The following is a 57,671-nucleotide window of genomic DNA, read 5'->3' as shown; positions in this document are numbered from 1 at the left end:
AGCAACACACCACGGGGCTTATGATATTGCCTACATGCGTTGTATCCCGAATTTAGTTGTGTCTTCTCCTATGAATGAAGAAGAGCTTCGCAACCTGATGTTTACTGCTCAACAAGAAAATATAGGACCCTTTGTTATCCGTTACCCGCGCGGCAATGGGGTAATGCCTGACTGGAAGAGACCTTTTAAGGCATTGGAAATTGGCAAAGGACGTAAAATCTGCGATGGTGAAGATGTAGCCTTATTAACCATCGGACACGTTGGTAATTTCGCTGTTGAAGCATGTGTTGAATTAAATAGCGAGGGTTTTTATCCGGCGCATTATGATTTACGCTTCATAAAACCTTTAGATGAAGCTTTATTACACGAGGTATTTGCTAAATACAAACACATTATTACGGTTGAAGACGGCTCATTACCGGGAGGTGCCGGTTCGGCTGTAATAGAATTTATGACCGATAATCATTATAATGCCCAGGTGGTCAGACTCGGAATCCCGGATAAATTTATTGACCACGGAGAACAACCTGAACTTTGGGCAGAATGCGGTTATGATAAAAACGCTATCGTTAAAGCGGTTAAAAATGTTGCGGTTAAACGTGTTACAGATAAAATGGCGGGATAATCTTCCTAAATCTATTTTGCGTTATAGGTATATCATGCACGGTTAGGGGCTAACGATTTGACTTATTTAATCATTTCAGCCCCTTTGATGCAGACTAATCAGCCAAATCCTGGTTCCTTCTTGTTATTTCGGTTTGGAGGTCAGAAACTACCTGATCAATCACACGGTTAACCTGCGCAATCAAAGGAATTAAATCTGAAACGGGTGCATTTTCGTCACTCAGGCTTTCTATATCCCTGATCACACGCTGAATGGAAACAATGCCCAGGTGATCAATGGTTGATTTAAGTTTGTGGGCCAGCGTTGATATTTTTGCAAGATCAGCATTTTCTAAAGCCTGGTTCAGGTCGCTAACGGCAGAAGGCATCTGATCACAAAACATCTGAATCATTTTAGTCACAAAATCCTCCCGCCCTTTGCTGATTACGTAAAGACCATCCAGGCTGTAAAGCGGAACCTCAACCTCTGGCTCAACGGTTTCAACAGCTCCTTTTACCATCCATTTATCAATTACCGTAATAAAAAGGTCTTCTTTTATAGGCTTTGCAATATAATCATCCATGCCGGCGGCTATACATTTTTCCCTTTCCCCTATTATTGCTGAAGCAGTTAGCGCTATGATGGGGCCTTTAAAGCCGCCTTTACGCAACAATTTTGTAGTATCATAACCATTCAGAACCGGCATCTGAATATCCATAAGAATCAGGTCAAAATCATCCTTATCAACCATATCAATGGCCATCTGGCCATTCTCAGCTATCATGATCTGACAACCGTAGTTCAATAATACCGTAGAAGCAACGAGCCTGTTCATTTCGTTATCATCAACAATGAGAATCCTTTTGCCCGAAAACAGGTCGTCGCTCAGCACCAGTTTTTCCTCCACCGGAAGATCCTCGCCAACACCTTTCATCAGCCGGATAACAAACGAAATTTCAGAGCCCCTTCCTTTTTCACTTTTAATGTTAAAATATCCTCCCATCTGGGCAACAAGCTTTTTTGATATGCTCATACCCAATCCGGTTCCACCATACCTGCGTGATACAGATTCATATTCCTGGCTAAAGTTGTCAAAAAGACGTTTAACAAATTCAGGCTGCATTCCTATCCCGGTATCCTTCACCATAATCTCAATTTCCTGGGCATCATCAAAATTTTCCAAAAGACTCAGCTTAAGGGATACAGATCCTTTGTCGGTAAATTTTACAGCGTTGCTCAGCAGGTTCAACACGATCTGGCTAATCCGGTAGGGGTCGCCTATTAATACCGGAGCAATCTCATCATGATGAGGCTGGAAATAATCAATAATCAGTCCTTTCTTTTCTGCCTTATGTTTAATCACCTGGATCACTTCCCTGAGCACTTTTGAAATATCGAGTCCAATAGATTCGAGATTCACTTTGCCTGCCTCAATTTTAGAAAGGTCCAGGATATCATTGATGATGACCAACAGGTTTTTCGATGCGGTCTGTATGGTTTGAATACAATAATCCTGCTCAACCGTTGGATTGGTTTTAGCCAGCTGGTTGGCCATCGTGATAATGGCGTTCATGGGCGTTCTGATCTCATGACTCATATTTGCCAAAAACATATCCTTACTGCTGACAGCTTTTTCAGCTTCAGATTTAGCGGCCATCAGCTCCAGTTTCTGTTCTTTATGATAGGTAATCTCAAAATTGATCAGCAGAGAACCGATTTGTTCATGCTCATGGTTAAAACTTAAGCTGCTACACGCCAACCACCATTTCCTTTCACCTTTTGTATCTAAAAACTGTATTTCGCTTACCTTTGATGTGATGTTATCGTAACCTATGGCATCACCATCCTCCGAAAATATCCTGCCGGCCCACAGTTCTGACAGCAATTTGCCTTTAATACCAATAAGATCATAGCCGCAGATTTCACAGAAACTGCTATTTGCATAAACAATATGCCCCGCCAGGTCAAGCTCTACCAAACCGATCCTCATATTTTCGATCACCTGGTGATAACTGTATTCATTAACCGAAAATAGCTGCCTTTGCGCTGAATTGTTATTACTGTTACCGGGATTTACACCTGGCTCAGGTTTAGCTGGTTGAATTTCATCAAGAAATGATTGCCCGTATCCGGCAAAAAAAAGCAGGTTTTGTGCAGCAATCTTTTCCCATTTACCGGTTAAGCGTACAGGCTGCTGTTTCAGGCTGATCCAGCTGTTCTTTAAACCACCATCCTGAACGTCTTCATCAAAATGCAGTTCAGTAAAATAATCGAAAATGGATTCACCAACCTTGTTACCACAAATTTCCTTCAGTTTATCCCCCAGTTCCACAATATTCATATCTGCGTCAGCAATAACGAAGAATGGGAATAGCCTGTTGAGCTGTGCACTGTCAAGGGACAAAAGGTTTCTGCTTATCATTTTGATACTATAATAATTTTATTAGGGTACTGCCGCTCATTAATATCCGATATTAAAGTTACGCCTTATTTTCAGAAACAATAAACATGAAATCAAAGTTCTGCCTGAAGCGAAAAATTAATCACGTATCCTACCAGCTTATTGAGAGATTTTTTTTACACTCCTCATAAGAATAATGAAAAAGTTGCCTTTTTTTTTGTTATTATTGTACTAAAATGTAACCGTGACTAAATTAAATTATTATTGTTAAATTTTAAATAATTTCGGATTTATTAACGGCTAAACAGACCTAATAAATATTAAAAATCAATTGTACATTCAAATACTTGGCAGCTACTTTCATATAAAGATTGCACAAAAAATCACTTTGAAGTTCCCCAATCAACGCTTCTTCGCCAATGAATCAACAGAATAATCCTAAAATACATATCCTGCTTGTTGAAGATGACGAATTTATGCAGGCAATACTGAAGGAAATATTGCAGCCGAGATACCGCATCGATATCAGGCCTGATGGCATAGACGCGCTCACGTTTCTACAGAACGGAAATATTCCGGATCTGATTATTTCAGATTTGAATACGCCTAATATGAGTGGCCTTGAGTTAATCGAACAGCTAAAAAACAGCGACTTTTTCAGCTCCCTGCCCATTATGATTCTATCCGGAGAAGAAAGTTCTAATAAACGCATAAAATGCCTGGAAGCCGGCGCTGATGATTTTATGGTTAAACCTTTCAATCCTGCCGAACTGGAAGCCAGAATAAAAATGGTATTAAGACGTGCCGGAAAAAGCAATTTTTAATGGTAGAGAAACAGATCAACGGCTCCGTTGAACCAGGTATTATTGCCATGGTCGGTTTCGAGAATTATACAGAACGTACCTTTTTCGAAAGCTGTAATTTCGAAGGGTTGCGGCCTGTGTATTTTGACAATGGATTAAAGCTTTCACAGGCATGGACAGAACAGCACCTTAAAATTGTAGCCATCATATCAAACAGCGAAATCCTGTCTAACGGCGGGCTTACGCTTATTGAAACGCTCAAAAATATACAGATGCCAAGCGTACCTTTTTTTCTGGTCGTTAAATACTTTAATCCAAATTTAAGGATACTCGCCCTAACCGCGGGCATATCAGATGTATTCAGGCTGCCCATGCAGATAGAACGTGTAGAGAAACGGGTTACCTTTTTCGTTAAAAACTGGGAGGCACTAACCAAAAGCCTTTCCATCAGGCCAAATGTAATACGCCCTATCGGCCTGGCAAAAAGAGCCTTTGATATTTTCTTTGCCAGCTCGGCCTTAATTATACTTTTCCCGCTGCTATTGATTGTTGCCCTGGCAATATGGATGGAATCCAAAGGCCCTGTTTTTTACTATTCGCTGCGTGCAGGAACAGGATTTAAAGTTTTTAAATTTTATAAATTCCGTTCGATGTATGTAGATGCAGATAAAAAAGTTAAGGATCTGATACACCTCAACCAGTATGATATAGATAAGAAGGAACAAAAAACGGCAACACCCGATCCGGTACTTTGCCAGGATTGCTTACCGGCCGGAAAGTGCCAGTACCCGCTTTACGGAGATGGTGTACAGTGGTGCGAAAAAGACGGGGGTTATTTTGCCACGAACAGCGGCTCTGCGTTTTTCAAGATCGCGAATGATCCGAGAATAACCAGGGTTGGCAACTTTATCAGAAATACCAGCATCGATGAACTTCCTCAGCTATGGAATGTGATTAAAGGCGATATGAGCATCGTGGGCAACCGCCCGTTGCCCATTTATGAAGCTGAAAAACTAACAACAGACCGTTATGTGCTGCGCTTTGCTGCACCTGCGGGGATCACCGGGCTATGGCAGGTGGAAAAAAGAGGAAAAGGGGAAATGAGTGAGGAAGAGCGCCTGCTGCTTGATAACGAATATGCGAAGAACCAAAGTTTCACAAACGATATCAGGCTTATTTTAAAAACAATACCTGCCCTGTTTCAAAAGGAAAGCGTTTAGTTCCTCCCCATTTTATTACAAAAAACCTATTCTTTTTTAATAGCTATTAAGACAGGTAGAAGACTCCTATTTTGAAACCCCTGATATAGTCTGGCGCAATGGATAAAACCCCGTAAAAATCACATTTTTAAAATTTTGTTTTTGATATTCGTCAACAAATCGTATTATTAAAAGTACAGCAAAAAATGGGTAGCAGTTAACTTAAAGGTAAAAAAGAATCAGGCTTAAAATATTTGCTTTTATCATCAGTTATAAATTGAAGTGTATTCACAACGCACTACCCCACAAAAAGATTGAAATGCAACAAAATGAAAATGCTCGTCTCGAAGCACTTTATAATTACGACATCATAAACTCTGGAAGGGAAAGAGGGTTTGACAGACTTACTGAAATCGCTTCACTGATCTGTGAATGTGAAATATCATTAATCTCTTTCGCAGAAAAAGACAGGTTATGGTATAAATCGGCAGCCGGCCTCGATATAGAAGAAGTACCAAGGGGAATTGCAATATGCGAGTATCCGCTGCTTGGCAATGAGGTATTTATCGTAGAGGATACACTTAAAGATGACCGTTTCAGGCACCATGCACTTTCTGAGGAAGGTGTGAGAGTAAGGTTTTACGCAGGCTATCCTTTAATAGATCCGAACGGATTTACACTGGGTTCTATATGTGTCGCAGATTTACAGCCAAAAAAACTAACGGCTAACCAGCAACGCATTCTTTCTTTACTTGCCGAAGAAGCCATATCACTCATTATAGAGCGCCGCAAAAAAGAAGAATATAAAAATTTCGGAACACTGTTTAACGATTCAGAAGATCTGATCTGTATCCTGGCACCGGATGGAAAATTTAAGGAGGTAAACCCAGGCTTTAATAAACAGCTGGGCTACAATGAAGAAGAGTTAAAGCAAAAAACGATTTTCGACCTCATTCCTTCGCAAAACTTAAATTCGGTTCGGCAGAGTTGGGAGAACCTGAAAAATGGGTTGCCGTCTGGTGAGCTTACACAGCCTATGATCACCAAAAATGGGCAGTGCAAAACGATTCAGTGGACCGCAACAGCTGAAAAAGCAAACGGAAATCTTTTCGGCATCGGGCGTGATGTAACCGCCGAGTTTGAAAAGAACAGGGCATTGAAGGTTAGCGAACAAAAGTTTAAGGCTTTCTTTGAAAGTTCTCAGGGATTAATGTGCACCCATGATCTGGAAGGGAATTTTATTTCCATAAACTCCGCCGGTGCGAAAATACTCGGTTACAAAAAGGCTGAATTAAAAAATAAAAGTCTTTTTGATATTGTCCCTGTTGAAAGGCATGAGAATTTGCGTAAATATCTATCTGATATCGCGAAAAACGGATACTCAAAAGGGACCATGCTGGTGAATAAGAAGTCTGGAGCGCAGGGCATCTGGCTGTACTCCAACGTGATGCAAACTGATCTTGAAAATAAGCCTTACATTGTAGGCAATGCTGTTGATATCACCGATCAGAAAAAGCTCGAAAATGAACTAATCCATACCCGAAACCTTTTAGAGGAGACCAGTAAACTGGCCAAAATAGGCGGATGGGAACTTAACCTGAACGAGAGAAAGGTTGTTTGGACGTCTACAACAAGAGAAATACATGCTGTACCAAAAGATTTTGTCCCAACATTAGAAAACGGAATCAATTTTTATAAAGAAGGGGAGAGCAGAGAAAAAATACAACACGCCATTCAGGAATGTGTGCAGACCGGAAAAGGATGGGATCTTGAACTGGAGATCAGGGATTTTAACGGAAAAGAGCTCTGGGTTAGGGCAAAAGGCGATGCCGAATCTCCGGAAAATGCCAAGCAGCGCATTTATGGAACATTTCAGGATATAGACGAACAGAAACGGGCTCAACTGGCCCTGATTGAATCCAAAAAATTACTGGATGATGTCCTCTCAGCGTCCACAGCGGTGAGTATTATCGCTACTGATACCAACGGGATCATTACCGTCTTCAACCGGGCTTCAGAACTATTACTGGAATATACTGCCGAAGAAATGATTGGCAAGCAAACACCAGAAATCCTTCATGATCAAACAGAAGTTGAGGAACTCTGTACAAGCATCTCCTCAACACTTGGCTACGCGGTTAAAGGTTTTGATGTTTTTAAACAATGTGCAGACAGCCCGCAAAAAGAACGGCTTTTTACCTTCATCACTAAATCCGGAAAACGCTTAAGGGTATCGCTATCCATTACCTCCATCAGAGATTCGGAAGATAAAATTATCGGATACCTCGGCATATCTACCGATGTCACGCAAAAGGAAGCAACCGAAAAAGCACTTGCCCGTGAGAAAGCCATCTTGCTCGCCTTTATCGAAAATGCACCTGCTTCCATAGCGATGCTTGATAAAGACATGCGCTTTCTCGCGGCCAGCAGAAAATGGATAGAGAACTATACACAGATTACAAACGATATAGAAGGACTGTGGTACTATGATGTATTCCCCCACCTGTCACCAGACCGTATAAATAACCATAAAAAAGTACTCAGCGGCGAGGTGCTGAAAAAAGATGAAGACGTTTATGTGGATGTCCGCACGAATATGCCACAACACATTTCCTGGGAAATGCGTCCATGGTATCATCTGGACACCTCTATTGGCGGAATGATGATTTGCACACAGGATATATCCGCATCGGTAAAACACCGTCAGGAAATCACCGTGGCCCGGTTACGCGCCGACCATGCCAACTCGGCCAAATCCGAATTCCTTGCCAACATGAGTCATGAAATCAGAACACCATTGAACGGGGTAATCGGTTTCACCGACCTGGTACTGAAAACGCAATTGAACGATACACAGAAACAATACCTTACCATCGTAAATCAATCGGCAAATGCTTTATTAAATATCATCAACGATATTTTGGATTTCTCAAAAATCGAGGCCGGTAAATTTGAACTCGATATCGAAAAATGCGACCTGTATGATATTGCCTGGCAGGCCAGCGATATCACCACTTACCAGATCCAGTCCAGAAACCTTGAGATGCTGTTAAACCTTCCACCAGACCTGCCAAGATTTGTATGGACGGATGCGCTGCGTTTAAAGCAGGTATTAATTAACTTATTGGGTAATGCCGCCAAATTTACCACCAAAGGCGAAATAGAACTTAAGATAGAGAAACTCGGTCAGGAAGGAGAACAGTATACATTCCGCTTTAGCGTAAGGGATACCGGTATAGGAATTGAAAAAAGTAAACAAGAGAAAATTTTCGGCGCCTTTTCTCAGGAGGATTCCTCCACCACTAAAAAATATGGCGGAACCGGTTTAGGATTAACGATTTCAAATAAGTTGCTGAAGATGATGGGCAGCCACCTCGAACTCAAAAGCGTTATCGGGGAAGGAAGTACGTTTTTCTTTGATATAAATCTTAAAGCCGAACAGGGCGAACCCATAGAATGGAGAGGAATAGAAAGCATCACCAATGTACTGGTTGTTGATGATAATGATAATAACAGGTCGATACTGGTGGATATGCTTTCCCTGAAAAACATTCATGCGGACCAGGCCAGGAGTGGCTTTGAAGCATTACAGTTTCTGGCAGAAGGAAGAATATATGATGCCATCCTGATGGATTACCACATGCCATACATGGATGGACTGGAAACGTCGGCAAAAATCAGGGAAAGCTTTACACTTGAACAGGACAGACTTCCGCTGATCCTCCTTCACAGTTCTTCAGATGATGAAAAAATCATCAAAGCCTGCAGAGACCTGAAGATCGAACACCGGTTGGTAAAACCGATCAAAATGCATGAGCTTTACCAGGTATTATCAAGGCTTAAAGCGCCTGAAATTGCATTTGATGATACGGATCAAACGGCTTTATCTGAAACCATTGAAAATGAATTTAAATTTATGGTGGTTGAGGATAATGAAGTAAACAGATTCCTGGCCCGCGCGCTGATTGAAAAACTCCACCCCGGAAGCGTGATACTCGAAGCTGAAGACGGTGTTAAAGCGCTGGAAGTATTTAAAAGGGAATCACCGGACCTCATTTTCATGGACATTCAGATGCCGGAAATGAATGGTTATCAATGTACCCGAGAAATCAGGCTGATGGAGCAGGGAAAAAGAACGCCTATCGTTGCCCTCACTGCGGCAAATGTGATGGGTGAGCGGGAAAAAAGCCTGGAGGCAGGCATGGATGATTTTATTACCAAGCCGGTTTTAGAAGAAAATATCGAAACCATATTAAAAAAATGGTTGCTTCAGGGTAAAAAGGATCATGCAGCTGCCATTGAAATCATAAAACCTGTTCATTTTGACAGTAGGAAACTGGAGTCCTATCTGGACAATGATCTCGATAGAATAAAAAAAATAATTGGCATCACCATCAATCAGCTGAACCAGATATTGGTTCAGGTAGACGAAATGATTGTACAATTAGACCCTGAAATCATGATCTCACTTTCACACAAGGTATATGGGATGGCCTCTTCAGCCGGACTGAACAACCTTGCAGCAATCAGCTCCGGAATGCAGGAACCGGATATTTCCGATCATGTCGCGATGAAAGCCAAAGTAGAACTCCTGAAACAGGAAATTGAAATCCTTATTCCATTATTAAAGGAAAGGTACCCGGTTGATTAATGCTTCAGGAGGCTGTATTATCAGTAGAAAATTGTCAATCCTGATGGATAATTTATTTTATACAATCAAGATAAATAATACTAACCAGAGTTCGATTAATCATGTGCTTTAATTGGGGTTATTTTGCGCATTCCATGAACGGTTGATACCCTGAACTTGTTTCAGGGTCCAGGCTTGGGGCTGTCTCAGAAATGATTTTGAAGATTGTTGGCAGAATAATATTTTGAAAGGGCGTCATTCCCTTAAAAACGGGAACCACGAAGTGCTCGGCGAAGCTAATCTTAATACGATAGAACGGCAACCAAATAAGTCCCTAACAATGCATTAAGATGCCCATCCGATAGCTAGCTATCGGATCAAGCTGAGCATGACGACATCGCGAAATTTAATTCTTTTGCTATTTCTGAATCTGTTATTTTGAGACAGGCTCATTAGTAACTCAACGATAGCATCGTAACGCCACAACATTGAATTTAGTCGCAATTTCCTAAACAGATTTCTCCGCCAGGGTCGAAATGACTGTATGCGAGAGGCGTCATTTCGACTGGAGCTTACCGATCTTTCATCGGTTGCGTAATGGAGAAATCTTTGAACTCTACTCTGGATATAGATATGGATTCCGCCTCAAAAACTGGCAAATCTCAGGAAATTCTCAATCTTCCCACTCATTTATGATAGCGGTTAAGTTATTCCGGCTTTTATTAATTTGTGAATTAAAGTATTTTTTTTGGTCTACTCCAATTTTTCCGTTGCTTTTCTTGATCTATAGCTTCTTCTATTGTAGAATAAACTTCATCATAAACGCAAATATTTAAGTTTTACTTTGCTGTAAATGACCTCGGATAGATTTTATGCTGATGCCTATAAACGCGCTTCTTAAATCAGACGTTACACCTATGTATAATGTTGTTCTTTGATAATTGGTCATGATATAGATACACCCTCCACGTTCCATATCAATGAATTTCTATTAAAAATTCATCCTTTTGGCTGGAACTGCTATTTTTCATTGTTAACAGCATAGATAAATCTTTAAAGCTGGCTTTGTAAAATTTTAATGATTTAGCTTCCCTGAGTCTTCGGGTTCCCGATTGTACTGCGTTTTGCTCGAAATCTTTTAACCTAAGTTTAGTATCACCTTAAAAGATTTCTCGACTGCGTTGCACTTCGCTCGAAAAGAAGGCGATTCTTTAAAATACAAAGATGATACAATCTCCTTAAGTATCTTTTCCTCTCTCCGGTAAAACAACCTGCGTTATGGATATTTAAATTTGACTATCAGGTTATTACAAAGATAATTCGTTATTATAAGGTGCGATATGAGCGAGCCGAAACAGTCTATCAGGTAATTTATGATCAAAAAAATTGCTTCACTCCCGGGCGGAGTCCTTTCTTCAGTTCGCAATGACGAAGTTAAGAGGCAAAACTCAGGTTAAAACAGGAACTTTGTCTGTTAAAAATCGTGGTATATATTCCTGAAACTGCTTCTGATGCCAAAAGTGACTAAACTACTATTCTCAAGAGCAGTAACATTACTTTCTCTACGTAACGTTCCCGCCAGTTCCAGGCGCAGGTTATATTTTGGATTAAGAAGGTAGGCAACCTGGGCACGGGCATAATACAGGTTGGTTTTGATCCCCTGGCCAATTTTACTGCCATAGTCCAAAGCGCGTGTATTGTAACTTTTAAAAATATCCCCGCCATAATTTAGCCCGACAGGATCTTTACCATACCTCGAGTAAAGTGCTTCTCCCTGTACATCAAAACGCTTGTAACTGTAGTTCAAAATCCCTAAAAATTCCCTGAAATTAGCGCCATAAGGGTGAGCAAGGGGTTGGTTGTAGTTGGCATAATTTGATAACCTGTCAAAATGGGCGTATGTATAAGGGCGGGCGGTATTAAATTCTGCCAGATAATTAAGCCGTTTAACCTTGAAAAGATCTGAACCGCGTAATCCCAACTGAATGGCATATTTGTTGGCCCAGTACCCGTTTCCTGCAAAAAATTCCTTTGCGGTAAATTCGTCAAACATAAACTGTCCGTAAAGAGCGGTATTTTTTAAAACTTCATATTTCACATTAAAACCTAACCTCATTTTATCGGGTGAGGTGGTATTGGTGTTTTCTACCGGTCTTAAAAATATAAAAGGATGTACGTAATTAAAATCAAAACCGCGTTTGCCTTCTACTTCAGCATCTGCCCAGGTAACGGCCTGGAAAAACCCCACAGAGAATTTTTTGGTCACATTCCAGTCTACATAATGTGCGGCCATCCATTTTCCCCTGTCACCCAATCTTCGGTCTGTAGTCAGTTTTGGCGCCCCGGGATCAAGCATGTAGGCGAAAATGGTCTGGTACTGCACAGCACCAAGTGTGGCCCTTACCCTAAAAAACGAATAATTGGAAGATACATCCGAAAGAAGCATGGAACGGTAACCATCACCAATAAAATTTTTGTCGTAGCCGAGTGATAAGTTTAGATGTGAGTTGGGCGTATAAGACAACAGTGCGGTTACGTATGACCAGTCTTGTTTATCCGTTCCCAATTTGCCGGAACCCTGGCCAGGCACAACCTGATTAGCAACAATGTATCTATTTACGTAATCGACAAATTTACCCTGGTTCTCAAATCCGTTAAGATAAAACGAAAACTGTTTACCTACTGTCCCGCCAACCTGGAAACCCCTGGTGTTTAACCAGGTACTTCGCTTACCACTAAAATCCCTACCCACTTGAAAATCGGGCAAAAAATCAGCGTAAACTTTATAATCCTCACCATTAAATTCTAATAAATGTTCACTGAACAGCTTTCTATGTACCCATGAACGTCTGTTTAGCGTATCTACACCAACTTTCATTAACGAATCGTAGTGTGCGGCAATTTCAGTTCCATCTGAATAAATCCCCTTGATCGAAGAATGGAACTTATTATCCTGACTATAAATCTGCTGATTTAATTTTTGGTAAAACTGGTAATCATAAGGGATATTAACGTTTGGAGTAGATTGACCCCATGCATGCATCACAGAAAAGGCCATTACAGCCAGAGCAAAAAATTTCTTCATTTTAGTCATTAATCAAATGGTCCAGTTCTTCGAATATCGAATTCATACTCTTAAACTCCGGTACCATTTTCTTCATATTGGTTACCACCTGCATATCATCATCCTGCTTAGCAGATTTAATCAGTTCGGCGATGTTACTGGCAACCTCATCAAATACATATTCCCTCACTTTTCCAATCATAATCTTCTCATGATGGGTAGGCATTGTATTTTCATTATCGTTTAGCAGCTCTTCATAAAGTTTCTCTCCCGGACGAAGACCTGAAAACTCTATTTTAATATCAACATTAGGCTCAAGACCGGCCAGCTTGATCATTTTTTTGGCAAGGTCAAAGATTCGTACCGATTTGCCCATATCAAAAACAAATATTTCACCTCCATTACCCATGCAGCCAGCTTCAAGCACCAATCTGCAGGCTTCCGGAATGGTCATAAAATACCTGGTAATATCAGGATGGGTAACCGTTACCGGACCACCTTTTTCGATCTGTTGTTTAAAACGCGGAATCACCGATCCATTAGATCCGAGTACATTGCCGAACCTCGTGGTGATGAATTTGGTAGTAGGCCGCTTGTCAAGCCGGTTAATATAACTCAGGCCGTTGCTGAAAAGAAAATCACGCTGCCCAAGTGAGTTATTAAGAGATTGAACATAAATCTCTGCAATTCTTTTAGATGCGCCCATGATGTTGGTCGGGTTTACCGCCTTATCCGTTGAGATCATCACGAACTTTTGCACGCCATATTTAACCGCCTTATCGGCAACCGTTTTTGTACCCAGCACATTCGCCTTTATGGCTTCTGCAGGATTATCTTCCATCAAAGGCACATGTTTATACGCAGCCGCATGGTAAACGTAATCGGGCCTGTACATGTTAAACAACTTATCCATGCGCTGCTCATCCCTTACATCACCTACAAAAGACTGATAATTTTTAGTCCGGTCGCTTTCGTCCAGTTCGAGATAAAGTTCATGAAGGGCAGTTTCAGACTGATCGCATAAGATGATCAGGCCGACATCAAATTTCGATAACTGCCTGACAATTTCACTGCCGATGGAACCCGCAGCTCCGGTAATCAGAATGCGTTTCTTGCGCAGCATTTTTCCGATCCCTTCAATATCTATCCTGATCGTTTTTCTGTTCAATAAATCCTCAATATTCAAATTTTGAATCTGGGCCGGCTGCAATTTACCATTGGTCCATGCATCGGCAGGAGGAATGTTCAATACCTTGATATCATGCTCCAAACACAGGTCTACAATCGCATCTCTTTTTTCAGCAGGAATGGTATAAGATGCAAAAATAATTTCATCTATGGCATGCTTGGCGATTAAATGCCCAAGATTCCGGGCATCCATTATACTTACGCCATCAATGGCCTTACCCACCTTACGCTGATCATCATCCACAAAAGCAACAATATTTTTATTAACCTTATCATCATGATCAAAGGTTCTTTTGGTAGCCATACCCGCTTCGCCTGCACCGTAAATGATGACCTTTTTTTTGTCCAGTTTCAGATTCTTGATGTACATAAAAAAGTACTTGATAAAAACCCGGTAGGTGATCAGGAAAAGAAAACTGAACAGCCCTCCGATAATCAATACCGTATTGGGGATCAGCGGCTTTTTTAAAAAACTAATGGCGGCTAAATTGAATATGAAAAACGCGCCGGTAGAGATCAGAACTGATGATAATATCCGAATGGAGTCTTGTGCGCTTGTATATCTGATGATACCTGAATAGCTTTTGGTACACAGGAACCCTATCGAATTAATTAACAGCAAAAGCAGTAAATTACTTGACAATTGGTGGATATCCACAGATGTTAAGTTTAAATTAAACTTTAACATATAAGCGAAAACCATCGCCAGTGAACAATAGGTTAGATCAAGACTGAAAATGATCCAACGCGGAACGATATTAATTTGTGTAAACAATTTTTTATAGGCTAAATGTGCATTTCAAAGACCAACACTCAACAGCAATAATCCTGCCATTTATCAATAAGTGTTTGTACCGGCTCAAGGCACCTAAAAAAGTTTAAGGCCTTGAGTAAGGTTAATTTGCAACTTATGCCCAAAGGTTTTTTGGATACTCCCCGCCTGAGGTTAATTGTTCCAGTTCAGCCCGTACAATTTCAGCATCTTCTTTAAAAGTTACGCCGAACCACCTGGCTTCGGTTTTTACCAGGTTCACTATGCCTTCACCATCACTGATCAGTTTATCCACCACTTCAGGGATCAGAAATTCCGACTTCAAATCGCCGTCATGCTGATCCAGGAATTTACCGTATTCACCTTCGCTCCATTTCACAAACGAGGGCGTAAAACAGAAAAAATTCATACTTACCGGTGTCAGTACATCCATCTCCAACTCATCCCCCTCACTTACCCTAAAGGCCTTACCATCACGTTTAAAAATCTCTTTCCGCTCGGTAATCCCTGTAATATAACCCGCTTCGTCTACTTTTATTTCACCACGTGTAACTGCGCCGTGTTCGCTGAGTGTATTTTTTAACTGGTAACCCAGGCAAGCGTATTTACCATCCCGAACGGCTTCAGTTAAAAATTCATATGCCTTTTTAAAGGCATCAAAGCCGTAAAAATCATCAGCATTAATGACGGCGAAGGGCGCATCGAGCACATCTTTGCAACACAATAAGGCATGCTGTGTTCCATAAGGCTTAACCCGGCCTATCGGTAAAGCCCGGCCGTTCCTGAACTGATCCAGGCTCTGGTAAACATATTCAGTTTTCACTTTCCCCTGAAGCTTGGGCTCCATTACCGCTTTAAAGGATTCGGCAAACTCTTCCCTGATGATAAAAATAACCTTGTCAAACCCGGCTTTAATGGCATCGAAAATAGAATATTCCATAATGGTTTCGCCTGACGGACCAAAAGATTCTGTTTGTTTAGCGCCACCGTAACGACTTGCCATGCCGGCTGCGAGTATGACCAAAGAAGGGTTGAGATTATTCATTTAGTTTTTTTTTTAAAAATATAATGCAAAAATAACAAATTAAACAAATTTAAGGACTTAGATCTTTAAAAAAGATGCTATTCTTCTGTATTAACGATTAAAAAAAACACATTATTAACAATAATTTAATATAAAAAGCAGTTCCCCGATAAAATTTAAAAAAACTCTTGACTAAAGTCATCAAGAATCTTAAAAATCGTAAAAAACACAATTATTTAACCTTCAATTTCCCTAAAAAAAACCTTTAATTTTGGTATCTTCGCAGTATATTTATGTCGTTACCAATTGTTTGTCAAACAAAACTATTCTTATCATCATGGCAATAGCAGAAGTGGTTAAAAAAGAGCACCAATGTCCTAAATGCAAGAGCGAGCTGAACCGAATTCCGCGAAATTTCATTTTTAAAAAAATACTCCCATTCATTCCCGTTAAACACTACATCTGTTACCGGTGCAAACGAAAATTTTATAGAATCAGTTCTTAAAATCGAAACTCCAATTTTTAGGATCCCTCTATCCATATCTTTTTAACCTGATTAAACACCTCATTCAGGTTAAATTTTATCAAAAATGCCCATCAGGCAATTGATTTCAATTTACTAAAACGTTTCAGCAAAACCTAAACAAGACTGTAGCCTAAGGAATCAATTTTAAACCGGTTCCGCAATCGACATCGTTCATCCGTCAAATCACTCCACTCAGTCACTGCCCAAAAAAACTGATACAATTAATCCTAAGCGTTATACATTCACACCGGTAAGAATAAAATACCAATTTTTAGTATCATTCAACGTGAATTAAACGGTTTGTCTTCGTGCGACACTCCCTGAAATAAATCCGATGGATATCGGATCAGGGAAACGATAAATGGACCGTAAATACTAAATCTACCTGATCATTCCTTTTAGCAGTCTGTGATGCGTAGCGCATATAGCCATCAAGAGTTACTTAAAGACCTTAAGCTGATGATCGGAAGTAAAATAAAATCGAAAGAAAAGCTTACCGGGCAGATTTGCTGAACACCGGTAAGCGAAAAAATATTGAAATTTGAGGGCAGGGTCAGCCCTTAGCAAGGGAAATCGTTTTTAACCTTTCTCTGTTAACTCTGGCGCTTTCTGCATATGCCTAAGCGTTATGTTTGCCACGGAAGCGCGAAAAACACGGAAAAATTTTAATCTCCTCCGTGATTTCTGTGTTTCTGTGGCTAATTAATTTTTGCACGTCTTTAAAAGCAATATCCTGAGCCCTTAGCTTTTAAGTGAAAATTTAATAAGCATTTTCTTCACCCCTGAACACATTGATAATGGTCATAAAAATGATTCTTACATCAAGCATGGCTGTCCAGTTTTCGAGGTAAAAAATATCAAATTTCACCCTGTTTTCCATGGCATCATTCTCCTTGGTTTCGCCCCTGAACCCGTTCACCTGCGCCCAGCCGGTTATTCCTGGTTTTAAAAAGTGGCGAACCATAAACTGACCAATGATCTTCTTATACTCTTCAGTATGTTTCAGCATGTGCGGCCTGGGGCCAACCACGCTCATGGAACCGAAAAAAACATTAAAAAACTGGGGCATTTCATCCAGGCTGGTTTTACGCAGGAAGTGCCCGATTTTTGTGATCCGGTCGTCATCTTTGGTGGCCTGTTTTTTGTCACTGTCTTTGTTCACTTTCATGCTCCTGAACTTCCAGCACCAAAAGGGCTCATCATTTCTGCCGCTGCGCAGCTGTTTGAACAGCACTGGCCCCGGGCTTTGAATTTTAATCAATATTGCTATGATCGGATATAACCAGCTCATGACAAATACAATCACAAAAGTACTGAATATCACATCAAAAGCACGTTTTTTGAAACGGTTCCCCATGATCTCCAGGGGCTCATTCCTCAGCGTGATCATCGGAAATTCCCCTCCCATATACGATATGGTATAAGGTGCCGCCAGAGCGCCACCAATATCAGGTACGAACTTTAACCGCACACATTGCTGATCTGCCACCGCCACCAATCTGCTTACATCATTCATCCGGTGCGGTGCGATAGCCACATAAATCTCTTTTACGCCAGACTCTACTGCTGTTTGTATCTTTGCCGATATCCTGTCGTTGCCATCCATCGAATCGTATATATCCTCATCATCGCCCACAAAGCCAAAGAAATTTAAACTTCTTTGCTTATGGATATAGTCTGATAACCTGATGGCCGTTGCATTCGACCCCATGACGGCCACTTTTTTGGCAGCATTAAACTTATTGATCACCACGTACTGAATAAACGTGCCTATAAACCGGTTAAGAATAAATGCGCTGACCAATCCGATATAAAAAACGATTAAAAAGGTCCTTGAAAAATCGTATTCTGCAGAAAACAACAGATAGGAGAGGTATAAAACGAAATGCAGGGCTAGTGTACGGTAGGTACCCCTGTAAATGCGCTCCAGCTTTCGTGCCCCGTAAGAAGAATAAAGCCCGAAAATGGCAGAGCCGAAAAGCCAGATCAGATTATAAACCACCACATGGTGTTTATCCATTTCATTGTGTACATTTTTACCTAATAAGGGCGTAACATGATAAGCAGCAAAGTACACCACGTTAAGCATAATTAAGTCAGTAACTGGCAAAATATACTTGAGCAGGTATAAGTATCGCGTTGGGGTCATACTTAAGGAATGGGATTAGACAAATTCAAATTTAAACAAATCTTCAGGACTAAGCGCGATTAGAAGTAAAAAGTAATTGATATTTGTAATATAAAATCGCACGCTCCGCTATTCGAAAATCATGATCGGAAACCAACAACCGGATCTCAATTTCAGGTAAACGGAATGGCTATACGCCGATTCCGTTTACCTGAAAACCAATTTCCCTAAGCGCTTTATGATCCAGCACATTTCTACCGTCAAAAATCTTTGCCGGTTTCAGCATTTTAGCGTAGATTTTTTGCCAATCGTAGTTTTTAAATTCGTCCCATTCGGTTAAAACGGCTATGGCATGTGCGCCATCACAAGCCTCATAAGGATCCTGATATACACTTACGCCATTCCGGTTTGACTCAACCGACCGGGTTTCCAGATATTCGAGATCATGGTAGATCTGCTCTGTTTGCACCTTAGGATCATACACCTGGATAAATGCCTGTTCGTTCAACAGCTCATCGGCTACATATATTGCAGCAGATTCCCTTGTATCGTTGGTATCTTTTTTAAAGGCCCAGCCCAAAAAAGCAATTTTTTTACCGGAAACGGTATTATAAAGGCTCTTTACAATGTTTAAAGCAAAACGTTTTCGCTGGTGATTGTTCATAATGATCACCTGCTCCCAATAGTCTGCTACTTCCTGTAAACCAAATGACCGAGAAATATAGACTAAATTGAGGATATCCTTTTGAAAACACGAACCGCCAAAACCTACAGATGCCTTTAAGAATTTTGGCCCGATGCGGCTATCTGTACCAATCGCCCTTGAAACTTCATTGATATTGGCCTCTGTTTTTTCACAAAGTTCGGATATGGCATTGATGGAGGATATTCTCTGGGCCAAAAACGCATTGGCCACCAGCTTGGAAAGCTCTGAAGACCACACATTGGTGGTGAGGATCCGTTCTCTCGGGATCCAGTTGGCGTAAACATCTACAAGCGCAGCAATGGCTTCCTGCCCTTCTTCCGAATCGTCGCCACCGATCAATACGCGATCAGGACTCAACAGGTCTTCTACTGCCGTACCTTCCGCTAAAAACTCCGGATTGGATAAAACCTGGAATTTAACACCGCTGCCCGTATTATGAAGAATATCACGTACGGCTTCTGCCGTACGAACAGGTAAAGTTGATTTTTCTACAATAATTTTATCCGTAGTAGATACCCTTGCAATTTGTCTGGCACAAAGTTCTATCCATTTTAAATCAGCACCCATTCCCTTACCAGAACCATAGGTTTTGGTTGGGGTATTTACCGAGATAAACACCATCTCCGCTTCAGCAATGGCCTGATCTACATCCGTTGAAAAAAAGAGGTTCCTTCCCCTGGCTTCGGCAACAACCTCACTTAAGCCGGGTTCGTAAACCGGGATATTATTTACATCAGGATCGTTCCAGGCCGCAATACGTGCTTCGTTGAGGTCTACAATCGTTACTTTAATATCCGGACACTGTTTTGCTACCACAGCCATAGTAGGGCCGCCAACATAGCCTGCACCTATGCAACAAATGTTTGTAATTTTTCTCATTTAATGGTTTATTAGATTGAAGTAGATTCTTATTAATAGACATGTAAAGGTAAACTCTTTTTTTAACGTTTAAATGTTTTTTTTTCAAAAGGAAACATACAAAAATCAAATTTTAACCTAAGTCTTGGCTATTAAATTAATTAATCAGCATAATGTTGAGGAGATATTTATACAAATGTATCCCATGTATTAAACTTATCGACATTCTAGGCATAATTGATAAAACAAACGCATATTCTACAAAACCGCATTACGATTTTTACCAATCTGTGGCCTATAATATAACCTATTTGGAATTCAATGATAAAATAGGTAATGAAATTAGAAATTTACAGTTATCCTATTGTAAATTTACTATGAGAATCATCTATTAAATTTACCAACAACGTCTAGCAAATGTGCTTCATATTGATCAACAATGATATTCCAATCGTAAATATTTTCGATTTTTCGATTATTATTTTCAAGCATATGCGAGTAATTTTCGATGGAATTGCTAACGGTTTGCAGATGTCTTTTTACATCTTCTGAGTTATTGAAATAGAGTGCATCATCTTCAAGAATGTATCTGTTAAAAGGATTATCATTCGCACAAATCAAACTGTTGGAAGCCATTGCCTCTAATAGAGAAGGATTAGTGCCACCTACAGTATGACCATGAAAATAGAGGTTAGAATAAAATCGCAGATTATTTAATACTTCTATATCATAAATCCCACCAATAAATTGAATGTTTTTTCTATCGCCGAATTTTTTCTTCAGGTATTCTCCATATTTTGAATTGTGTTTCCCAACAACCAAAAACGGCCGATCCAAGTTAGCTTCAACTACACCGTTCAAAATAACTTCGATGCTATTCTCTGGTTCCAAACGTGCAATTAGCATGTCATAACCATAAGGCTTAAGTCCATAATTATTTAGCAAACTAGCATTTGGGGTATCAAACAGCGTAGCACCATAAGCAATAAATGTTGATTCTTTCTTGTATTTTTCTTTTAAATAATCTTGAATGCCTATGGAATCTGAAATCAAATGATCACTGTATTTAACACCCAACTTTTCTGCCCATCTTAAAAATCGCTTTACCTTTTCCGAATACTTAGTTCTTTTCCATTCTAAGCCATCCATATTTGTGGTCACTACACTATGCTTAGGCATCAACCAGCCCCAAACGGAGCTGCTGGTATAACCTAATTGCAAAATCACATCGCAATTACGCTTACGCAAGTCTAAAATACAATTTAAGTCATAAATAAATTGACCTGCTGTTCCTAACTTATCTTCAGGATCATAGCAATGAACTATTTTTACGCCATTCCATTCATGTTCCTGATAAGGATGATTATGAGAATTATAAACGATAACCTCAAATCCTTTTGCTACCAAACCCAAAGCCAAGTATTCTGCACACTGTTCAAATCCACCATAATGATTGGGAATGCCCCTTGTACCTAATATTGCTAATTTCATTATCTTTTAGTTAATGTTAATATAATTTTTTATTCAATGCCCGTTTCACTTCAGATAGGTATTTGCCCTTATCAACTATTGAAGGGGTTAACCAGGCACCCTCGCCATATTCATTCCATGCATAAATTACGGCTACTTTTTCTTTGGTGGCAACCGGATTTATGGAAAGCCAGTTTCGAATGGCAATAACTTGACTGTAAACCGATCCAGGGCTGTAGCCAACGTATATGGGTGATGATAAATTGTTTTTATTTATATCTCCCCATGGCCTTGGATCCCAATTTAAAGTGATCACCGGGATATATGGCAGTACACTTGTCTTATAACTCTCCCACACAGCCGAGTCTGCCCTGGTGAGATTATCAATAGGTATTTTTTTTACGGCACCTTTAAACCCGGCCGAGTGATTATTGTAAGCGGTAAGTACATCAAATCCACATTTTTGAGCTAATATTCTATCAGCAACCCCACCGCTTATACAAGCGGCACAGGTTACCCCCTTCAATCCACTCTTCTCTGCTTTAGCCCTTAATTGGCTTAGCGCACTCTTCACCGCGTCCGTAGAACCAAATTCTTGAATCAACGTTCTAAAGTCAAAAATTGTGATCAATGGTTTAGCATCTACCTTCAGGTATTTAGGATCCTTAAAGTATTTAATCCAGGCAGAAGTGACGAAATCCCAGTCATTAGGCCCAATAATACTGCCTAAGTGATTTGCCACTAAAAGATTAAACTGCAGCCTAGTGGAGTTTGGCGAAGAAAGGTATAATCCCAGGGCCCTGTTCAATGGGTTGCTTTTTAGTTTGGTAGAGTCAGAATCACTATAATACCAACAGAAACTAAAAAATGAAATACCGGCATTTGCCGCTTCATCTATTTGCGCTTTCATGATTTTAGGTGTACTGGTTACCCAACCCCATTTAGGCTTTCGCTCCGGAAAATTATCTTTTAAACTTTTTGTAATATGGTTGGTTTGACCTGTCCAGCCATCAAAATAATATGCGCCTAATTTTATGGGCGCTATTTGGGCGAAAGCTAAATCATTACCTGAAAAAAAAACAAATAATAGAAGGCCCGATAAAAGTTTCGAAAACCTATGAATAAATGGATTCATTGCTAGATCATCTATGTTGGATTAGCTATAATTATCTTATTTCTCTATATCTATTTTAAACTCTCAATCCACTTCCACGTTTCTGCTATACCATCTCTAAGGTCAGTAAATTTATACTCACCAATTGTAGCTTTTAGCTTTGAGATATCTAATATAAAATGGCTTACGTCATAAGATTTTTGAGGAGTATAACTTACTTTACTAATCCGTCCAGTAGCAGAATTTACTTCTTCAATTATCTCATTAATTGATGTTCCTGTTCCACTCCCTAAATTAAATACGCCTTCTGCTTCAACCTCTATAAGTTTAGTTAAAATGGCAACAAAATCTTTGATATAGATATAATCTTTGGTCGCAGTACCGTCCCCGAAAACAGATAGCTCTTCATCTTGGCTCACTTTTCTCAAAAAAGTCGAAATTACCCCTTGAGCAATAAAATGGCCTTGCCTAGGCCCATATGGGTTTGATGGGCGTACAATCAGCGAATCCAGGTTGTACAACCGTTTATATAAGTGGATATAATGTTCAATTGAAGCTTTTACGATACCATAAGAAGATATGGGGTTAAGCGGAACATCCTCATTTATTAAGCCAGGTTGTGTATTGCCATAAACTGCCCCGCCAGATGAAAAATATACCAATTTCCTGATCCCAAGTCTATTCATTAAATTCAAAATGTTCAATGTCGGGATCAGGTTATTATTTACATCAGCTATCTGATCTACGTTTGATGTGCTGGGCACAGAAGCACTTGCCAAATGGAATACAATATCAATCCCAAGCATTGCTTCATATAAATCTGGGATATTGTCGAGTTTGGATAACCTATAGTCAACGTTTGGTAATGGATTTCTAAACCTTTCATACGATACATCAAAAACCCGCACTTTATAGTTCTTCTCAATTAAATGGTCAATTAAATGCGATCCAATAAAACCATTTCCCCCTATAATTAAAACATTTTTGTTCATGTTATTTAGTTTTTAAGATATTCTTCTGATATTACTTTTCCATAATTATCCATTGAGAAATATTGTTCTGCCCTCTTATATCCATTTTCTCCAAACTCGCGAATTTTATTAGTGTGATTTATGAAATCAATGATTTTATCAGCTAAAGCTTTCTCATCATCAGGAGGAATAAGAAAACCTGTTTGATTATCGATAACTGTTTCAGTGGTACCGCCAATTGCAGTTGCGATTAAAGGTTTTTTCATTGCCATTGCGGCTATAGTTACTGTTGCATTTGGTTCAGGCAATGTTGAAGGAAGCACAAAAATATCCATTGCAGCCAGCCAATCCTGAAAATTGCTCTGAAAACCCATAAACATCAATGACGAAGATACAGGCAATGATGAGATTAATTTTTCCAGTTCCACCTGGAAATGTTCCTGTCCTTTGAATGTATCCCCAAGCATCAAAAACTTCACTTTTACCGCTGGATCTATTCTATTGATCACATGCGGAATTGACTTCACAAAAACATCATGTCCTTTCCATCCATTTATTCTTCCAGCCATCCCGATAACAACAGTATCATCTGTAATGCCTAGTTTTTCCCTGATGTCTTTTGCATGATTATGCTCTGGATCATAAACCTTTAAATCTACGCCATGGTATAATACCTCAAATTTATCTTCTTTCCCTTTGTTCACTTTTAGAAAGAAAGTTCTAACCGCTTTGGAGATCGTAAAGACTTTGCTTGAAAAGATCCCTACCAACTTTCTGATTACATAACTTACCGGTCTGGGCTTCTCTACCAGCTCCATCACCTGCCATATATGTTTTATACCGTGTAATTTAGCCGCAAACCCGCCCATCCAAACTGCCGAAGTATTGGTATGTATTATACTGATATGCTGATCTTTTATGAGTTTCGAAATAAAAACGTAGAACCTAAAATTCTGTATAATAAACTTGAAAATACCTGTTGGTGAAAACATACTACGCCTAACCACAGGTAGATCACATACCAGATATTCGATGTTGTTCTTTTGAAACTCCTGACATAAACTGCCCTCATAGGGCAATAATACAAGCGTATCAAATATGTTCTTGTCCAAGCCTTTTATTAAATTAAGGAGTACGTAGTCGCTTCCGTAGAGATCTGCACTGGCATGTAGGTAAAGAACTTTCTTTCTCATGTATTTAAATTTTATTTTTTAAGCGTTTTGATGATGATAAATTGTATTGCAACCAGTATATTTATTTGATCCCCCGCCTGATTTTATCAAGACGAAAAATCAGCCTGTTAATCCTATCCCGCTTCATTAAAGAAGTGAAATAATGAAAGATGAATATGCCGGGAAACTTTCTGAAAACAGGTAAAGAGCGCTGTTTTTCTACTTTTAGCGCATATAAAAAATGATATCTTTCCTTAGCTCTCGAAACCAAGGCTTTGTGTGTTGTATATTTTTTAGCCAGATAATCCAGAACCGCAATCGAAGAGAAAACCATTTCTCCGGTATTATTACTATAATTAGTTTGATGCAGCCGGTATACGAATATTTTTTCTTTAATAAATTTGAAGTTTACACGATCAAGCCTGAAAATAATGTCTAGGTAAGCAGCCCAATCGTCAGCACCTTTAAACTCCGCAGAGGCATCTATAAATGCGTTATCTTTATTGATGAAATTGCTATTAAATATAACTGTTCCGGGGGTGTAAATTGTAGTGGTTTGCATTAATATGCTCTCCACCCTAAAATCTGGCTGGATATAATATATTGGAATCTCCTTTTGTTGCTCGTGATAAAGAAATACACCATTAATAATGTGCAATGCAACCGACGGATCAAGTTGTTCTTCAAGTGTAGAAAAGTAGTTATCCTTTACATAATCATCCTGATCAATAATAGTATAGTAACTATATTGTGTCCTTTTAAGCCCCACGTTTCTGGAGTTGGCTACACCTAAATTTTCCGGATTGATGATCAGTAATATATCTTCGGCCAGATACCTCTTTGTTATCTCATCGGCTATTCTCTCGGCATCTTCCATCGAATCAATAACAACTACCACCTCTTTTTTTAAAAGCTGCCTACTTTGTTTGTAAGACCGGAAGATTGAGTCTAAGCAATGAAAGATATACTTTTCACCCTTATAATAAGTTAAAACGATAGAGAGTCCGCTATTGATGTTCATTGTTATTTATATTTCTTTAAGACTTCTGCAGTTGCTTCAAGATACTTACTTCCCCATTTTTCACATGGTTCTAAATGATTTCCTTCCGCCCACTCATTCCAGGCATTGATGAAAACCAGATTTTCTTCCCCTGTTGGCTCGAACCTCTCACAAACATCCTCCAGCCAGTCTTGATAGAGTTCTGGAGTAGAATGTGTTAGAATTGTTCCGCCTTTTTCACGGCGCCTCACATAGTTATCCCACATTGGGGTTACACATGGGAACAATCTGAAGTTTTTCGGAAAAACAAACTTTTTATAGAAATCTACTACTTCTTTATACTTTATAACCAAAAACCTGCTTCGCAGCGGTGCAAAAACGCCTAGCTTACGCATTAATTCAGAAAATATCGCTCGTTTCCGTACAAAACTCATTTTATTGGGTGTAAATTGAGCAGCTGCATCAAACCCCCACTTTTTTGGTTCAACACCGGCATCAAACCCCCAGAAAAAAACGGTATATATGCCCGGATAACCGTATTTTTTTGCCTCAGCCTGCCAGGTTTCTATGGTCTTGTTAATGTTAGGGAACAGAGAGGGCCGGTAAATTACGAACACTGGTTTTCCGTCAATCTTGATATACCGATCATCAGAAAAGACATCTTCACACAAATACTTAATATGATCAAGATCATCCTGTTCTGAATAGTCTTGTTTAATTAAACTTTCATTAAACTTACCATCCCAGTTCCTTGACCAGTTTTCATTTGCCCAGCATAAACAAAATGGAATATCAGTTTTTTTTGCAAGCAGAAAATTATTGACAGGCATTTCTAATAGTCTTTTGCCATTAAACCAATAATGATAAAAACAAAAACCATGTATGCCATGATCTTGAGCCAACTTCGCCTGCTCTTCCATGATCTCCGGCAAACGTAGATCATAAAAACCTAAATCAGCCGGTAAGTGTGGCTGATACTGACCCTCAACTATTACCTTACCTTTAACTACATTACGCCACTCTGTAAAACCTTTTCCCCACCATTCATCGTTTTCCGGTATTGGATGATATTGTGGTAGATATATTGCCAGAGCCCTTAAAATTTTCTCCATAAATGTTTATAATTTTCTATTACAAATGTCTAATTGTCATCCCTATTTTTTAGCAGTTCGAGATATAAGCGATGGACCGATTCAGCATTACTCTCTTCAGAAAATTTAATCTTGGCCTTATTCATAGCCGAAACAAGCTCATCTGAATAATTTTCTATTCCGACTTTGGTTAAATTTAGCATTAGATCTGCCAGTTCTTCTACAGAATCGTAAAGCAAACCCGTTCCTATTAAATCGATTATTTCCTTTGTTCCACCGGTGTTTTTGCCAATTACCAAACAACCGTTAAACATTGCTTCAGCAGTAATTCTACCAAATGCCTCATTTAGCGACGGTACAATGAGTGCTGTTGCCGATTGCATCAACTGGTCTACATCATTGCGATGTCCAAGAAATGATACTCGGTCTCCAATTCCCTTTTCATTAAGAAAGTCGATAAGCGATAGTTTATAAGATGGTAGCGTACTATCACCTGCGATTAATAAATTATGAGACTTATTATTCTGGCAAAAAATACTGAAGGCCTGCAATAAAACTTGAATTCCTTTATTTTCACTCAAATGGCCCACATATAGAAAATAATCAGATTTTGAAGAATTATATCTTGCTGCAGAACTTTTCATAATCCCGTTATAGATTACAGTAGACGGCGGTTTTAGGTGAAAGTGTTCATAAATTGCCCGACTAATCGCTATTTGTTGATTATTTTCGTGATTGAGCATGCTCAGAAAACCTTTTTTAGTATACCAGGTTTTCATATTAAAGTCCAGATCCTGGAATTCGCGCAAATGCCAAACATGAGGGATATTAAGTTTATTTGCTACTTCGTACCCTAACAATAACGGACCAACATTAGTATGGATGATATCTATGCTTTCTGCCTGAACAATTTTAGATATCTTCCTCCTTGCCAATAAATTTCTAAATTTCGATCTCAGAATTTTAGGTAAATACAGTAATTTATCTCTAAAACTATCATTATTTGGAAGCAAAGGCATATAGTATTCAATTATATAACTTTGTACCCCTATTTTGTCAAGCTCCACTTTCAGCGTCATGTCCGCATAAGGAGACAACAATACAATTGGTTTGACCCCTTTCGATTTGAGCCCAACTAACATGTGATAGAGGGATCTATTAGCCCCAGTGAAAAAAGAAGATATATGAGTTATATAGAGTACGTTCATTTAAATCTTATTAAGAGCAGCAATGTGAAATAAATAAATTCATAAACCTTAACCCCATGGTCAATCGGATCTAACAATAAAGTAACTTTATAAATAATTCTTATTTTTTTTACCTAAATAACTCATCCCGCTAACAAATGGTATGATCCAACTCTCCCACCATGGATATGATCTTTGTAAAAATGCAATTGCGATCAACATCAAAAAAAACAAATTATACTTCCTGGAATCATAAAGATTAGTTAAAGTAGCTTGATAGTAAAATAGAGCAAAGACAATTAATGAGAAAAGGCCGTATCTAATTAAAAAAATTTTCCATCCAGCACCTAAGTTTTCATCTTTGACATAATTCTGTGGCATTCCAATCCATATATCTCCATTATTTATAATTCTATCTAGATATTCATCCGCATTTGTAGTAGCACGATTATTTCCAGCGATGCCTTTTTCCTGATCATATTCCATTCTAGCAATAATCAATGTATTCAGAAGGTTATTTCCATTATTATAATATTTACCACCAAGATATAGTGAGCCAAATATTAAAATCACATAGAATACAAATCTGTAGACAGATTTACTTGTTACTAGAATATTTAAAAAATAACCAATTGCTACCAAAATATAACCAGCCAAAGAAAGAGTGAAAATCTCAATAAGAATCATAACCCAGACTTCCCATCTCTTGAAATTAAATCGAACTGCAAATAACAAAAATGCCAGAACCATGCCGAGATGTCCAGGTTCCAAGAAAATAGAATTAAATCTTATGTCGTAAAATTGACCTTTTATAAAGAATATGTAGTTTGTATACACATATTCATCCCAGCTAGGATGTTCAATTTGTCCGAGATTCGGCAAAGAAATAAAGAAAGATAATAGAAATAATATAAGAGAGACTATAAGAAAATAAGACAGCAGTTTTACAATTAAATCTAACGTTTGAGTTTTAAATTCTCTGGTTGTCATTAAGAAAATAATTATAGGAACTGTATTCAACATCTCAGTTAAATTATTACCATAGCCCAGAGAAATAATTGACGCAACATACAATAAGATAATTTTCAAATGTTTCCTGATTTCTAATTCCCTATCGTGAACAAGAAAGTATAAAACACTTACTAAAGCTGAAAAAATAAAAAATGACTTGCTAATATCCCAAGTAAACCATGCATTTAGCGATCGCAAGAAAGCCAATAATAATGCTACTTGATATAATCGTTTGACAAATAATTTACCCATCAGAATCTCTTTTTAATACATTTTTTTTAACAAAAAGTATAATTAAACTCTTTTCATTTTTATCTAACATGCCGTAAAAGAATACGACGAGTATTGATAATGATGATGAAACTGTTGTTATCAAAAATGAGATAAATCCTGTAGTGGTCAGAAAGTGGCTTATCATCATTGGAAGTATTGCAGCTACTATTGACAATATGATCGCACGATAAAAAACCGTATTCAGATATAAACGAACAGGAAATTCAATTAGTTTTGACAAAATATTTAGTCGAAGAAACATAGCCAAAAAATATATGGCTATCATTACGTAAAATGGACTTTCGGGCGAACCACCAAGCTTTAAAATCACATAAGAAATTGGCAAAATAGCCAATGTTAAAATTCCAATATTTAACTGATAAGATTTTATTATACCAGTAGCTCTAACAGCCTGACTTAACGGCCCTTCAAAAACATTGATTAAAGTAAACAAGAGAACAAGCTGCGTGAAAACTATCATATGATTATCAACCTTATTCCCTAACCACAGTTCCAAAATAAATCGAGCCTGAAGTGCGATAGGAAGAGATAGAATTAGCAATAAAGCGTAGCCAATCTTAGTAGAAGACATTATCAGACTACGTTGTCTATCTAAATCATTTTCAGCATAAGATTTAACAATTTGTGGATTTACAGCATTGAACAAATTAGTAACGAATGCCGAAACTGCCGAATTAACTTGATATGCTATACCTCGTGCAGTATTTATTACAGGTCCAAAAAAGATGTTTAATAACAAGTTTAATCCTTGATTATTGAAGACTGTTGTTGTTGCCCCAAATAAGCTCCAGCCAGAGTAGCCTGCTATTTCTCTAAACAGTTTTGAATCCCATGCGAACTTGAACTTTGATTCGGCAAATCGATAGTAACAAAACAAAATGTAAGTTAACGTTACAACTAGAGTTACCAAGAAAGTTAAAACGCCATAAAGCTTTAGTTTGTCGTATGAGAAGTAAACCAATACGAACACAACAAATAATTTTAAGCTGACCTCTACAATACCTACATAAGCATAGAATCTCATTTTTTCATGCGCCATAATCAGCGCATTATAAGGTATAGCAAACATAGTAAGAATGAAGGAAAATATAGAAAACTGATATACCCATTTGGCAGCTTCGAATCTATTAGAAGGTAAGTTAACATAATTGTCCAAAAACCAAATTCCTACTGACTCTGCAAGTATGAATACAATTAAAGCAATTAGCGCATATATCATTAACGATGTGCTAAATACTTTTTTTAAGTTTCCAACATTATTTCGCCCTATTTCAAAAGCAAAAAACCTTTGAGAGGCGGATGCCATCGTATTGCTCAGGAACGCGAGCATAGTTACTACACTCCCAACTACATTATTTATCCCGTAATCTACAACACCAAGTGTTTTGAGGACTACTCTAACGGTATAAAGAGAAATTACCAGCGTAAGTAGCATCCTTATATATAGCAAAATCGTATTTGCCGCGATTTTTTTGTTACTACTTTCTTTCATTTACCTACAGGGACTTTTAAAACAAAACGTTAAACAACGATCTTTGAACTGGTTAATAGAAGTAATATCAGAGCAAAGCTCTAAGGTATATCAATTAGCTTTTAGACTAGCCTATTTCCAAAATTTCAATCTTGAAAAACTACTTTTAGTGCTTTCATCTTGTACACCATAACTACCATATCCATAACCATAACCGTAACCATACCCATAGCCATAACCATAGCCGTTCTTTGCATCAATGTCATTTACGACAATCCCTAAAGATGGCATTTTGTTATTTTTGTTTAGATCCTCAATAATATTTATCTGTTCTTTAAGAGTATAATTCTGCCTCACTAAATAAATAGATAAATTAGAATAATTGGCAATAAGCTGTGCGTCCGTAACAACACCAATAGGAGGGGCGTCAATTATTATATAATCAAATTGCTCTTTCAATTCATCAATTAAGAGCTTAGTTCTTGAATTTAATAACAATTCAGCCGGGTTTGGAGGGATCGGCCCAGAGCTAACAATATATAGATTCTTGTTTAGTTCTAATGGTCTGACTATTGAGTCGATTCCAAGTTTCGTATCAATAATGTAATTTGTAAATCCTATGGAATTATCAATATTTAACTTTGTGGATAAGCCGGGTTTTCTTAAATCTAACTCCATCAGTAACACCCGCTTATTTGACAATGCTAATATATTTCCAAGATTTATTGCCACGAAAGATTTGCCCTCACCAGACATGCTAGACGTTAATAAAATTATTTTGTCATCTGATGTCTTCTGCATAAAAGATATGTTAGTTCTTAAAGCTCGAAACTGTTCTGAAACTGAAGATCTGGAAGCATTTGCAACAATAAGATTATCTTGATTATCATTGTGGCTGATTTCGCCAATTATTGGTACATCTGTTATACTCTTGATATCTTCTTTAGTGTGAACTTTTGTATTCAACAACTCTTTAAGATACAACAAGCCTACCGGTATTAGAAGTCCGACAAAGCAACCTATAATTACAGATATAGCTTTTTTAGGACTTAAGGGCTTAACATCAGCCTTTGGGGGATCTATAGTTTTTGAAGTTGCAATATTAGAAGTCTTTGATATTGCTGTTTCTTCAGCCTTTTGCATCAGGAAGATATACAATTCCTGTTTAATCTGTTGTTGCCTTGCCAGGTTTAAGTAACTGCGTTCAATTTTCGGCACATCTTTAACCTGACTCTCCGCCTGCTGCATTTGCGCTTTGATCTTTCTTCTGGTAATCAAAAAACCATCAAGCGTAGTGGCTAAGTTTGATTCGATATCTAACCGGGCATTTTGTATTTCTTTATCTAGCAAGATAATACTAGGATTATTTTCTGTAACGCCAATCAATCTTCTTGCTCGTTCTAATGCCAATTCGTTATATTTACTTACCGCAGCACTAAATACCAAATCTGCTGGAATGAGAGAACTTGGCAAAACCCGCTTATTTTTTTCATTATCCTTCAAATAAGACTGGAGACTTTCCATAATGCTTATTTGGGTTTCTACCTGAGCCAATTGTTTAACATATTCAGCTGTCACTTGCACCAATTGCTTAGACTGTTCTGACATGTCGGCTAAATTATTCTTTTGCTTGAAACCTTGAATATTACCTTCTAAATCTCCTAGCTCATTACCAATATATGCTAATCGATTCTGAATAAATTTAACGGTACTATCAGCCACCTGATTTTTATCTTGAATATTCGCATAAACATATTTTTCAATTAGCTTTGATAATATGTCTTCTCCTTTTTTGGGGATAGAATTTGTTATTGATAAATCTATGATGGTAACAAGTTTGTTGGCAACATCTACTTTCAGAACATCACTTAATTCTGCAACTGCTGCATCAACCGAGCTTACTCCAATTTTATATTTCGCTCCTAGACTAATAACTTCAGAACTCTTGATCAATTCTACCTGGCCTATGTCAGGAAATTTAAAACTTCTATTCAAAGGAACGACCGAGTCAAAATATTTACTTTTCAGATGAACCTTATTATTTGCAAGTACTTCCGCTTCAATAGTTGTATTTTTGATAGTATCTTGTGATTTTAAAATCTTAAAAATCAAAGGAGATTTATATAATGGCCGTGTTTTGAAAGAATTTATAGAATAATAATTAATATTTAAATTCATGTCCTTGACAACCTGCTCTAACAGCAATCTTGTCTTTAAAATTTCAGCTTCATTATCCACCGTACTTTTAGTGCCTAGAAGCCCACCAAGCTCTCCTAGCATATCAGCTCCCCCCAATAATCCTCCACCTTTCTTCTCATCATTGACCAAAACTTTGGCCGATATGCTATATACAGGAGTCTTATAAATGTAATAAACGTATGAAAGTAGAATGCATACAATAAGAGAGAAACCAATCCAATGCCAATTTGCTAAAAGCCTTGCAATGAATTTTTTAGTGTCTATTGATGAGGTCTGTTTCATTGCCTCTTCAGAATTATTATTCATTTATTAATTAATTAAAGGCGTGTAAAAAGTACTACTAAAACTGAAAGAAGTGATCCGACTAAGGCGTATGTTTGGGTTCTGGCTTGGTTTAAAGAAGCTGCCTTTCCTTTATTTGGCTCAATGTACAATACATCATTCTGTTTTAAATAATAGTAAGGACTATTGAATATCTCCTTTGAGTTCAGGTCAAGCCTGGCAAATTCTTTCTTCCCGTTATTATCACGGATCAGGGTAACATTTTCCCGCTTCCCAAAAATGGTCAGGTCACCAGCCAGCCCCAAGGCATCCAATACACTTACTTTCTCATTCGGAATCACGTATGATGCGGGCCTGTTTACCTCGCCTAAAATGGTCACTTTGAAATTAGCAAAACGCACCTGTACATTGGGGTTGGTATATACAATGGCTGCTTTTTCTTTAATCAGATCTCTGGCTTCAAACGTAGTTAATCCAAGTACTTTAATTTTTCCAACCACGGATAAATCAATCTCTCCGTTTTTATCAACCAGGAAACCAGCCGTTGGCGGGGTAGCCCCTAAAGTTGCCACCGACCCTACATTGGTACTGATGGCCTGGCTAGCCGCCTGGTTAACCACCATGTTGGTTGCCGGATCAATGGTGAAGATAGATATCGATAAAATATCATCTGCCTGAATAACGGGATCAGTAAATTTAGCGGTATTGGCCAGTTCTGATTGCCCCAATGCACTGATATCCTGAAAGTAAGCTACATTTTTGGTACTTACACAGGAAGTTAAAAAGGCGATGGCTATCAACAAGCATAATTTAGCAAACCTTACCTTACATATTGGCATTTTCATAATCGATTGAGAAAATTTTTAAAAGTGAAGAATTTTGTTTGTCGGTCGGCCAAACTTAACATTTTAAACATTGAAAACATATACGTTCAGGCTATATTTATATTAAATGTAAAAACCTATCATTTTCGAACGGATATTTTCCTAATTTATCAAATAAATAGCCGTTTTCTACATTATACTTTAATGCATTATAGTGTTTTTGATGATGTAAATCCGTTCCCGCCAATCTGTACAACTGGTTTTTGAGCAGGTATTCGGCGGCGGTTTTTACCTCCCTGCCATAATAGCCTGTTACAGAGAGCAGATTCAATTGCAGCAATACCCCCATATCATGAAAGCGATGAAAGCGGTCATGATCTTGATGGTAAAAATTATACCTTTCTGGATGGGCTAAAATCACCGTGTATCCTTTAATCTGGAGATTGAAAATAATCTGCTCGATGTTTGGTGTTTCATTCAGGTAAGACATCTCCACAAGGATATGCCTATCCGGTAAACACATTAAAGCATCGCTCATTTCGAAGTTTTCATCGAGCATATATTCTGCCGCTGCAGCAATTTTAACATCCAGATTAGCTTTAACCAGTGCTGCCCGGGTGCGCTCCAAAGCCTTATTTATCGTCTCTGCCGTATTGGGATACAGTTCCTTAAAGATATGGGGCGTACATATAAACCGGTCGATACCCAGTTCCTTAAGTTTTGTAATCAGCGATATCGACTCGTCAACATCCGGTGATCCATCATCAATTCCCGGCAAAAGATGTGAGTGAATATCAACTCCCAACCACTTCAAATCTCTAACGATAGGTTTTTTATTTTTGAAAAAGCTGAACATCAATTAAGCTAGAAGCATGCAAATAATAAATCAAAGGAATAAATCCGCCGCAAGTTAACAGTTTTTTTGCAGAAATATTTAAACCGATCTGTTTTTTAATTATTTCTTAACAGGAAATATTGACAATTCTCATTCATTAACCGAAATAATTTTGTATTAAGTACTTAAAGTTAAGCTGATGTGAGCCAATATTAAAAAATATTAACCTGATTTTAATTATTGGAATAGCTAAGGCGCAGAAAAACCGAATCATAACGGGCGATGACGAAGGATGATGAAAATATGCCGCCTCAAGCCTGCTCATCAATGCAGCGCTTTTCAGATGATCATCAGCTTAATGTGGCAGCCCCGTATCCGGTGGCGCTTTCTCATGAATGAAAGTGAAATTTTGGATCGTTATATTGCATAAACATGCCTGTTTCGCCTGCCGGGTGAACCTGATTGAAAATTTTTTTTACGCATTTAGCATGCCCTGTCGGGCCATTTTGAAGCGCATACATAGGGTTCAGCTAAATTGTTTTATTTGCCTGCACAGGCGCTTTTATTGGCCGGGCGAAAGTTTTTAGCCTTGGTTTGCTGATGTGATTTAAAGCTGCTGTTTATTGTAGCACATGCTGATTAATATACGATTTGAGATAAATTGTCGTTATACAGGACATAATATGTAACCATAGTACTAATTTATTTACTGATTAAGTTTACAGAAGATGGAAAAACCGAAACTGTTTGCTTTTTCATCCCTAATCATTTTTGTATTTACCCCGGTGCATGCAACGCCTGTACATGCACGGCAAAGCTGGCCTCAAAGGGTAGCCTGTATCCTGTTTAACCCGCGGCTGGTGTGCAACAGCCGTGGCGATCCATTGCTTTGGCCATTGTGTGCCCTGTACATTCATGATCATCTGCATACCGATTAATATAACCTCCATATTATTGGGAATGTTGAACAGCTTTTGGCGCTGTTTGACGCTAAAATTTTAAGATAGACCCAAATTTTCTAACCAATTTTAGTCGCTCCGGCACCATCGGTTAGCCGCCCTGATTCGGCACAGGAACATTTTCCAGATATGGTTGCAGAATGCCCCATCAGCATGCTGCAATATGTTTTTGTTTTAAAACTCTACGCCCTATGAATAACCTTGATGCACTAGTACAGATTTTGTACAACATATACCTTGTACTGAACAAAGAACAGTTAAAATTTACCTTTATCGATCTCTTCGGCGACCCTGAAACGCAGCTCACCCGGCAGCAGGTAAAAGATTACCTTAACATTAGCGAAAGTACCTACAAACGTAAAGTGAAAGACGGTACCTTAAAGCCCATCAAACTGCCCGGAGGCGATCGTTTTTACCTGAAAGATCTGCTGGCCGCCTATATGGAGAGCCAGCGGAAAGGCCGTATCTGATTAGCCCTTCATTACCTGTTGTTTACCCTTTGCTGTATTGTGGTGATGATTATGTTGGACAACTCAAAAAAAAAAGAAATCAGAATTAGTATGATCCAGACGGGTAGCCCTTATGATAATGCCATCGCTGAGTGGGTTAATGGAATACTTAAAACAGAATTTGATCTCTACCAAACCTTTAAGTCACATAGCCAGGCCAGTGCAGCAATAAACCCTGCAATCTATAAATATAATAACCTGAGGCTACATGCAAGTTGCAACTACCTAACACCAGAAAATACACACAATCAGCAAAAAGTAAATCAAAATAAAATAAATCAAACCCAGGTAAACAAGTATCAGGAAGAAAACATAACATTGTAAACCCAATACAGTAAAAACAAATTCGATAGTAAACACAAATCAGTAATAAGACTTTTTACTGTAAACTTATTCCAGTATAGGACAACCTGTTGTTTACCCTTTGCTGGTACCAAGCTTACCCCTTGCTTACCTGTTGGTTACCCTTTGCTTACCTATTGTTTACCCTTTGGTTACCTATTCTTTACCTATTGGTTACCCATTGCTTACCTAAAAGGTAAACAATGGGTTTGTTCAGGGTAAACATTTACGGGGTTTCCGGCTATGCTGCCCGGGGGCAGGCCGGTTGTTTCTGGTTGCTCCTTTGCCTGGATGGCGGCATTGGCATGGCTCATTTTAGCTCATTATGGCCCATAATCAGCTCAATTTAGCTCATTTGAGTCCAAAATAAGGTGCCATTGCTACAAAGGGGCTAGGTTTGATCATGGATTTGAACATACCGGTATAGCAGAAATCCTATTAATTAAACATTTTTTTCACTTTAAAAACAAAAATTATGGCAACGTATTCAAAAGGCGCCAATGGCGCATTCTCGGGCAAGGTAGGCAGTGTAATCGGCAGCAGCTGGCGCAGCGTAGATTACCTGAGGGGGCTCCCTAAAAAAAGCAGTAAAGCCAGTACCGAACCTCAACTGGCGCAGCGCACCAGATTTGCCCTTGCAGCCCAGTACCTGAGCCCGATCAAGGATATTTTAAATATCGGATTTAAGGATAAACAGCTAAACAAGATTACCGGTTACAATGCCGCGGTAAAAATTTTCTTAAACCAGGCCGTTACCGGCGACTACCCTGATTTTGTGATCGATTTTTCGAAGGTGGTACTGAGCAAAGGTTCGCTTTCGGTAATGCACGGCCTGAACGGAAGCCTGCAGGGGTCAGATCTGCTGTTGAACTGGCAGAGCATTTTAAACCGCTATAATGCCTTTGCCGACGATGTGCTGACGGTTGTGCTGTTTAATGCCACCAAAAACATGTATATGGTGTACGAGGAAGCCCAGCGCGCTGCGCTCAGCTACACAGCGGTAATTGGTACCAACTTTAGCGGCGATGTTTTCTACGCCTGGGCCTTTGCGGTAAACCGCGATGCCACCGCGGTTGCAAACAGCCAGTACCTGGGTACCTATACCATTCCTTAAACTCAATTTTTAACCAGCCCAAACCCAGCCACGCTAAAGGTTTGGGCTATTAAAACACTATAGATATGAAAACATTAAAACTGGCTTTAACGGCGCTGTTGCCGAAAAAGCAGATCCTCGAAAAACTGATGCTGGCCGTAATACTGGTGCTGGGCTGGCATACACTTCCAAAAATATTAAAGGCCATTGAACCTACCGCGGCCCTGCTTGATGCAGGCATTTGGCAGCTGATCTTGCTGGCGCTGCTCTGTTATGCAGCGCTGTTGCAGCTTTCGTGGTGGCTGTTGCACCGCTTTTGGCAAAGCCTGGGCCTGTATAAATTAACAGATATGGTTTCACTATTTAAACAATTAACCTCATGGCAACAGTTAAGTTTTTTCTGGGCATCGTTTGCCTTGCTCTTGCTGGCAGCAATAGCCTGCCTGGCGGCGATAGTATAAACCTGCGGCAAGACCCCGCGCTTACCGACAGGAAAAGGCTGTTGCAGGTGGCTGAAAAGGAACTGGGCGTGCGCGAAAGTTCAGGCAATAACGATGGCCCGCGGGTTGCCGAATACCTCAGTTATGTACATGTACCGGAGGGCAGTGCCTGGTGTGCAGCTTTTGTGAGCTGGGTTTTTGGCCAGGCCGGTTACCCGGTACCACGCACCGCCTGGAGCCCGGCACTATTTCCGCTAAGCAAACGCACCAAACAGATCAGGCCGGCGGTGGTATTCGGCATTTACTTTAGCCAATTCAGGCGCATAGCCCATTGTGGCCTGGTTGAACGGCAGGACGGTGACTGGATGATTACCATTGAGGGCAATACCAACCCGGACGGAAGCAGGGAAGGGGATGGGGTGTACCGTAAACGGCGGCCATTAAAAGCCGTTAAATATTTTGCCGACTGGATCACTAAGAAAGGAGGAGCTGATGAAAACTAAGTTGAACCTGTTAATGGCTGGTGGGCTGGTACTATCGGCATGTGGCACTTTAAAAAGCAAAAAGACAATGGCTACCCAGGAACTTCAAAGATATAGCCAGCAGCAGCAAAACATTAACCAGCAAAGCTGGGCAAAAAGTAATACCCTTTTGGCAGATACCAGCAACAGTGAATATGTATTGCAAATTACCCCACTGGGAAAATTTCTCTACAGTACTGAAAAAGGTTTTGAGGGCATGGCCGAAAGCGTAGTGTTAAGCGGAAAAGCAAGTAACAGACGGCGCCTGCAGCGGCAGCAACAAACAGGTGATCAGCTGGTACAGCAAAAGAAGGGGATGAAAAGTACCGCTTTGGAAACGAGGGTACAGCATGCCGAAAAAACGGGCAAAGGTCTGCCAACATTTCTTTGGATTGGACTGGGGCTTATATTTTGCCTGACTTTAGGCTACCGGCTAATGAAAAAACGATGATTACCTGAAGATTAACATGCTCCCTTTAAGCCACAGAGGGAGCAGTTGCTGCACAATAGAAGGTACAAAACATCTGTTGAACTTTGTAAATAATAGTATTACAGGGCTTTTCCTTGTTTCTTCAATTCATACCATTTGTGTTCAAAGTTAATGCTTCCATTTATCACTTTCGACTGCTTTGTGCCGGAATGTCAAATCAGCCCAATGGCTATTAATATATTTCGATTTTCCCCAAATGCCGCTGCATCATGGTACCATAAATCGATATAATTACTATCCTTTAACTAAAAATGCGATTCTTTTGAGGCCTTTTATCCATGCTAATCCGAATGCTGCATATGACTACCGGGGCCATCTCCTGCCATAGTTGTATAACCACATTTAACCAGACAATGAACATACCAGCAATATATCATTACCATTATTCAAAAATAGCTTAGGTAATCGACATTTGATCTGCTACAAAAATACCACAGCAAGAATTAAACTGATTTTATTATAACTGTCAGCGAACACTGATAAATCAAAATTACCAGTTATACAGTAAGCCAATTTTAACATGAAAATTATTAACATCAGCTTTGTCCCAAACAAATATATCGGTTGGACTTTGATTGCTAAATTGATATTGGTAATTAAGCGATCGAATGTAGCCAAACTGGCCGTTTAGTATAAATTTTTTGTAGTCCCAGTTTAGGTTACCCAACAAGGTTAAATCTACCCAATGCCGCCTAAAGTCTGTTGCCCCTGGTATACCAAAGGCACGATAATAAAGATCATTATTGTGTACTGTCCGCTCTATCGTCAAGCCAATTTTTTTCAAACCCTTTACCCAATTCACATCTAAAGACTGCATGTTACTACCTGGGCCGATCCCTGCTCCAAAGACCTGTCCATTATTGGTATAGCCAGCTACTACCGTATGATGTGCGTACCAGGATGGATAATCACGCAATACACGCGTGGAGGTACCTTGCAACTGTGTAAATTCAATACCCGCCTGTATAAACTCATCCGGCTTATTTAACCCGATCAATTTTCGAAAACCGGCTATATATGCTTGTGAATGTTCAGGTTCTATGAAGGCATCACGTGCATCCCAGGCGTGATCATTTCTGCCAAACTGCATGTAAATTTCTGCTTTAGATTCAGGCATTACCCAACGTGCATAAAAAGAAAGGTTTTGATCGCTTTTTCTAACATCTTCGGTATTAGGAACGCTAGGGTCTGCTGACCGGTAACTTTGTTTTTCCAGTGCCGAAAAAATCGGAAAATAACCTTTAAAACCACTTTCCATATCCTCATGGTACATAACGTAAGCCCTATCAAAGCCAAAAAATAAGTTAGGTACCCACTTAGGCTGCCAGGTAATGGCAAAAGCAGAAAGGTAACGCCAATCTGTTGGCTTTTGTTTATAACCTGATAGTGGTGGCATTTCCGAATGAGAAGCTTCTAGCCTACCACCAATTAATTGTGCTTCGAACGAACCGATATAAGTCTTAATAGGTTTTGTGGTGTTTAAGGTAATGTGCTTAAAACCATCCGCGTTATTACTCATGAGTAGCGAGTTTCTTACACCTGGCCCCCACCACAGGTTTTCGTTTGAAAGGCCGAGAGATACAGGATCAAAAGTTAGCCGGATACTGCTTTGCCCCCAGGTTACTTTTGAATAGCTACCTCCACTAAAACGCTCAGGCAAATCAATCCGGTTTAAATATTCACGATAGGCATTGGCAAATGCGGTTCCGTTTGCCCTTTCGTAGGTTTGTGTAAAGTTGCTATTTTGCGCATAGACCACTTCAGGTCTTAACTGAATGCTCAATGGCCCAAATTTTGCGTAAACACCTGTGGAGAACTGGGTTTGATAACCTTTAGCCTGAATCATTGAACCGTCATTCATGCCGTAAGGATGATGACTGTTAAATTGTTGCTGCCAAACTACGGGCAGTGCATAAACAGAAAGTAACCGGTTGGGTGACTGGTATAGACTTTTCCGAAAACCAGAAAGTGATATGGTTTCATCTTCTTCATCAAACTGATGCGAATTTTGCTCGTTAATAAACAACGGCCTGATCAAATAAGAACTATTCGACGTATCTAAACCAAGCAGTTGAGCACGGCGATAAGCGTCTTCCACACCATTAAATATACCTACGGGTAGGGTTTGACCAAAACCACTTAACTGCAAAAGCAAGAGCCCAAAAAATACAGCAAGCGAGAATTTGTTTTTATAAAAGCATGTATAGGTTTTATTCATTCTATTTATTTTAAGCTTTCAAAGATACTTTCTTATCCTGACATATTCATTACCATATGGTTGATTATGAGCAGCATGATTGTTTATGCATCGTGGTGATGAAATTCTGAATTTAGAATCAATGATGAGTTTTCAAAAGGTAGTTTTTACCTTCTACTGCAAACCGTAGCCCCACAAACAAAATGGCTATTATTGCAACTGCTATCAGGATCGGTAGCATAGGCGTATTGATGTATAATAACAGCACTACATTAATTAAAAATTGAATAGTGACATATAAAACAGTTACGGCCAAATGATTCCACTTTTTTTGATTGGCAAGGTATTGATAGAAATGGCTACGGTGTGCTTCAAATATATTTTCTTTGCGGATTTTACGAAAGATAATGGTGGTTGCTGTATCCAACCCATAAAACAAAAACAATAAAATATATCCAAAATTACCGGTTTTAAGCACTAATTGACCTATAAGAAAGATGAGCGTAAAGGCAATACTGACACTACCTACATCTCCCGCAAAACACTTCGCCTTCTTTCGGAAATTAAAAAAATTAAATACAATTAATGAAAAGGCTATTATGGTCAAAAAATCAGAAGATGTGAAGGAGACGATCTTTGTATTTACATAATATAAAGTGCAGATGGCAAGAAGACTATAAGCACCCGTTATCCCGTTGATTCCATCCATAAAATTATAGGCATTAATGGTTCCGATTACAAATATCAAAGCAATGATAATATAGTACCAGGGTTGCGTAAAGAGTTGCCATTGATAAAACATGAACAATACGGAAACGAAATGAACACTTAAACGAACTTTATTATTCAGTGTTAAAATATCATCCAAAAAGCTAATCGTGGCTATGGAAATCAACCCTATAACAAAATATAAATATTGAAAGTCTGATAGTATAAAAAAAACAATTACAGCCAGGCTAAATATAATCCCGCCACCACGTAAAGTTACAGTTTGATGCGAGCTTCTGGCATTCGGCTTATCGATAATATTGTAGTGATCAGCAATTTTAAAATAAGCCAGTTCCATTACAAATAATGCAACCAAAATCAAGATGGCGGGTATAATTGTAACCATATGTTAATGCTAAAGGGTAAAGATTTAAAAGTTAAGTTATTGAAAGTAAAGCTTTAATTCCGAAAGGAACTTGCGGTTAACATCAAACCTTCTTTTGTAGCGAGCGGCAGGTTGATCTTTAACGCATTTTTTAATTTATCATTACTCACCACATAATTTTCTGTCAATTTTGTTAATCGTTCTGTATTTAATGGCAGTCCGAACTTATCACCAAACTTTGCAAGGCTTTTAATAAAGGTGGGTGAAATTGCCCATAATTTTGCCTGTTTATTTAAAGATGCAGCGAGTATGCGTACCACTTCATTAGTTGATACCGGTTCATCATCGGCAACATTATATACACCAGAAGGTGCTTCATTCTCTATAAGTTTCGAAATAAGAAAACAAAGATTTTCTACGCTCAGAAACGACCTTTTATTTTCGAAACCAGCTAACGGGTATGGTACACCTTTTTTAACGAATTTATAAAGAAGGTTAAGGTTTCCTTTATTTCCAGGCCCATGTATCATACAAGGGCGAAGAATATAGTACATTTTACCCTGGGGTAGAGGCTGGTTTTGAATATACGTTTCAGCCTGAAGTTTTGACTTCCCATAATGGGTTAATGGTTTTGGCGATTCCGCTTCAGTTAAAACCCCCTCAACAACATCTGCAACTGCTTTTACTGAACTGATGAATATGAATTTTTTGGCATTGGACTTTAAAAATGCATCGTAAAGTTTTCTAGTAAGTTCGTAATTTACCTCGTAGTAGGCGCTGGGATCAGCTACCTGTTGCAGATCGTGAGCTTTGCCTGCTAAATGTATAATTACCTCATCTTTTGGGTTGATTATTAGATTGCTTACCGCACGAAGTGATAAGGTATTAACCTGATAATCTTTACCTAAATAGTTAACTAAATTTTTTCCAACAAAGCCTGAAGCACCAGTTATTTTGATTTCTTTCATAATTCAAGCACTTTATCTTCAATTTGCGTCCATATTAACTCCTGTGCGTAATCGCGCTCCATCAACAATCGTCCATTTAAACCGTGTTGGTGGGCAATTCCAGGATTTTTCAGATAGTAAGCCATTGCATTTTTAATATCCTGGGGATCACTACTCACAAATTTACCGGTATAATCGTTTACGATTGCATCTATACAACCGGTTGCCTTGGTGGTAATGACCGGAATTTCCATAGCAGAAGCTTCTAACACAACAGTTGGAAACCCCTCACGATGTGACGGCAATATAAATATATCCATAAGGCCATAATACGGTAATACGTCCAAAATCAGACCGGTATGGATAATAGACGGCTCCTTTGTGATAAATCCTTTAATGTCCTCATTAAGTGCATCACGATCCTCAAAAGGACCAATTAACAATAATTTAATTTGCGTAAATTCTTTTAATAAGAGTTGCCAGGCTTCTATTAATTCTCTAATGCCTTTGTCGTTTACCAATCTGCCTACATAACCAAAAACCCTGTCTGTTTGGCCAATGTTGTATTTATTTCTTAAAGACAACGTAACAGCAGGAGTTAGAGCAGCTTTTGAGAAGTGTTGCAGGTTAATTCCGTTACAAGTACCTTTATGCAAGAGAATATTCTTTTTCGGCGGACTTAATTTTTCCATCTCACTAACCGCTAATACGGAGGGACTAACGCAAACAACTTTTTTAGCCATCAACCCTGTAATGCTTTCAATAGCCTTCAACAGCTTTCTCCTGAACCCGATAGAAGTTTCGTACATTAAGCCATGCCTAAAATAAATTCTTTGTGATACACCTGCCAATAAAGAAGCTGTCATCGCCAATAAACCACCCTTGGGGGTATGCCCTATTACGACATCAATCTTTTCTGACTTTATTAACCGATATAGTTTATAAATGGAAATTAAGTCTACAAAGGGGTTAACACTTCTTAAAATGGGAATGGGATGGCCAAATAATTTTTCTTCAGTAATGTACTGATCAAAAAAAGCAGATGGGCTACAGGCTACATGAAAGATTACGCCTTTCTGCTTAAAAAAAGCGAACTGTTCTCCTATAAAATAGGGCAATACAAACGCAATGTTAACAACATGCAGTACCTTTTTTGGCTGACTAAACGTTTTGTTCAACTCTGCATTCATATATCATGAATTAAAACGGTTTTATAAACTTCGATTTGTGCGGCTAACATTTTATCTAAGCCAAAATGATCTGCCCTTTGCGCACATTTTTTTGCAGTTTCCCTATAAAATTCCGGATCGGTCATTAATTGCTCAACGCAGGAAGCTAACATTTGCTCATCCCGGGCATTAAAAAGTAAACCATAGGATTCGACTATTGCATTAAGACCATTAACATTACTGGCCACAACAGGCTTGCCTGCAGCCATTCCCTCTACTGCGGTAAGTCCAAACCCCTCCCAGTTTGATGACTGGACTACCACGTCGGCTGTCTTAATTAAGTTTGGAATATCGGCTCTTACACCTAAAAAAAGTACGCGCTCCTTTAAATTCAGTCTGCTAACCAATTCAACGCATTCAGCCTTTAATTCTCCATCGCCAACTAACAGCAATTTAAAACGGTTAGGAAGTAAAGCGAGTGCTTTAATGACCGTTTTTTGATCTTTTTCCCTTTGAAATCTGGAAGTTTGAATAAGCAGAACAGCATTTGGATCCTCAAAAAATTCACTCTTCGGATAAGGTATTGCATTTTTAAATGCTTCAACATCGATACCATTGTAAACAACGTGACAACGGTTCGTATCATAATTCAGTTGTTCAACCAGCTTTAGCTTTACTGCTGGCGTAATAGCAAATACCCCGTTATAAAAGCGATAAATCAAGCGGTCTATCATTCTGAATATCAGATGATCTATGCGTCTGTTGTTTGTACTATGCTCTGTAAATAATAAAGGAACTTTTAAGCGAAATAAGAATTTAGCGATTGCTACCCAGTACAGGGAAGGAAAGAGATGTACATGAACAACATCAAAATTCTTCAAGAGCTTTTTTAACCGAAAAATGTGCAAAGGATTATATAGGGAACCTTTTCCAAGATCCATTATTTTACCATCAAAATTTTGACTCAAAGTATCGTAAAATATTGTCCTTTTTCCATTCAAACATAGTAAGCTTGCCTCAACTCCGAAATTTTTATATCTTGGTAACGCATCAACAAGCAGTTTCTCAGCTCCAGCAACTCCCAAAGAGTTAATTATATGTAATACCCGCATCAATACGTAAAATTAAACCAAATATAGGCTTTATATTATACTTGTACTCATTAACTTTACTAAAGTGTTTTCAAAATTCAATGTTATTGAACCTTCACCACTTTATTTTTCCAGCCATTGCCATTTTCGATTTTAGAGAAATTTGCAATTAAAAAATTTTTAGCTGTACCCTTTGCTTCAAAACGGTTATCAGACAGTATAACATAATCTGATCGATTATTAAATATCACATTGGAATCATATTCGAAAGTACCATCTATTTGAAAGGTATTATCCGTGATGTTAATTTGTGGCGATCCTAAAAGCTTTTTAGTATCAATAAACAGTAATGAGCGATCTCCAAAGTTTGCTCTTGCGTAGGTTTTTTTTACCGTTTTAAGCATTCGTAAATTTTTATTACTGATGTAGTTTCCTTGAAAAGTTAAACTTTTATAGGAAGTTTGCTGATTACCCTCAACCAGAACAAAACCCAAATCGCTACCTAACAATTTATTGTTTATAATGCGGTGCCCACCATCTGTTTCTTCAACATGTAAGGCGCGGTCATAGCCTTCTTCTACCAGGTTATTGCTGATGAGGATATCTTTGCACATATATTCAACAACCAGGCCCGACCTTCCTAACTGACCTGTTTGAGATAACTTATTGTTAATATAATTGTTACTGATCTTACCCCTTCTTACGTTTGACATATAAATTCCATCGCCATAGCTATCATTTTGAGGATTATAGCCCCAAACATTTAAAATCTTTGAGTTCAATACTTCAGCATATTGGAAACAGGCTGATACGGGAATTCCCTCTTGCTTAGTTGTTGAGATATGAATTCCTTGTCCGTAAAAATCTTTGACAACAACATTCTCGATGTTTGCTTGTTTTTTATCGTAAATAAGCAGGGCAGCAGACCAATCTGCTTTGTTGATTTTTGGATGAGCATTGCTAAAAGGTAAATTTTTTCCAACAAGCGTGACATTTTTGATTTTAAATATACTTGCAGCATTTTTGAACAAATAGCCACGGGCAACGAGGATGTCTGTTAAAGAACTTGAAACAAACGTAGGATTGGTTTTATTCTGCTGTTCACCAAGTATTTCTTTAGTTCCTTCCACATAATTTAACACCAGCGCCCTACGCAGCTTATACTTGCCATATGGAATCACAATCTTAGCGTTTAGGCTTTTTACGGCCAAATTAAAACACCTTTGTATAGCTTCGGTATCATCAGCAATGCCATCACCTTTAGCACCAAAACTTTTAATATTATAAACTTTGATGTTTTGCGTTTGTCCATATCCCAGGCAGGAAATACTGATGGTAAAACATATGATAAAAAAGCGCTTAACATAACAACCCATAAGCAAGTTTAAAAAATGAACACCTTTATCGATTTTTATCCTGTACAAGGTACATCAAATCGGCAACCGATTTTGCCAAACGGGACTTTAATGTTTGCTTAAATGGCAACTCAATTTTGGCAACGGAATATCTTTCAAATCGATAAAAATTGATCATCGCTTTCAGTTTCTGGATAGCGGGTATATCATCATTTACCAATTCGCCATAACACATACAAGTATTAACAGGGCTATTTTTTCTAACTTTAAAAATATTGGAGGTTAAGCCGCCCGGCTGATATTCGCACATGTAAATATTTTTGTTGATATATCTAAGACAATAATTCTTTAAGCGATTAAAAAAGAGGGCTTCAGGACAGAATTTTTCTCCTGCGGTTTCGGGAAATGGATATTTTTCAAAAATGGATGTTCTGATCACCTCGGCTTTATCCCCTTTTTCCTTAAACTTATATCTAAAGTCTAAAGGGCTACAATCTATCTGTGTATACTGTGGATTTCCAATCGCATTACCGTCCAGTGTGCACCTGTTAAATACAATGCCGGCTATAGCGGAATTTTTTTCAACTTCAATCCAGCGTTTCTGTATTGTCTCTACGGCATCTATCGTAAGGTAATCATCCGTATCTACAATAAAAAAGACAGGCGTTTGAGCGAGCTTCACACCAACGTTTATGGCAATATGCTTTCCTGCATTTTCCTTTTTGTGATACACCAGCTTAAATGGTAGCTCCAACTGTTGCAGCTCAGCAAAAAACAACTCCGTACCATCTGTGCTACCATCATCTACAACAATCCATTCGAACTGGTAGTTGGTTTGCTCTAAAAGACTTTTATATAATCTTTCAATCAATTGCCTTCGATTGTAGGCCGGGGTAAAAATGGATATGAACATATTAGTTGATGGTTTTTCGCATAATGGTCTTGAAAACAAGTGCTAAAGTGCTTCCATAAATACTAAACTTATGGCGCAAAAGGATATTTATCTTCGTAACTAAATTATCAGACAATGCAAATTTAAAGTATGCCCTGAACAAATCCCTTTGTTCCACCCGAAGTTCCTCTTCATAAATTGCGTAAAATGACCTGGTAGCGTTAAAATGTTTTCGGTCAATTACAGGTATTTCACTTTTAAAAATTGATTTTATTCTCGCGGCTTTATCGTAATTGATGTTAGAGGTAGCTTTATTACTATGAAACTGTCTATATAACATTAAAGACAGCTCTACACTTTTTAATTTCGCAAAAGTAACGGCTCCTAATGTAATAAAATGATCATGCATCACCACCTCTGCTGGTATACTTTTAAGTTTATCTCTTAGCTGCTTATTGAACATCAACGAACACCCTTGTATTCCCGCATTAAGAAATAACTGCTCCCTTAAATTTTTGGGGCTTGAGTTAGTAATCCGGTCTGCAATGATTCCGCGATCATGGGTGTAGGCATAACCGTTTGCAAAACAGGCCAGCGGATAGTTTACACTTTCGAATTTAGCGACTAACAACGCAAGCTTGTTTTCGAACCAAATATCGTCCTGGTCGCAAAAAATTGCCAAATCAGCAGTTGAACTTTTAAATAAATGCATAAAGTTAGCAGCTGCACCGCCACAAACAATGCCATCCTCTATTAAAAAAATACGTTTATCTATCTTCATGTACTTTTTTATGATGGCTATCGTATCGTCGCTAGAACCATCATCATGGATCTTAAGATTCCAATCCTTAAATGTCTGACTGATTAAAGACAGTAGTTGGTTCTCTAAATATTGAGCACCATTATAGGTTGCCATTAAAATATCTAATTGTGCCATGAATATTAAAAATAAGGACGAATAAGTGCTGGATCAATTAGTTTAATTCCGTAATATAAAAAAAATAAAAGGAAGACAATATGAAGCATGAAATAGTAATATCGTTTCTCTCCAGTTTGAAGTACATAAAGCATATTTGGCAGAAGCAAAATACCAAATTGAAATAAGAGATATGAAAACCTTTGAAATATTGACGTTTGATAAAAGATTAAACTTAACGCTAAGCCTAAAGCAAAAACCCTGTAATATAGGGAATAACTTAAATCTTTAGTATCATTAAAAACGCTAGCATTTATGAAATAGATTGCCATAATTAAAAACCCCAATGCAGCCACTGCCAGTCCACCTCCACTTTCTTCTTCCAAATAAATTTGCATATGCTCCGGTACTCCACCTAAGGTTAATACAACCGAAAAGAAATTATAAAATATGCCGATTAAAGATAATACAACCAATACTGGATAAAAGTATTTATTCTTTATAAAAAAACAAAGGGCAAGCACGGGTATCAATATAAATGCGCTATTATGAAAAAGAAGTGAAGCCGCAAATAAAAGCAAAGCCCTGAAATATTTAAATTGCGCGAGATTATGTAAGCTCCAAAAAACTAAAGCGCAACTTAAGCCATATCTAATTTGTGTAAAATCACGATAAAGCAAAAAGAAACTTAAATAAAATAACAGCGATGTAAAGGGGAAACAGGAGTTTTTATAAAAAAAAGTATAGTTTAAAATGCCTGTTGCAGATGCCACCAAAATAAACAATACCCGTTCATCACCACCCATAACGAGGATAAGCTTATTGAGCAACATATATCCACGTTCTGTGTTTTCTGAGTAGTCACCTTTGAAAATCTCCAGAAACGTGTAATTATCTGCCTGTTTTAACATCTCGACATAGTTTATACTGTCGTTATCAAGCCCTATTGCTTTAAATCCTACCAATGCTATGAGAAACAAACAAAATAGGGTATAAATACTTACTTTTAAATAAACTTTATCGGTAAAGTCTAAGACACAAAAAAGAAAAGACAGGATAAATACCAGATAGTATATTAACATAATCCTGTGTATTTAGAAATAACGATATGTACAACAGGCAAAAACTTTCCTGAAAGCTTGTAATCTGTATGGGAGCGAATGCATTCCACCTTGACGTCAAATCCTACCTTTCTCCATTCGAGCCAAAACGATTTTCCTTTATAAAAACCTATATTTTTTAACATAATAGAATATCACTAAAAAAATAACAGTTTCTACTGTTAACATGCTATAAATAGCTCCGTTTATCTGATAATAAAAAACAGCCAATATACTGCATGGGATACTTAAAAACCCGGTAATTAAATAAATAGCAGAGAATTTCCTTTTATGCATTTCATTACCCAGGGCCAGCAAACCTAATTGTCCGCCCACGCCGCCTAAAGCAATTGGAAAAATCATGGTCATGAAGAGTAGTAACAAATAACTGGCATTACCGTTAAATCCTACCAAAAATTTGGAAACAATCCAACTTTCAAAGAAAATAAAACTCAAAAATGATACCATCATTGTTATAGCAACGCCGAACAATACCATTTTAAATATCTTTTTTGCCTTTTCAAAATCTGTTTGTTTTAATCTTGCTAACAATGGGAAACATGCCTGATTAATGGGGCCGAGAACGCCAAAACAGATAACCCTTACAATACGTTCAATCGCCGCAAAAAGACCGACGTTGTAGGGCGTAGAGAAAAACCCTAAAAGTAACGTTAAACTATTAGTATATAAACTTATTGCAGAATTAGATAGAAATATTGGCCATGATCCCTTTATTTCATCGATATAATTGCCTGGATCTTTCGAGAAACAAAAATCTTTAAAATAGTATCTATAATTTTTATAAACATAGCCTATAGAGATTAGGCCTGCCAGCAGAATAGCTAAAGACTGAATAAAAATGGCCATTCCGGCATCGTCTTTATGCTTTACCAGGATAAATATCAAAGGATATGATAATAGTTTAGCGCATGCATTGATCAAGCTTAGCGCTTTCATCTTATTTAATCCCTGAAACCACCAGATGGGAAATAAAACGACACCTAAAACCATGGTCAAAGAAATCCAAATACCTTCCCGGTATTCAAATAATTTATCTATAAATAAAGTAGCGATGATGGTGATCAGTGAAGCAATCAGGAAAAAAACAAATTTTATCACCAATATATTCCAAAAAATTGCTTTTACCTTATGCTCATGATCAACATTTTCTGCTATCTTTTTTGTTGCAGTGATGTTAAACCCAAAATCAACAAACAATATGATAAATTGCGAAAACGCGAATGCATAACTATACTTACCGAATGACTCCGTTGAAAGGGTAAGCAATAAGTAAGGTAGTGTTAATAAAGGCAAAAGATAATTTAATCCCTGGATCAAATATAAATAAAGGGAATTACCAAGAATAATTTTGAGCTCGCTCTTCATCAATCACTTTCGTCTAATTTAAACTTTTCTTATAATAATTTATCCAGAGACTCTGGCATTTTTAAATTTCATCATACCTAGAACCGGAAATTCAATGACGGTGTTACGCAACAGCATCTAAATAAATTTTTCTGATTACTAAGATCATAAAAGCTAAAAATCCAAATAACATCCCCCCGATAACTGCATATTTTACTTTACTTGTTTTCTCTACTTCTAATGGTAATATTGGCGTATCTATCAGTTGAATGAGTGGCGTTTCTTTTAACAAAGCCATTTTTGTAATTTCCAGGTTTTTAACCATTTCGCTAAGTATTGCTTTGTTTGTTTCAGCAGAAAACTGTGCCTTTTGCGCAGGTGCTACACGCTGAACCTGCCTGGTGGGGTTTAGGTTGGGCGTAGCATCGGTAACTTCAACTGCGGCGTAAATCGCGCCATTCATAACAGCCCTTACCGAGTCTGCCTTATGTTGCAAAACAGCAACACTCGATGCAGACCGCTTAGTTTTAGTTTTCACATAAAAGTCGTTCACAGCAGCAACAAGCTGTTCAGAAAAAGTCTTAGCAAAAAGCTCGTCCTGGGATTTAACTTCTACTTTGATTTTGCTTAGCTTTTTATCGGGCTTTCCAACACTCAAATAGTTTTCATTAATATTTTTAACCACCTCGCGGAGAATACTATCTTTTAGGACAGAGTGCTGGTTAATCGCACTAAAATTAACCTTCGACCAGGCTGTTCGCTTCCATTTCGATTTTAAGCCATATATTGCTATAAACCGATCTATTAGTAGAATTGGTTTTCCACTTATGCGAACGGGTGTTAATAGTGCTTTTTGAATCATTAAGCGTGACTTATATAATTCAATTATATTATCGCCCTGAAAAACACCGCCGCCGCCGCCAATATCAATACCCGCCATGGATGCCAGATTACCTAAATTTGCTAATCCGCCTGTTTTTTCACCATCTTCTAAAACAAACGTGGTTATAGCCGTGTATGTTGGTTTTTTATAGATTGCATAAGCTAAGCCGAGCGTAACACCCAATAAACAGAAAATTAAGAAGGTAATCCACTTTGAAAGCAAATAAGTTTTCCAATCTCTCATAATAATAATGAGCTCTCTTAAAGATACCTTACTATTTGCAGTTTGCATTTTCTGACTTTCTGTTGTCATTTTTTCTCTTTTAGTTCTTTGCCTGCCTATCGTATTAAGTGTCTATAACTATTGCCTAGACCTTACAAGGATTTGTATTTTGTTTATTCAGAAGTGTATCTCCAGCATGGGGCATTATTTTTTAGAAATAATACGGACAAGATTTACTTTACTATCAGTTTAATGCTGGGATGTCATCTTAATAAACTAACTATAATCGCTCCTAATGAAGCTACTGCCGTTCCAATTCCAATCCAGCTTTGTGCACTTAACCGTTCTCTTTCTGCTCTTTTCGGAACCAGTATTTCTGCACCAGGTTTAACGACAGGATAATTATTAAAGAATAAAAATTTACTTACTGCCGCAGCAGAGCCATTGGCATATTTAATATAAGTCCCACTTTTTCTCGCATTTGAGGTAAAACCACCTGCACCGTTGATATATTGCCTCAGGCTTTTTCCTGGCAGATAAACGATACTGTTTGGATTGAGTACTTCTCCTGTAATCCGAACAGTTTGTAAGGTACGGGGAACGCGGATCACATCACCATCTTCGACAATCAAATCATATTTACCTAGTGGTTTTTCAATGATGCGCTGCAGATTAATACCAACCAAGTCACTTTCAATCAGTTTTTGCTCGATCTCTGCTGATAAGGTATCTTTTGCACCAGCTTCCTGGGCCCGTTTTAAATTTAGATACTTTTTCTCTTCTTCATCCTTATTATTAATCGCATTTTTATCTGCTGGATTTACTTTTTCTGCACCCGGACGTTTCAAACTGGCTCCATCAGCATAAGCATAAGAAGTAAGTCCGCCTGCTCTCTTGATCACATCAGAAATACGCTCATTTTTATTGGTAATGGTATATACTCCCGGATACAGCACCTCCCCCTCTAGTTTGACCTGTTTTTGAACAGAATAACCTTCTGCATTTCTTACCGATACAATATCAAAAGGCTGCAAAACAAAAGTCGGCCCCTCAATTTTCAGGTTACGGTCAACTGAAAGGGTGAATATTTCTGCCGTGCGCGATGTTTTACCAATAGTATCCGCACTCTTAACCCTTCTGGAGATTTCAATACGGCTAGGCGTAGCACCTTCTTTAAATCCGCCTGCCATTTGGATTAAATCCTGGACACTGGTATTATCTGCGTACTGGAAGGTACCAGGCTTCCTTACCTCTCCCTGAATACTCAGTTTGTATTCATCCCTCAGATCAAACAAAGAAGATATGGTTACTTTATCCTCTCTTTGCAGTGGGATGTCAGCCTGTGAGCCAGACATGATCTTCGCCACATCAAAAGAAATTAAACTGGCGGTATTGTCGAAATTTAAACGGTTAATATAACCTCTGTTTAAAAAGGCATCTTCTTTCAAGCCTTCGGCTTTCGTAATCAGGCTTTTTAAAGTAGCACCATCTTCCAGAGCATACATCCCGGGACGGAAAACAGCCCCATTGATTTCCACCTTATTGGCAAAACGTTCTAAAATGGCATCTACAATAAATTTATCTCCATTCTGAGGCTTATAGCTATTAAATTGTGTGTTCGGAACATCAACAATTTTACGTTCTCTGTTGGTATTTTGCAATACTTTAATATTGGCGCTATAAGCTTCGGTTGAAAAGCCCCCGGCAAAACGCAGCACATCAGCCAGGCTTTCACCTGATACGACCTCAAACAAGGCCGGTCTTTTAACCTCGCCGGACATTTCAACGCGTTTTTCATAAACAGGAATATTAATCACATCCTGATCCTGCAAACGGATATTCCCTTTCTGGACACCATTGAGCAAGAAGTCGTACACATCAATGGTGGACACAACCTTATTTCCTCTGATGACCTGAATTTTACGGAAGGATCCGTTTTCATTTGGCCCGCCTGAAGCATTTAAAGCATTAAATACGGTTGAAAGCGAGGATAGGGAGTAAGAACCTGGCTTTACCACTTCACCAACCAGAGTGATTTTGATCGTCCGGATATTCCCCAGATTGACCGCCACACTTGTTCTGCCTGTTTTTAATGAAGGGTATGTAGAGCCAAGACTGCTACGTATTTTACTGATCGCCTGTTCAATGGTAAGGCCACCAACCGAAATGTTCCCGACATACTGTACACGTATAATTCCATCAGGACTAACCTTCAGCTTATAACTGGCTTCGTTATCGCCACTTAAATCGATCAAAAGTTCATCATCCGGCCCAATGACATAACCTTTAGGAGTAGCCATTCTAAGATTGGGCTCGAATGTAAGGCCACTACTGGAAAAAAGTTCTTTCCCGAAGATTGTAGGCTTTAAACCTTCGAATATATTGTTATTGTTTCCCTGTATACTTTTGGTTGAATCACGGTTAATTCTGACTGCTGTTCTTGACCGCTCATCGCTTTCTGCTGCACCACTATTCGACGTGTTGGTGCCTTGCACGGCACCACTGGTTGTTCCATCCTGCTTTCGGATTTTCTCTACCCTTATCCGCAGTTTTTGAATTTCCTCAGCTTTCATACCTTGTGCAGCGGCCATCTGCTCCAACTGCGCATCATTATAACCGATAGATTCTGCACGCTGGATCAATTGTCTGATCTGGGTATCGTTCAGGTCGTCGACCTTTACATTTGCATAATTGGTCTGAGCCATTGACTGCTGGAAAACAGTCAGCATGATCAGAAATAGTAAGGTTGTAAATATGTTTTTCAACTTTATTAGGTATAGGAAGTATTATTGATTATTCGAAATAGTTCAGCGTGTTGAACCCACCTTCTTTTAAATACTGGTCTTTTTTCATGACCTGCAAATCTGAATGCACCATTTCTTTTACTAACGCGGGAAGATCGTATTTTGGTGTCCAGCCTAATTGCGTTTTCGATTTTGTAGGGTCGCCAAGCAGCAAATCAACTTCCGTAGGCCTGAAGTATTTGGCATCAACCTGGATCACCGTTTGCCCTGGTTTTACAATATCCGCATTTAACCCCAAACTGGTCATTAATTCTTCGTCAACACCGATTACAACCCCTTTTTCATACTCATCTTTTCCGCTAAATTCAATTTCTATTCCGAGTTCGGCAAAACTCATTCTTACAAAATCCCTAACCGTTGTGGTCACCCCGGTTGCAATTACATAATCTTCAGGTTTTTCCTGCTGTAAGATTAGCCACATGGCTTCAATGTAATCTTTTGCATGTCCCCAATCCCGCTGGGCAGAGAGGTTACCCAAAAACAAACATTGCTGTAAACCAAGGGCAATTTTAGCCGTCGCCCGGGTGATTTTACGGGTTACAAAAGTTTCTCCTCTTAAGGGGCTTTCGTGGTTAAAGAGAATGCCGTTGCAGGCGTACATGCCATAAGCTTCACGGTAATTTACCGTAATCCAATAAGCATACATTTTCGCCACAGCATAAGGCGATCGCGGATAAAAAGGTGTGGTTTCGCTTTGCGGAACCGCCTGTACCAATCCATATAATTCTGAAGTAGAGGCCTGATAGATCCTGGTTTTGGTTAATCCAAGTATCCTGATGGCTTCCAAAAGCCTAAGCGTACCTATTCCATCTGCATTAGCGGTATATTCAGGCATCTCAAAGCTCACGTGCACATGGCTCATCGCTGCCAGATTATAAATCTCGTCCGGTTGTGTCTCCTGGATAATCCTGATCAGGTTTGTGGAATCCGTAAGGTCACCAAAATGAAGTTTGAAATTAACATCGCTTTCATGCTGATCCTGGTACAGGTGATCGATCCGATCGGTATTAAACAACGACGACCGCCTCTTCAAACCATGAACCTTGTATCCCTTTTTAAGCAGAAACTCTGCAAGATAAGCCCCATCCTGGCCTGTAACACCTGTTATTAGCGCAACTTTCATATACTTTATTTGATAACCTTTTAAGCGAGCAAACATACGTATTTTTTTTAGCTAAATAATAAACAGGGCCAGCTCAACCGACAATAAATTGAAAAAGATATTTTCTATCACATACCCTATTGACTGTCAATATCTAAAATATAAATGCATATCAGTAATCTACTTCTGATAAATATCTTTACTTTTGATGTTGATATCCAATTTAAATGAAAAAAATTATACTCCTTTTAATTCTTTTGGCACACTCGCCATTCATTTTTTCTCAAACAAGTGCAGACTACAATTATTCCATAGGTTTAAGAGCCTACAGCATCATGCAACTGCCCAAAATACTCAACCAGACCAACTACCAGGATTTTAGCCATACCTATGCGAATGCACTATTGATGAAATTCAACGATAACCAGATCAGCTACCGGGTTGGGGGCAATTTTTACCGAAAAGATATTACCTTTCCCAATACCTGCGCCAACTGTGAAACTGCGGTGGGGACAGTAACCGATTTTGCCTTTAAAGTTGGCTTTGAAAAGAATTTTACCTATTCCCGTATTCAGCCCTATTTCGGAATAGACCTGGGCTACCGCTCTAACCGGTTTAGCGGTAATACTTATCCGGGCAATACGATGTATGCAGCTACCGCAAGGTATGCAGAGTCATCAAAAAACGGTCTGGTGTTATCGCCTGTAATTGGTGTGAAGCTCAATTTACTGCCTTATATGAACGTATTTGCCGAAAGCAGTCTTGATTATTTTTATTCGTATGAACGCCAGGATTTAACCGATGCAAACGGAACTTCCAGAACGGTAAATACCTATCAAAAATCAGAGTTTCTGCTTAACCTTTTCTCTGCCGGAATCCAGTTTAATATCAGCAGACGAAACTAGATTTAAAAATATAACTAATTAAATACTTCGATAAATGATCGTCATCTCGACTGTAGCACAGCGAAATGGAGAGATCTATCCAGGCAGATTTTGCTTCGTAGCGCTTTCGGTCTCTTTAACTGCGTTTCACTCCATCCGAAATAACGGTAACTCAAAGAAATTTTACGCGTAGATTAATTGCTGTTGTTATATTGATTTTTACATAATAATTAATCCCTTAGTGTAACAGTTATAAAAATTTAAACAGTCTCTGGGATTGATAGCTATAAGTATGGGATAAGCTGATGTACATCTCCTGTGTAGTATCAGAACTTAAATAAGGCTTAAATTTTAAATATGTGTCTTATAGCCCCCGGATTTATTTCCTGATTGCCTTTTCCCATATCGCTGATTGCTTTCCTTTAAAAAACCGTAAAGTACCTGCCACTACCGCATAATTCATCATACAGAAA

The 57,671-nt window shown here is 38.5% G+C and carries 45 protein-coding genes (2 of these 45 running past the window's edge); 12 read left to right on the top strand and 33 right to left on the bottom strand.

Annotated elements, in window-relative coordinates; all coding sequences use genetic code 11:
- Nucleotides 1–625 carry the final stretch of a 1-deoxy-D-xylulose-5-phosphate synthase gene (gene dxs, locus ACIQXP_RS11305; protein ID WP_387505334.1) on the top strand. It extends 1,304 nt beyond the left edge of the window, so only the last 625 of its 1,929 coding nucleotides appear in the window; the start codon falls outside the window, past its left edge; its stop codon occupies nucleotides 623–625.
- 94 nt (nucleotides 626–719) lie between these two features.
- Here the strand turns inward: dxs and ACIQXP_RS11300 are convergent, their stop codons facing one another.
- Nucleotides 720–3,026, bottom strand: a complete 2,307-nt coding sequence (locus tag ACIQXP_RS11300) for an ATP-binding protein (protein WP_387505335.1) — start codon at nucleotides 3,024–3,026, stop codon at nucleotides 720–722.
- Between the two features lie 398 nt (nucleotides 3,027–3,424).
- On the opposite strand from ACIQXP_RS11300, the gene ACIQXP_RS11295 reads away from it, so the two are divergent.
- The 3 genes from ACIQXP_RS11295 (at nucleotide 3,425) to ACIQXP_RS11285 (ending at nucleotide 9,658) form a co-directional block, all read left to right on the top strand.
- A complete protein-coding gene (locus ACIQXP_RS11295; RefSeq protein ID WP_293744090.1) occupies nucleotides 3,425–3,829 on the top strand; it encodes a response regulator in 405 nt (134 codons plus the stop codon).
- Nucleotides 3,829–5,028 carry a sugar transferase gene (locus ACIQXP_RS11290; RefSeq protein WP_387505336.1) on the top strand — a complete coding sequence of 400 codons (1,200 nt, stop codon included), beginning with the start codon at nucleotides 3,829–3,831 and terminating at the stop codon, nucleotides 5,026–5,028. The genes ACIQXP_RS11295 and ACIQXP_RS11290 overlap by 1 nt, the downstream gene beginning before the upstream one ends.
- Before the next feature lie 298 nt (nucleotides 5,029–5,326).
- Nucleotides 5,327–9,658, top strand: a complete 4,332-nt coding sequence (locus tag ACIQXP_RS11285) for a PAS domain S-box protein (protein ID WP_387505337.1) — start codon at nucleotides 5,327–5,329, stop codon at nucleotides 9,656–9,658.
- 1,453 nt (nucleotides 9,659–11,111) lie between these two features.
- Here ACIQXP_RS11285 and ACIQXP_RS11280 read toward each other — a convergent pair.
- The 17 genes from ACIQXP_RS11280 to ACIQXP_RS11200 all read right to left on the bottom strand — a co-directional run bounded on the left by ACIQXP_RS11280 (nucleotide 11,112) and on the right by ACIQXP_RS11200 (nucleotide 34,845).
- Nucleotides 11,112–12,722, bottom strand: a complete 1,611-nt coding sequence (locus ACIQXP_RS11280) for a gliding motility protein RemB (protein ID WP_387505338.1) — start codon at nucleotides 12,720–12,722, stop codon at nucleotides 11,112–11,114.
- A 1-nt stretch (nucleotide 12,723) separates the two neighbouring features.
- Nucleotides 12,724–14,664 (bottom strand): polysaccharide biosynthesis protein, encoded by a 1,941-nt coding sequence (locus tag ACIQXP_RS11275; RefSeq protein WP_293744085.1) that lies wholly within the window; start codon nucleotides 14,662–14,664, stop codon nucleotides 12,724–12,726.
- A gap of 133 nt (nucleotides 14,665–14,797) precedes the next feature.
- Entirely contained in the window at nucleotides 14,798–15,706 is a 909-nt protein-coding gene (locus ACIQXP_RS11270) for a sugar phosphate nucleotidyltransferase (protein ID WP_387505339.1), read from the bottom strand.
- Nucleotides 15,707–16,971: 1,265 nt separating this feature from the next.
- Nucleotides 16,972–18,360, bottom strand: a complete 1,389-nt coding sequence (locus ACIQXP_RS11265) for an undecaprenyl-phosphate glucose phosphotransferase (RefSeq protein WP_387505340.1) — start codon at nucleotides 18,358–18,360, stop codon at nucleotides 16,972–16,974.
- Between the two features lie 169 nt (nucleotides 18,361–18,529).
- Complete coding sequence (locus ACIQXP_RS11260) at nucleotides 18,530–19,924, bottom strand: UDP-glucose 6-dehydrogenase (RefSeq protein ID WP_387505341.1); 1,395 nt, start codon at nucleotides 19,922–19,924, stop codon at nucleotides 18,530–18,532.
- A 363-nt stretch (nucleotides 19,925–20,287) separates the two neighbouring features.
- Nucleotides 20,288–21,394, bottom strand: a complete 1,107-nt coding sequence (locus tag ACIQXP_RS11255) for a DUF1972 domain-containing protein (protein WP_387505342.1) — start codon at nucleotides 21,392–21,394, stop codon at nucleotides 20,288–20,290.
- 16 nt (nucleotides 21,395–21,410) lie between these two features.
- Nucleotides 21,411–22,508, bottom strand: coding sequence for a glycoside hydrolase family 99-like domain-containing protein (locus tag ACIQXP_RS11250; protein ID WP_387505343.1), 1,098 nt, complete (start codon nucleotides 22,506–22,508; stop codon nucleotides 21,411–21,413).
- Between the two features lie 50 nt (nucleotides 22,509–22,558).
- Nucleotides 22,559–23,479 carry an NAD-dependent epimerase/dehydratase family protein gene (locus ACIQXP_RS11245; RefSeq protein ID WP_293744075.1) on the bottom strand — a complete coding sequence of 307 codons (921 nt, stop codon included), beginning with the start codon at nucleotides 23,477–23,479 and terminating at the stop codon, nucleotides 22,559–22,561.
- A gap of 5 nt (nucleotides 23,480–23,484) precedes the next feature.
- The gene (locus tag ACIQXP_RS11240; protein ID WP_387505344.1) at nucleotides 23,485–24,651 is read right to left on the bottom strand and encodes a glycosyltransferase; all 1,167 of its coding nucleotides are present in this window, start codon (nucleotides 24,649–24,651) and stop codon (nucleotides 23,485–23,487) included.
- 61 nt (nucleotides 24,652–24,712) lie between these two features.
- Nucleotides 24,713–25,651: a glycosyltransferase family A protein gene (locus tag ACIQXP_RS11235; protein ID WP_293744071.1), complete on the bottom strand. Its 939-nt coding sequence runs from the start codon at nucleotides 25,649–25,651 to the stop codon at nucleotides 24,713–24,715.
- Nucleotides 25,652–25,653: 2 nt separating this feature from the next.
- Nucleotides 25,654–26,742, bottom strand: a complete 1,089-nt coding sequence (locus tag ACIQXP_RS11230) for a glycoside hydrolase family 99-like domain-containing protein (protein WP_387505345.1) — start codon at nucleotides 26,740–26,742, stop codon at nucleotides 25,654–25,656.
- 29 nt (nucleotides 26,743–26,771) lie between these two features.
- Nucleotides 26,772–27,929 carry a glycosyltransferase family 4 protein gene (locus ACIQXP_RS11225; protein ID WP_387505346.1) on the bottom strand — a complete coding sequence of 386 codons (1,158 nt, stop codon included), beginning with the start codon at nucleotides 27,927–27,929 and terminating at the stop codon, nucleotides 26,772–26,774.
- Between the two features lie 87 nt (nucleotides 27,930–28,016).
- The gene (locus ACIQXP_RS11220; protein WP_293744065.1) at nucleotides 28,017–29,171 is read right to left on the bottom strand and encodes a hypothetical protein; all 1,155 of its coding nucleotides are present in this window, start codon (nucleotides 29,169–29,171) and stop codon (nucleotides 28,017–28,019) included.
- Nucleotides 29,164–30,705 (bottom strand): MATE family efflux transporter, encoded by a 1,542-nt coding sequence (locus tag ACIQXP_RS11215; RefSeq protein WP_293744063.1) that lies wholly within the window; start codon nucleotides 30,703–30,705, stop codon nucleotides 29,164–29,166. The genes ACIQXP_RS11220 and ACIQXP_RS11215 overlap by 8 nt, the downstream gene beginning before the upstream one ends.
- A gap of 111 nt (nucleotides 30,706–30,816) precedes the next feature.
- Nucleotides 30,817–33,189, bottom strand: a complete 2,373-nt coding sequence (locus tag ACIQXP_RS11210; protein ID WP_387505347.1) for a GumC family protein — start codon at nucleotides 33,187–33,189, stop codon at nucleotides 30,817–30,819.
- Between the two features lie 11 nt (nucleotides 33,190–33,200).
- Nucleotides 33,201–34,010, bottom strand: a complete 810-nt coding sequence (locus ACIQXP_RS11205) for a polysaccharide biosynthesis/export family protein (protein WP_293744060.1) — start codon at nucleotides 34,008–34,010, stop codon at nucleotides 33,201–33,203.
- Nucleotides 34,011–34,107: 97 nt separating this feature from the next.
- Complete coding sequence (locus ACIQXP_RS11200) at nucleotides 34,108–34,845, bottom strand: tyrosine-protein phosphatase (RefSeq protein WP_391527769.1); 738 nt, start codon at nucleotides 34,843–34,845, stop codon at nucleotides 34,108–34,110.
- A 707-nt stretch (nucleotides 34,846–35,552) separates the two neighbouring features.
- Here ACIQXP_RS11200 and ACIQXP_RS11195 point away from each other — a divergent pair.
- From ACIQXP_RS11195 to ACIQXP_RS11185, 3 genes are all read left to right on the top strand, one after another.
- The gene (locus ACIQXP_RS11195) at nucleotides 35,553–35,762 is read left to right on the top strand and encodes a hypothetical protein (protein ID WP_387505349.1); all 210 of its coding nucleotides are present in this window, start codon (nucleotides 35,553–35,555) and stop codon (nucleotides 35,760–35,762) included.
- Nucleotides 35,763–35,974: 212 nt separating this feature from the next.
- The gene (locus ACIQXP_RS11190) at nucleotides 35,975–36,253 is read left to right on the top strand and encodes a helix-turn-helix domain-containing protein (protein ID WP_293744057.1); all 279 of its coding nucleotides are present in this window, start codon (nucleotides 35,975–35,977) and stop codon (nucleotides 36,251–36,253) included.
- Between the two features lie 45 nt (nucleotides 36,254–36,298).
- A complete protein-coding gene (locus tag ACIQXP_RS11185) occupies nucleotides 36,299–36,616 on the top strand; it encodes an integrase core domain-containing protein (RefSeq protein ID WP_391527770.1) in 318 nt (105 codons plus the stop codon).
- A gap of 203 nt (nucleotides 36,617–36,819) precedes the next feature.
- Here ACIQXP_RS11185 and ACIQXP_RS11180 read toward each other — a convergent pair whose 3' ends face one another.
- Entirely contained in the window at nucleotides 36,820–36,948 is a 129-nt protein-coding gene (locus tag ACIQXP_RS11180) for a hypothetical protein (protein ID WP_293744054.1), read from the bottom strand.
- Between the two features lie 161 nt (nucleotides 36,949–37,109).
- On the opposite strand from ACIQXP_RS11180, the gene ACIQXP_RS11175 reads away from it, so the two are divergent.
- From ACIQXP_RS11175 to ACIQXP_RS11160, 4 genes are all read left to right on the top strand, one after another.
- On the top strand, nucleotides 37,110–37,748 hold the full coding sequence (locus ACIQXP_RS11175; RefSeq protein WP_387505351.1) for a DUF6266 family protein: 639 nt from the start codon (nucleotides 37,110–37,112) through the stop codon (nucleotides 37,746–37,748).
- A 65-nt stretch (nucleotides 37,749–37,813) separates the two neighbouring features.
- Nucleotides 37,814–38,188, top strand: coding sequence for a hypothetical protein (locus tag ACIQXP_RS11170; protein WP_293744051.1), 375 nt, complete (start codon nucleotides 37,814–37,816; stop codon nucleotides 38,186–38,188).
- Nucleotides 38,107–38,670: a C40 family peptidase gene (locus ACIQXP_RS11165; protein WP_293744049.1), complete on the top strand. Its 564-nt coding sequence runs from the start codon at nucleotides 38,107–38,109 to the stop codon at nucleotides 38,668–38,670. Before ACIQXP_RS11170 ends, ACIQXP_RS11165 begins: the two co-directional genes overlap by 82 nt.
- A complete protein-coding gene (locus tag ACIQXP_RS11160) occupies nucleotides 38,660–39,139 on the top strand; it encodes a hypothetical protein (RefSeq protein WP_387505352.1) in 480 nt (159 codons plus the stop codon). The genes ACIQXP_RS11165 and ACIQXP_RS11160 overlap by 11 nt, the downstream gene beginning before the upstream one ends.
- Nucleotides 39,140–39,668: 529 nt before the next feature.
- Here ACIQXP_RS11160 and ACIQXP_RS11155 read toward each other — a convergent pair.
- The 13 genes from ACIQXP_RS11155 to gmd form a co-directional block, all read right to left on the bottom strand.
- The gene (locus tag ACIQXP_RS11155; protein WP_293744047.1) at nucleotides 39,669–41,396 is read right to left on the bottom strand and encodes a capsule assembly Wzi family protein; all 1,728 of its coding nucleotides are present in this window, start codon (nucleotides 41,394–41,396) and stop codon (nucleotides 39,669–39,671) included.
- A 118-nt stretch (nucleotides 41,397–41,514) separates the two neighbouring features.
- A complete protein-coding gene (locus tag ACIQXP_RS11150; protein ID WP_293744045.1) occupies nucleotides 41,515–42,489 on the bottom strand; it encodes an MraY family glycosyltransferase in 975 nt (324 codons plus the stop codon).
- A gap of 53 nt (nucleotides 42,490–42,542) precedes the next feature.
- Nucleotides 42,543–43,436 (bottom strand): NAD-dependent epimerase/dehydratase family protein, encoded by an 894-nt coding sequence (locus ACIQXP_RS11145; protein WP_387505353.1) that lies wholly within the window; start codon nucleotides 43,434–43,436, stop codon nucleotides 42,543–42,545.
- Nucleotides 43,433–44,605, bottom strand: a complete 1,173-nt coding sequence (locus tag ACIQXP_RS11140; protein ID WP_293744041.1) for a glycosyltransferase family 4 protein — start codon at nucleotides 44,603–44,605, stop codon at nucleotides 43,433–43,435. The genes ACIQXP_RS11145 and ACIQXP_RS11140 overlap by 4 nt, the downstream gene beginning before the upstream one ends.
- Nucleotides 44,602–45,696 (bottom strand): glycosyltransferase, encoded by a 1,095-nt coding sequence (locus tag ACIQXP_RS11135; protein ID WP_387505526.1) that lies wholly within the window; start codon nucleotides 45,694–45,696, stop codon nucleotides 44,602–44,604. Before ACIQXP_RS11135 ends, ACIQXP_RS11140 begins: the two co-directional genes overlap by 4 nt.
- Before the next feature lie 83 nt (nucleotides 45,697–45,779).
- A complete protein-coding gene (locus tag ACIQXP_RS11130) occupies nucleotides 45,780–47,051 on the bottom strand; it encodes a glycosyl hydrolase family 28-related protein (RefSeq protein WP_293744038.1) in 1,272 nt (423 codons plus the stop codon).
- A gap of 25 nt (nucleotides 47,052–47,076) precedes the next feature.
- Complete coding sequence (locus tag ACIQXP_RS11125) at nucleotides 47,077–47,943, bottom strand: glycosyltransferase family 2 protein (protein ID WP_293744036.1); 867 nt, start codon at nucleotides 47,941–47,943, stop codon at nucleotides 47,077–47,079.
- Between the two features lies 1 nt (nucleotide 47,944).
- Nucleotides 47,945–48,859, bottom strand: coding sequence for a glycosyltransferase (locus tag ACIQXP_RS11120; RefSeq protein ID WP_387505354.1), 915 nt, complete (start codon nucleotides 48,857–48,859; stop codon nucleotides 47,945–47,947).
- Between the two features lie 5 nt (nucleotides 48,860–48,864).
- Entirely contained in the window at nucleotides 48,865–49,920 is a 1,056-nt protein-coding gene (locus ACIQXP_RS11115; RefSeq protein WP_293744033.1) for an EpsG family protein, read from the bottom strand.
- Nucleotides 49,921–50,058: 138 nt separating this feature from the next.
- Nucleotides 50,059–51,324, bottom strand: a complete 1,266-nt coding sequence (locus ACIQXP_RS11110) for an oligosaccharide flippase family protein (protein WP_293744031.1) — start codon at nucleotides 51,322–51,324, stop codon at nucleotides 50,059–50,061.
- A 103-nt stretch (nucleotides 51,325–51,427) separates the two neighbouring features.
- Entirely contained in the window at nucleotides 51,428–52,498 is a 1,071-nt protein-coding gene (locus ACIQXP_RS11105) for a GumC domain-containing protein (protein ID WP_387505355.1), read from the bottom strand.
- A gap of 173 nt (nucleotides 52,499–52,671) precedes the next feature.
- Nucleotides 52,672–55,179 carry an SLBB domain-containing protein gene (locus ACIQXP_RS11100; RefSeq protein WP_387505527.1) on the bottom strand — a complete coding sequence of 836 codons (2,508 nt, stop codon included), beginning with the start codon at nucleotides 55,177–55,179 and terminating at the stop codon, nucleotides 52,672–52,674.
- Between the two features lie 22 nt (nucleotides 55,180–55,201).
- Entirely contained in the window at nucleotides 55,202–56,335 is a 1,134-nt protein-coding gene (gene gmd, locus ACIQXP_RS11095) for a GDP-mannose 4,6-dehydratase (RefSeq protein ID WP_293744028.1), read from the bottom strand.
- Between the two features lie 206 nt (nucleotides 56,336–56,541).
- On the opposite strand from gmd, the gene ACIQXP_RS11090 reads away from it, so the two are divergent.
- Nucleotides 56,542–57,219 carry a hypothetical protein gene (locus ACIQXP_RS11090; RefSeq protein WP_387505356.1) on the top strand — a complete coding sequence of 226 codons (678 nt, stop codon included), beginning with the start codon at nucleotides 56,542–56,544 and terminating at the stop codon, nucleotides 57,217–57,219.
- A 358-nt stretch (nucleotides 57,220–57,577) separates the two neighbouring features.
- Here ACIQXP_RS11090 and ACIQXP_RS11085 read toward each other — a convergent pair whose 3' ends face one another.
- Nucleotides 57,578–57,671: the 3' portion of a glycosyltransferase family 2 protein gene (locus ACIQXP_RS11085; RefSeq protein ID WP_387505357.1), read on the bottom strand. The gene runs 1,073 nt beyond the window's last position; the window shows 94 of its 1,167 coding nt (coding positions 1,074–1,167); its start codon lies off the right edge, out of view — the gene reads right to left on this strand; its stop codon occupies nucleotides 57,578–57,580.

It is taken from the genome of Pedobacter suwonensis, assembly GCF_044762335.1.
In the GTDB taxonomy this organism is placed as follows: domain Bacteria; phylum Bacteroidota; class Bacteroidia; order Sphingobacteriales; family Sphingobacteriaceae; genus Pedobacter.
Note: the sequence above shows the minus strand (reverse complement) of the source record. Positions and strands in the feature narration are given on the sequence as shown.

What these genes read in the sequence shown, in the direction of transcription:
- ACIQXP_RS11120 (WP_387505354.1), bottom strand. Translation starts at nt 48,859, where the DNA reads ATGGCACAATTAGATATTTTAATGGCAACCTATAATGGTGCTCAATAT.
- ACIQXP_RS11245 (WP_293744075.1), bottom strand. Translation starts at nt 23,479, where the DNA reads ATGAACAAAAATGTTTTAATTATAGGGGGAAATGGTTTTATTGGATCG.
- ACIQXP_RS11190 (WP_293744057.1), top strand. Translation starts at nt 35,975, where the DNA reads ATGAATAACCTTGATGCACTAGTACAGATTTTGTACAACATATACCTT.
- ACIQXP_RS11205 (WP_293744060.1), bottom strand. Translation starts at nt 34,010, where the DNA reads ATGAAAATGCCAATATGTAAGGTAAGGTTTGCTAAATTATGCTTGTTG.
- ACIQXP_RS11155 (WP_293744047.1), bottom strand. Translation starts at nt 41,396, where the DNA reads ATGAATAAAACCTATACATGCTTTTATAAAAACAAATTCTCGCTTGCT.
- gmd (WP_293744028.1), bottom strand. Translation starts at nt 56,335, where the DNA reads ATGAAAGTTGCGCTAATAACAGGTGTTACAGGCCAGGATGGGGCTTAT.
- ACIQXP_RS11280 (WP_387505338.1), bottom strand. Translation starts at nt 12,722, where the DNA reads ATGAAGAAATTTTTTGCTCTGGCTGTAATGGCCTTTTCTGTGATGCAT.
- ACIQXP_RS11090 (WP_387505356.1), top strand. Translation starts at nt 56,542, where the DNA reads ATGAAAAAAATTATACTCCTTTTAATTCTTTTGGCACACTCGCCATTC.
- ACIQXP_RS11115 (WP_293744033.1), bottom strand. Translation starts at nt 49,920, where the DNA reads ATGTTAATATACTATCTGGTATTTATCCTGTCTTTTCTTTTTTGTGTC.
- ACIQXP_RS11150 (WP_293744045.1), bottom strand. Translation starts at nt 42,489, where the DNA reads ATGGTTACAATTATACCCGCCATCTTGATTTTGGTTGCATTATTTGTA.
- ACIQXP_RS11265 (WP_387505340.1), bottom strand. Translation starts at nt 18,360, where the DNA reads ATGACCCCAACGCGATACTTATACCTGCTCAAGTATATTTTGCCAGTT.
- ACIQXP_RS11175 (WP_387505351.1), top strand. Translation starts at nt 37,110, where the DNA reads ATGGCAACGTATTCAAAAGGCGCCAATGGCGCATTCTCGGGCAAGGTA.
- ACIQXP_RS11200 (WP_391527769.1), bottom strand. Translation starts at nt 34,845, where the DNA reads ATGTTCAGCTTTTTCAAAAATAAAAAACCTATCGTTAGAGATTTGAAG.
- ACIQXP_RS11220 (WP_293744065.1), bottom strand. Translation starts at nt 29,171, where the DNA reads ATGGGTAAATTATTTGTCAAACGATTATATCAAGTAGCATTATTATTG.
- ACIQXP_RS11105 (WP_387505355.1), bottom strand. Translation starts at nt 52,498, where the DNA reads ATGACAACAGAAAGTCAGAAAATGCAAACTGCAAATAGTAAGGTATCT.
- ACIQXP_RS11185 (WP_391527770.1), top strand. Translation starts at nt 36,299, where the DNA reads ATGATTATGTTGGACAACTCAAAAAAAAAAGAAATCAGAATTAGTATG.
- ACIQXP_RS11165 (WP_293744049.1), top strand. Translation starts at nt 38,107, where the DNA reads ATGGCAACAGTTAAGTTTTTTCTGGGCATCGTTTGCCTTGCTCTTGCT.
- ACIQXP_RS11230 (WP_387505345.1), bottom strand. Translation starts at nt 26,742, where the DNA reads ATGGAGAAAATTTTAAGGGCTCTGGCAATATATCTACCACAATATCAT.
- ACIQXP_RS11145 (WP_387505353.1), bottom strand. Translation starts at nt 43,436, where the DNA reads ATGAAAGAAATCAAAATAACTGGTGCTTCAGGCTTTGTTGGAAAAAAT.
- ACIQXP_RS11110 (WP_293744031.1), bottom strand. Translation starts at nt 51,324, where the DNA reads ATGAAGAGCGAGCTCAAAATTATTCTTGGTAATTCCCTTTATTTATAT.
- ACIQXP_RS11225 (WP_387505346.1), bottom strand. Translation starts at nt 27,929, where the DNA reads ATGAACGTACTCTATATAACTCATATATCTTCTTTTTTCACTGGGGCT.
- ACIQXP_RS11285 (WP_387505337.1), top strand. Translation starts at nt 5,327, where the DNA reads ATGCAACAAAATGAAAATGCTCGTCTCGAAGCACTTTATAATTACGAC.
- ACIQXP_RS11255 (WP_387505342.1), bottom strand. Translation starts at nt 21,394, where the DNA reads ATGAAATTAGCAATATTAGGTACAAGGGGCATTCCCAATCATTATGGT.
- ACIQXP_RS11240 (WP_387505344.1), bottom strand. Translation starts at nt 24,651, where the DNA reads ATGAGAAAGAAAGTTCTTTACCTACATGCCAGTGCAGATCTCTACGGA.
- ACIQXP_RS11270 (WP_387505339.1), bottom strand. Translation starts at nt 15,706, where the DNA reads ATGAATAATCTCAACCCTTCTTTGGTCATACTCGCAGCCGGCATGGCA.
- ACIQXP_RS11180 (WP_293744054.1), bottom strand. Translation starts at nt 36,948, where the DNA reads ATGAGCCATGCCAATGCCGCCATCCAGGCAAAGGAGCAACCAGAAACA.
- ACIQXP_RS11250 (WP_387505343.1), bottom strand. Translation starts at nt 22,508, where the DNA reads ATGAATCCATTTATTCATAGGTTTTCGAAACTTTTATCGGGCCTTCTA.
- ACIQXP_RS11130 (WP_293744038.1), bottom strand. Translation starts at nt 47,051, where the DNA reads ATGGGTTGTTATGTTAAGCGCTTTTTTATCATATGTTTTACCATCAGT.
- ACIQXP_RS11295 (WP_293744090.1), top strand. Translation starts at nt 3,425, where the DNA reads ATGAATCAACAGAATAATCCTAAAATACATATCCTGCTTGTTGAAGAT.
- ACIQXP_RS11210 (WP_387505347.1), bottom strand. Translation starts at nt 33,189, where the DNA reads ATGAATAATAATTCTGAAGAGGCAATGAAACAGACCTCATCAATAGAC.
- ACIQXP_RS11140 (WP_293744041.1), bottom strand. Translation starts at nt 44,605, where the DNA reads ATGAATGCAGAGTTGAACAAAACGTTTAGTCAGCCAAAAAAGGTACTG.
- ACIQXP_RS11135 (WP_387505526.1), bottom strand. Translation starts at nt 45,696, where the DNA reads ATGCGGGTATTACATATAATTAACTCTTTGGGAGTTGCTGGAGCTGAG.
- ACIQXP_RS11235 (WP_293744071.1), bottom strand. Translation starts at nt 25,651, where the DNA reads ATGAACATCAATAGCGGACTCTCTATCGTTTTAACTTATTATAAGGGT.
- ACIQXP_RS11260 (WP_387505341.1), bottom strand. Translation starts at nt 19,924, where the DNA reads ATGAGAAAAATTACAAACATTTGTTGCATAGGTGCAGGCTATGTTGGC.
- ACIQXP_RS11170 (WP_293744051.1), top strand. Translation starts at nt 37,814, where the DNA reads ATGAAAACATTAAAACTGGCTTTAACGGCGCTGTTGCCGAAAAAGCAG.
- ACIQXP_RS11195 (WP_387505349.1), top strand. Translation starts at nt 35,553, where the DNA reads ATGGAAAAACCGAAACTGTTTGCTTTTTCATCCCTAATCATTTTTGTA.
- ACIQXP_RS11290 (WP_387505336.1), top strand. Translation starts at nt 3,829, where the DNA reads ATGGTAGAGAAACAGATCAACGGCTCCGTTGAACCAGGTATTATTGCC.
- ACIQXP_RS11160 (WP_387505352.1), top strand. Translation starts at nt 38,660, where the DNA reads ATGAAAACTAAGTTGAACCTGTTAATGGCTGGTGGGCTGGTACTATCG.
- ACIQXP_RS11215 (WP_293744063.1), bottom strand. Translation starts at nt 30,705, where the DNA reads ATGAAAGAAAGTAGTAACAAAAAAATCGCGGCAAATACGATTTTGCTA.
- ACIQXP_RS11125 (WP_293744036.1), bottom strand. Translation starts at nt 47,943, where the DNA reads ATGTTCATATCCATTTTTACCCCGGCCTACAATCGAAGGCAATTGATT.
- ACIQXP_RS11300 (WP_387505335.1), bottom strand. Translation starts at nt 3,026, where the DNA reads ATGATAAGCAGAAACCTTTTGTCCCTTGACAGTGCACAGCTCAACAGG.